At 70.5% G+C, this 57,671-nt stretch carries 45 protein-coding genes and 1 pseudogene (1 of these 46 running past the window's edge); 25 read left to right on the top strand and 21 right to left on the bottom strand.

The window, feature by feature from the left end; all coding sequences use genetic code 11:
* The 5 genes from ACWDUM_RS06670 to epsC all read left to right on the top strand — a co-directional run.
* Nucleotides 1–133, top strand: the 3' end of a protein-coding gene (locus tag ACWDUM_RS06670; RefSeq protein WP_450133371.1) for a DUF6802 family protein. The gene continues 170 nt to the left of window position 1, outside the view; only the last 133 of its 303 coding nucleotides appear in the window; its start codon lies off the left edge, out of view; its stop codon occupies nucleotides 131–133.
* A 184-nt stretch (nucleotides 134–317) separates the two neighbouring features.
* Nucleotides 318–1,037, top strand: a complete 720-nt coding sequence (locus tag ACWDUM_RS06665) for a hypothetical protein (protein ID WP_450112000.1) — start codon at nucleotides 318–320, stop codon at nucleotides 1,035–1,037.
* A gap of 317 nt (nucleotides 1,038–1,354) precedes the next feature.
* Nucleotides 1,355–3,181: a phosphoenolpyruvate carboxykinase (GTP) gene (locus tag ACWDUM_RS06660; RefSeq protein ID WP_450112001.1), complete on the top strand. Its 1,827-nt coding sequence runs from the start codon at nucleotides 1,355–1,357 to the stop codon at nucleotides 3,179–3,181.
* Between the two features lie 162 nt (nucleotides 3,182–3,343).
* Nucleotides 3,344–4,279, top strand: coding sequence for a cysteine synthase A (gene cysK, locus ACWDUM_RS06655; protein WP_450112002.1), 936 nt, complete (start codon nucleotides 3,344–3,346; stop codon nucleotides 4,277–4,279).
* 5 nt (nucleotides 4,280–4,284) lie between these two features.
* The gene (gene epsC, locus ACWDUM_RS06650; protein ID WP_450112003.1) at nucleotides 4,285–4,869 is read left to right on the top strand and encodes a serine O-acetyltransferase EpsC; all 585 of its coding nucleotides are present in this window, start codon (nucleotides 4,285–4,287) and stop codon (nucleotides 4,867–4,869) included.
* 79 nt (nucleotides 4,870–4,948) lie between these two features.
* On the opposite strand, the gene ACWDUM_RS06645 is transcribed toward epsC, so the two are convergent.
* Nucleotides 4,949–5,911, bottom strand: a complete 963-nt coding sequence (locus ACWDUM_RS06645) for a cation diffusion facilitator family transporter (RefSeq protein WP_450133370.1) — start codon at nucleotides 5,909–5,911, stop codon at nucleotides 4,949–4,951.
* A gap of 198 nt (nucleotides 5,912–6,109) precedes the next feature.
* Here ACWDUM_RS06645 and ACWDUM_RS06640 point away from each other — a divergent pair, with 198 nt between their 5' ends.
* A complete protein-coding gene (locus ACWDUM_RS06640; RefSeq protein ID WP_450112005.1) occupies nucleotides 6,110–6,682 on the top strand; it encodes a hypothetical protein in 573 nt (190 codons plus the stop codon).
* Nucleotides 6,683–6,746: 64 nt separating this feature from the next.
* On the opposite strand, the gene ACWDUM_RS06635 is transcribed toward ACWDUM_RS06640, so the two are convergent.
* The 4 genes from ACWDUM_RS06635 to ACWDUM_RS06620 form a co-directional block, all read right to left on the bottom strand.
* A complete protein-coding gene (locus ACWDUM_RS06635; protein WP_450133369.1) occupies nucleotides 6,747–8,195 on the bottom strand; it encodes an aldehyde dehydrogenase in 1,449 nt (482 codons plus the stop codon).
* Nucleotides 8,196–8,287: 92 nt separating this feature from the next.
* Complete coding sequence (locus ACWDUM_RS06630; protein ID WP_450133368.1) at nucleotides 8,288–9,460, bottom strand: phosphotransferase family protein; 1,173 nt, start codon at nucleotides 9,458–9,460, stop codon at nucleotides 8,288–8,290.
* Nucleotides 9,461–9,610: 150 nt separating this feature from the next.
* Complete coding sequence (locus ACWDUM_RS06625; RefSeq protein ID WP_450133367.1) at nucleotides 9,611–10,498, bottom strand: ROK family protein; 888 nt, start codon at nucleotides 10,496–10,498, stop codon at nucleotides 9,611–9,613.
* A 19-nt stretch (nucleotides 10,499–10,517) separates the two neighbouring features.
* Nucleotides 10,518–11,273: a class I SAM-dependent methyltransferase gene (locus tag ACWDUM_RS06620; RefSeq protein WP_450112060.1), complete on the bottom strand. Its 756-nt coding sequence runs from the start codon at nucleotides 11,271–11,273 to the stop codon at nucleotides 10,518–10,520.
* A 138-nt stretch (nucleotides 11,274–11,411) separates the two neighbouring features.
* Between ACWDUM_RS06620 and ACWDUM_RS06615 the strand changes: the two genes are divergently transcribed.
* Complete coding sequence (locus tag ACWDUM_RS06615) at nucleotides 11,412–12,656, top strand: glycosyltransferase family 4 protein (protein WP_450133366.1); 1,245 nt, start codon at nucleotides 11,412–11,414, stop codon at nucleotides 12,654–12,656.
* Here the strand turns inward: ACWDUM_RS06615 and ACWDUM_RS06610 are convergent.
* The gene (locus ACWDUM_RS06610) at nucleotides 12,585–14,426 is read right to left on the bottom strand and encodes a hypothetical protein (protein WP_450133365.1); all 1,842 of its coding nucleotides are present in this window, start codon (nucleotides 14,424–14,426) and stop codon (nucleotides 12,585–12,587) included. The genes ACWDUM_RS06615 and ACWDUM_RS06610 overlap by 72 nt on opposite strands.
* A gap of 80 nt (nucleotides 14,427–14,506) precedes the next feature.
* Between ACWDUM_RS06610 and ACWDUM_RS06605 the strand changes: the two genes are divergently transcribed.
* Complete coding sequence (locus ACWDUM_RS06605) at nucleotides 14,507–15,733, top strand: polysaccharide biosynthesis protein (RefSeq protein ID WP_450133364.1); 1,227 nt, start codon at nucleotides 14,507–14,509, stop codon at nucleotides 15,731–15,733.
* Between the two features lie 32 nt (nucleotides 15,734–15,765).
* Here the strand turns inward: ACWDUM_RS06605 and ACWDUM_RS06600 are convergent, their stop codons facing one another.
* Together ACWDUM_RS06600 and ACWDUM_RS06595 are read right to left on the bottom strand one after the other, a co-directional pair.
* Nucleotides 15,766–16,521 (bottom strand): Mut7-C RNAse domain-containing protein, encoded by a 756-nt coding sequence (locus ACWDUM_RS06600; protein ID WP_450133363.1) that lies wholly within the window; start codon nucleotides 16,519–16,521, stop codon nucleotides 15,766–15,768.
* A 151-nt stretch (nucleotides 16,522–16,672) separates the two neighbouring features.
* Nucleotides 16,673–17,854 (bottom strand): DUF3068 domain-containing protein, encoded by a 1,182-nt coding sequence (locus ACWDUM_RS06595; RefSeq protein WP_450133362.1) that lies wholly within the window; start codon nucleotides 17,852–17,854, stop codon nucleotides 16,673–16,675.
* Nucleotides 17,855–18,079: 225 nt separating this feature from the next.
* Between ACWDUM_RS06595 and ACWDUM_RS06590 the strand changes: the two are divergent.
* Nucleotides 18,080–19,141 (top strand): annotated as a pseudogene (locus ACWDUM_RS06590) (acyltransferase family protein); the annotation flags it as partial.
* Between the two features lie 23 nt (nucleotides 19,142–19,164).
* On the opposite strand, the gene ACWDUM_RS06585 reads toward ACWDUM_RS06590, so the two are convergent.
* The 4 genes from ACWDUM_RS06585 to ACWDUM_RS06570 form a co-directional block, all read right to left on the bottom strand.
* Nucleotides 19,165–23,559, bottom strand: a complete 4,395-nt coding sequence (locus tag ACWDUM_RS06585) for an alpha-(1->3)-arabinofuranosyltransferase (RefSeq protein ID WP_450134166.1) — start codon at nucleotides 23,557–23,559, stop codon at nucleotides 19,165–19,167.
* Nucleotides 23,560–23,617: 58 nt separating this feature from the next.
* Nucleotides 23,618–23,788: a DUF2613 domain-containing protein gene (locus tag ACWDUM_RS06580; protein WP_450112014.1), complete on the bottom strand. Its 171-nt coding sequence runs from the start codon at nucleotides 23,786–23,788 to the stop codon at nucleotides 23,618–23,620.
* Nucleotides 23,789–23,874: 86 nt separating this feature from the next.
* Complete coding sequence (locus ACWDUM_RS06575; protein ID WP_450133361.1) at nucleotides 23,875–24,957, bottom strand: isochorismate synthase; 1,083 nt, start codon at nucleotides 24,955–24,957, stop codon at nucleotides 23,875–23,877.
* A 12-nt stretch (nucleotides 24,958–24,969) separates the two neighbouring features.
* Nucleotides 24,970–25,437, bottom strand: a complete 468-nt coding sequence (locus ACWDUM_RS06570) for a universal stress protein (RefSeq protein ID WP_450133360.1) — start codon at nucleotides 25,435–25,437, stop codon at nucleotides 24,970–24,972.
* A gap of 275 nt (nucleotides 25,438–25,712) precedes the next feature.
* Here ACWDUM_RS06570 and ACWDUM_RS06565 point away from each other — a divergent pair, with 275 nt between their 5' ends.
* Together ACWDUM_RS06565 and ACWDUM_RS06560 are read left to right on the top strand one after the other, a co-directional pair.
* Nucleotides 25,713–26,906 carry a glycoside hydrolase family 3 N-terminal domain-containing protein gene (locus tag ACWDUM_RS06565; RefSeq protein ID WP_450133359.1) on the top strand — a complete coding sequence of 398 codons (1,194 nt, stop codon included), beginning with the start codon at nucleotides 25,713–25,715 and terminating at the stop codon, nucleotides 26,904–26,906.
* Nucleotides 26,907–27,035: 129 nt separating this feature from the next.
* A complete protein-coding gene (locus tag ACWDUM_RS06560) occupies nucleotides 27,036–27,629 on the top strand; it encodes a TetR/AcrR family transcriptional regulator (protein WP_450112018.1) in 594 nt (197 codons plus the stop codon).
* Nucleotides 27,630–27,720: 91 nt separating this feature from the next.
* On the opposite strand, the gene ACWDUM_RS06555 is transcribed toward ACWDUM_RS06560, so the two are convergent.
* Nucleotides 27,721–28,605, bottom strand: a complete 885-nt coding sequence (locus ACWDUM_RS06555) for a MaoC/PaaZ C-terminal domain-containing protein (RefSeq protein ID WP_450112019.1) — start codon at nucleotides 28,603–28,605, stop codon at nucleotides 27,721–27,723.
* Complete coding sequence (locus ACWDUM_RS06550) at nucleotides 28,605–29,951, bottom strand: 3-oxoacyl-ACP reductase (RefSeq protein ID WP_450133358.1); 1,347 nt, start codon at nucleotides 29,949–29,951, stop codon at nucleotides 28,605–28,607. Before ACWDUM_RS06550 ends, ACWDUM_RS06555 begins: the two co-directional genes overlap by 1 nt.
* Before the next feature lie 130 nt (nucleotides 29,952–30,081).
* On the opposite strand from ACWDUM_RS06550, the gene ACWDUM_RS06545 reads away from it, so the two are divergent.
* From ACWDUM_RS06545 to ACWDUM_RS06510, 8 genes are all read left to right on the top strand, one after another.
* Nucleotides 30,082–31,413, top strand: coding sequence for an acetyl-CoA C-acetyltransferase (locus tag ACWDUM_RS06545; RefSeq protein WP_450133357.1), 1,332 nt, complete (start codon nucleotides 30,082–30,084; stop codon nucleotides 31,411–31,413).
* Between the two features lie 95 nt (nucleotides 31,414–31,508).
* Nucleotides 31,509–31,937: a nitroreductase family deazaflavin-dependent oxidoreductase gene (locus ACWDUM_RS06540; protein ID WP_450133356.1), complete on the top strand. Its 429-nt coding sequence runs from the start codon at nucleotides 31,509–31,511 to the stop codon at nucleotides 31,935–31,937.
* A 79-nt stretch (nucleotides 31,938–32,016) separates the two neighbouring features.
* Nucleotides 32,017–33,012, top strand: coding sequence for an aldo/keto reductase (locus tag ACWDUM_RS06535; protein WP_450133355.1), 996 nt, complete (start codon nucleotides 32,017–32,019; stop codon nucleotides 33,010–33,012).
* Between the two features lie 614 nt (nucleotides 33,013–33,626).
* Nucleotides 33,627–34,568, top strand: coding sequence for a glycoside hydrolase family 19 protein (locus ACWDUM_RS06530; RefSeq protein WP_450133354.1), 942 nt, complete (start codon nucleotides 33,627–33,629; stop codon nucleotides 34,566–34,568).
* Nucleotides 34,569–34,631: 63 nt separating this feature from the next.
* The gene (locus ACWDUM_RS06525) at nucleotides 34,632–35,210 is read left to right on the top strand and encodes a TetR/AcrR family transcriptional regulator (protein WP_450133353.1); all 579 of its coding nucleotides are present in this window, start codon (nucleotides 34,632–34,634) and stop codon (nucleotides 35,208–35,210) included.
* Nucleotides 35,207–36,718 (top strand): flavin-containing monooxygenase, encoded by a 1,512-nt coding sequence (locus ACWDUM_RS06520; protein WP_450133352.1) that lies wholly within the window; start codon nucleotides 35,207–35,209, stop codon nucleotides 36,716–36,718. Before ACWDUM_RS06525 ends, ACWDUM_RS06520 begins: the two co-directional genes overlap by 4 nt.
* Complete coding sequence (locus tag ACWDUM_RS06515) at nucleotides 36,715–38,430, top strand: GMC oxidoreductase (RefSeq protein ID WP_450133351.1); 1,716 nt, start codon at nucleotides 36,715–36,717, stop codon at nucleotides 38,428–38,430. Before ACWDUM_RS06520 ends, ACWDUM_RS06515 begins: the two co-directional genes overlap by 4 nt.
* Nucleotides 38,431–38,789: 359 nt before the next feature.
* A complete protein-coding gene (locus ACWDUM_RS06510; RefSeq protein WP_450133350.1) occupies nucleotides 38,790–41,420 on the top strand; it encodes a VanW family protein in 2,631 nt (876 codons plus the stop codon).
* Nucleotides 41,421–41,460: 40 nt separating this feature from the next.
* Here the strand turns inward: ACWDUM_RS06510 and ACWDUM_RS06505 are convergent, their stop codons facing one another.
* Nucleotides 41,461–42,669 carry an oxygenase MpaB family protein gene (locus ACWDUM_RS06505; protein ID WP_450133349.1) on the bottom strand — a complete coding sequence of 403 codons (1,209 nt, stop codon included), beginning with the start codon at nucleotides 42,667–42,669 and terminating at the stop codon, nucleotides 41,461–41,463.
* Between the two features lie 61 nt (nucleotides 42,670–42,730).
* Nucleotides 42,731–43,546, bottom strand: coding sequence for a DUF72 domain-containing protein (locus tag ACWDUM_RS06500; RefSeq protein ID WP_450133348.1), 816 nt, complete (start codon nucleotides 43,544–43,546; stop codon nucleotides 42,731–42,733).
* A gap of 90 nt (nucleotides 43,547–43,636) precedes the next feature.
* On the opposite strand from ACWDUM_RS06500, the gene ACWDUM_RS06495 reads away from it, so the two are divergent.
* Complete coding sequence (locus ACWDUM_RS06495; protein ID WP_450112031.1) at nucleotides 43,637–43,957, top strand: GYD domain-containing protein; 321 nt, start codon at nucleotides 43,637–43,639, stop codon at nucleotides 43,955–43,957.
* A 122-nt stretch (nucleotides 43,958–44,079) separates the two neighbouring features.
* Here ACWDUM_RS06495 and ACWDUM_RS06490 read toward each other — a convergent pair whose 3' ends face one another.
* The 3 genes from ACWDUM_RS06490 to ACWDUM_RS06480 form a co-directional block, all read right to left on the bottom strand.
* Nucleotides 44,080–45,915: an acyl-CoA dehydrogenase gene (locus tag ACWDUM_RS06490; RefSeq protein ID WP_450133347.1), complete on the bottom strand. Its 1,836-nt coding sequence runs from the start codon at nucleotides 45,913–45,915 to the stop codon at nucleotides 44,080–44,082.
* 132 nt (nucleotides 45,916–46,047) lie between these two features.
* Nucleotides 46,048–46,665, bottom strand: a complete 618-nt coding sequence (locus tag ACWDUM_RS06485; RefSeq protein ID WP_450133346.1) for a class I SAM-dependent methyltransferase — start codon at nucleotides 46,663–46,665, stop codon at nucleotides 46,048–46,050.
* 40 nt (nucleotides 46,666–46,705) lie between these two features.
* Complete coding sequence (locus tag ACWDUM_RS06480) at nucleotides 46,706–47,845, bottom strand: DUF4185 domain-containing protein (protein ID WP_450133345.1); 1,140 nt, start codon at nucleotides 47,843–47,845, stop codon at nucleotides 46,706–46,708.
* Nucleotides 47,846–48,245: 400 nt separating this feature from the next.
* Here ACWDUM_RS06480 and ACWDUM_RS06475 point away from each other — a divergent pair, with 400 nt between their 5' ends.
* Nucleotides 48,246–49,262 carry a beta-ketoacyl-ACP synthase III gene (locus ACWDUM_RS06475; RefSeq protein WP_450133344.1) on the top strand — a complete coding sequence of 339 codons (1,017 nt, stop codon included), beginning with the start codon at nucleotides 48,246–48,248 and terminating at the stop codon, nucleotides 49,260–49,262.
* A 75-nt stretch (nucleotides 49,263–49,337) separates the two neighbouring features.
* Here ACWDUM_RS06475 and ACWDUM_RS06470 read toward each other — a convergent pair whose 3' ends face one another.
* Nucleotides 49,338–52,868, bottom strand: coding sequence for a protein kinase domain-containing protein (locus ACWDUM_RS06470; protein ID WP_450133343.1), 3,531 nt, complete (start codon nucleotides 52,866–52,868; stop codon nucleotides 49,338–49,340).
* 159 nt (nucleotides 52,869–53,027) lie between these two features.
* Complete coding sequence (locus tag ACWDUM_RS06465; RefSeq protein WP_050063916.1) at nucleotides 53,028–53,231, bottom strand: cold-shock protein; 204 nt, start codon at nucleotides 53,229–53,231, stop codon at nucleotides 53,028–53,030.
* 595 nt (nucleotides 53,232–53,826) lie between these two features.
* Here ACWDUM_RS06465 and ACWDUM_RS06460 point away from each other — a divergent pair.
* The 4 genes from ACWDUM_RS06460 to ACWDUM_RS06445 all read left to right on the top strand — a co-directional run.
* Nucleotides 53,827–54,438: a hypothetical protein gene (locus tag ACWDUM_RS06460; RefSeq protein WP_450133342.1), complete on the top strand. Its 612-nt coding sequence runs from the start codon at nucleotides 53,827–53,829 to the stop codon at nucleotides 54,436–54,438.
* 207 nt (nucleotides 54,439–54,645) lie between these two features.
* Nucleotides 54,646–56,286, top strand: a complete 1,641-nt coding sequence (locus ACWDUM_RS06455; RefSeq protein WP_450133341.1) for an acyl-CoA carboxylase subunit beta — start codon at nucleotides 54,646–54,648, stop codon at nucleotides 56,284–56,286.
* Nucleotides 56,283–56,552 (top strand): acyl-CoA carboxylase epsilon subunit, encoded by a 270-nt coding sequence (locus ACWDUM_RS06450; RefSeq protein ID WP_450133340.1) that lies wholly within the window; start codon nucleotides 56,283–56,285, stop codon nucleotides 56,550–56,552. The genes ACWDUM_RS06455 and ACWDUM_RS06450 overlap by 4 nt, the downstream gene beginning before the upstream one ends.
* A gap of 10 nt (nucleotides 56,553–56,562) precedes the next feature.
* On the top strand, nucleotides 56,563–57,671 hold a 1,109-nt coding region (locus ACWDUM_RS06445; protein WP_450133339.1), incomplete at its 3' end, for an acetyl-CoA carboxylase biotin carboxylase subunit.

Raw genomic sequence — 57,671 nt, 5'->3', positions numbered from 1 at the left:
CGACCTCGACGGCGACGGCCGCGCGGACCACCTGACCAGGGTCGAGGGGGACGGCGGGTACGCGGCCTGGGAGCCACGGCGGGACGCCGACGGCACGGTGCGCTGGGACCGCACCGACCTCGGACAGCTGTGAGCGCGGCCGCGCGGCGTCGTATACGAGCGGATGCGTATCGGAATTTCCGAAAACGCTCAGCAAACTGGACGGATGTCCGTATAAAGGTCGGGTGCGTAACGACGATCACGCACATGTCACACCTTCACCGGGCCGACCGCGGTGGGATGCGCGGGGCCTGTACCTGATCGAAACGGAGATCTACATGTCCCGATCCTCGATGCGCCGGATCACTGCTGTCGCCGCCTCCGGTGCCCTCGTCGCCGCAGGCGCGGTCGTCGGCCTCGGCCTCGGAACCGGTGTCGCCAGCGCCGCCGACTGCAACCAGTCCAGCCACGCCGAGAAGAACAACGCCAGCACCGTGTGGATCACCCACACCTACGACCGCTCGGTCAACGTCACGGAGGCCGCGGGTGGCACCCAGGTCACCTACAAGACGGTGATCGGTACCACCAGCATCGGCAACCCGTACGTCAACACCATCACCGAGTTCCCGCCCACCGGATTCGGTGCGCCCGTCAAGTCGGTCATCACCGCCTTCAACGCAATCGGCGGTCAGCAGCCCGAGGAGGTGACCGCGACCCCGAACGGAGCCGGCTACAAGTTCACCAGCACCGGGTGGTTCGTCAACTCCGGTAACCCGGTCACTCTCGAGACGACCTACGTGGTTCCGAAGGACTCGACCCCCGGCACGGCGATCACCAGCGGTGGCGTCGGCGTCGCTGGCACCGTCGGCGTCAGCAACGAGCTGCCGGACCTGACCGCGTGCTTCAAGGTCCGCCTGCCCAACGCCGGTGAGACCGTGCTCAGCGTCGCGGACGAGACCGGAACCGGTTCGGCCGAGGGACAGCTGTCCTCGACCGGTTCGATCAGCGACGTCCTCGGCGACACCATTCTGAAGGTGATCGAGGGCAGCCTCAGCTGATCCGAGAGCACCACAACCGACTCCGGCGGTGACGACTTCGGTCGTCACCGCCGGAGTCGTGTGACGGCCGTGCCAGATCACTGAATCGGTCCTGTGACCGATCGGACGTGACCCGATTCCCACCACGCGGACCTGCAGCGCTAACCTCTTACCAGGACACCCGGCGCCCGCGTCGTCGTCGACCGTGTGAAACCACTCGCACACGGAGACGGAACAGCGGGTAGTGCCCCGCCGAGAGGGGTCAATCGCGCTACATCGAGCACCGCCGGAGGGCGGGGCGCGGTGAATCGATTCCGGAACACCCCAGGGAGAGTTTGATGACCTCAGCGACCATTCCCGGTCTGAATGGCACCGACCCCGCGCCCACCTCGCACGGCGAACTTCTCGCCTGGGTTCGTGAGGTGGCGGAGCTGACGCAGCCCGACAGCGTCGTCTTCGCCGACGGTTCGGACGAGGAGTGGGACCGGCTGACCACCAAGCTGGTCGAGGCCGGCACCTTCACCCGTCTCAACGACGAGAAGAAGCCGAACTCGTTCCTCGGCAACTCCGACCCGTCCGACGTGGCGCGCGTCGAGTCCCGCACCTACATCTGCTCGCGCGAAGAGATCGACGCCGGCCCCACCAACAACTGGATGGATCCGGCCGAGATGCGCGGCCTGATGACCGATCTGTACCGCGGCAGCATGCGCGGCCGCACCATGTACGTGGTGCCGTTCTGCATGGGCCCGCTCGGCGCCGAGGACCCGAAGCTGGGAGTCGAGATCACCGACTCCGAGTACGTCGTCGTCTCGATGCGCATCATGACCCGCATGGGTCAGGCCGCCCTGGACAAGCTCGGCACCGACAAGCCGTTCGTGAAGGCGCTGCACTCGGTGGGTGCGCCGCTGGCCGAGGGCCAGGCCGACGTGCCGTGGCCGTGCAACGACACCAAGTACATCACCCACTTCCCCGAGGACCGGGAGATCTGGTCCTACGGGTCCGGCTACGGCGGCAACGCCCTGCTCGGCAAGAAGTGCTACTCCCTGCGCATCGCGTCGGCGATGGCCCACGACGAGGGCTGGCTGGCCGAGCACATGCTCATCCTCAAGCTGATCTCGCCGGAGAACAAGAACTACTACATCGCGGCCGCGTTCCCGTCCGCGTGTGGCAAGACGAACCTCGCGATGATCCAGCCGACCATCCCCGGCTGGCGTGCCGAGACCCTCGGCGACGACATCGCGTGGATGCGGTTCGGTGAGGACGGCCGCCTGTACGCGGTGAACCCGGAGTTCGGCTTCTTCGGCGTCGCGCCGGGCACCAACCACGGCTCGAACCCGAACGCGATGAAGACGGTCGAGGCCGGCAACACGCTGTACACCAACGTGGCGCTGACCGACGACGGCGACGTCTGGTGGGAGGGCCTCGAGGGCGACCCGCAGCACCTGATCGACTGGAAGGGCAACGACTGGACCCCCGAGTCCGGCGAGAAGGCCGCCCACCCGAACTCGCGCTACTGCACCCCGATGTCGCAGTGCCCGATCCTGGCCCCCGAGTGGGACGACCCGCAGGGTGTGCCGATCTCGGCGATCCTGTTCGGTGGCCGCCGCAAGACGACGGTCCCGCTGGTCAGCGAGTCCTTCGACTGGCAGCACGGCACCTTCCTCGGCGCGACCCTGTCGTCCGAGCAGACCGCCGCGGCCGAGGGCAAGGTCGGTTCGGTCCGCCGTGACCCGATGGCGATGATCCCGTTCATCGGCTACAACGCCGGTGACTACATCAACCACTGGATCACCCTCGGCAAGAACGCCGACGCCGACAAGCTGCCGAAGATCTTCTACGTGAACTGGTTCCGTCGCGGTGAGGACGGCCGGTTCCTGTGGCCCGGGTTCGGTGAGAACTCCCGCGTCCTCAAGTGGATCGTGGACCGCATCGAGCACAAGGCCGGCGCGCAGACCACCCCGATCGGCTTCGTGCCGACCGCGGCGGATCTCGAGCTGGACGGTCTCGATGTCGTCGCCGCCGACGTCGACGAGGCCCTCGCGGTGAGCGTCGACGAGTGGAAGGCGGAGCTGCCGCTGATCGAGGAGTGGTTCGAGTTCCTCGGTGAGAAGGTGCCGTCCGGTGTCCGCGACGAGTTCGAGGCCCTCAAGCAGCGCCTCGGCTGAGTCACGCCGCTTCACGTTGAAGGGAGTCTTCGATCGGTCCGACCGATCGGGGGCTCCCTTCGGTTGTTTCGGGAGCCGGTGTGGGTCGGTTCGAGTGGCAGTGGTGGAATACATGCAACGAACAGCGACGCCCGGCGTATACGCACGGGGAGAGGATCAGCGATGAGCCAGATCTACAACAACGTCACCGAGCTGGTCGGGCGCACGCCGCTCGTCCGCCTGAACCGACTGACGGACGGCACGCAGGCGCAGGTCGTCGCGAAGCTGGAGTTCTACAACCCGGCCAACAGCGTCAAGGACCGGATCGGTGTCGCGATCATCGACGCCGCCGAGAAGTCGGGCGAGCTCAAGCCCGGCGGCACCATCGTCGAGGGCACCTCCGGCAACACCGGTATCGCGCTGGCGATGGTCGCGGCGGCCCGCGGCTACAAGGTGATCCTGACGATGCCGGAGACCATGTCCACCGAGCGTCGCGTGATGCTGCGCGCGTACGGCGCCGAGATCGTGCTCACCCCGGGCGCCGAGGGCATGGCCGGCGCCGTGAAGAAGGCCGAGGAGATCGTCGGGCAGACCGACAACGCGATCCTCGCCCGCCAGTTCGCGAACCCGGCCAACCCGGCCATCCACCGGGCCACCACCGCCGAGGAGGTCTGGGCCGACACCGACGGTGCGGTCGACATCTTCGTCGCGGGCATCGGTACCGGCGGCACCCTCACCGGTGTCGGCCAGGTGCTGCGCGAGCGCAAGCCCGGAGTGCAGATCGTCGGTGTCGAGCCTGCCGACTCGCCGATCCTGACCGGCGGCCAGCCCGGCCCGCACAAGATCCAGGGTCTGGGCCCGAACTTCGTGCCCGACATCCTCGACCGCGAGGTCTACGACGAGATCATCGACGTCAAGTTCGACGACGCCATCACCACGGCCCGCAGCCTCGGCACGGACGAGGGCATCCTCGGCGGCATCTCCGCAGGCGCCAACGTCTGGGGTGCGCTGGAGCTGGCCAAGCGTCCGGAGAACGCAGGCAAGCTGATCGTCGTGGTCATCCCGGACTTCGGTGAGCGCTACATCTCGACGCCGCTCTTCGAGCACATCCGGGACTGAGCGGTATGGGAGTGCTGCGCACGGTTCGGGAGGACCTGAACGCCGCGCGCGGACAGGACCCGGCCGCGCGCAGCAACGCCGAGAACGCGCTCGTCTACTCGGGGCTGCACGCCATCTGGTCGCACCGGGTCGCGCACCGCATGTGGGCCGTGCCCGCGCTTCGCGGTCCGTCGCGGGTGCTGGCGCAGTTCACCCGGTTCCTGACCGGCATCGAGATCCATCCCGGTGCGACGATCGGCCGGCGGTTCTTCATCGACCACGGCATGGGTGTGGTGATCGGGGAGACCACCGAGATCGGTGACGACGTGATGCTCTACCACGGCGTCACCCTGGGCGGTCGTTCGCTGGCGAAGACCAAGCGGCATCCGACGATCGGCAACCGGGTCACGATCGGCGCGGGCGCGAAGGTGCTCGGCCCGGTGGTGATCGGGGACGACAGCGCGATCGGGGCGAATGCCGTTGTCACCCGCGATGTCCCGGCCGACTCGATCGCGACGGGGATTCCCGCGACGGTCCGGCACCGCAGCGGACGCCAGCACGAGCAGCTGGTCGACCCGAACATGTACATCGATCCCGCGATGTACATCTGATCCCCGTCCCGGCGACTTCCTGAATGGCCCACCCGTTCGGTCCGACCGAACGGGTGGGCCATTTCGGGATCGGGGGCTCTCAGGCGTTGTCGGGCGTGAGTGCCGGCTCGTCGGGGGTGGACAGCGACAGCACCGCCTTGCGGATGTGCTGATGCCGCTCGAGTGCCTTCTCGCAGCGATCGAGAAGTTCCGCGACGGTGTGCTCGACGTCGTCGCCGACCAGGTCGACGGCCGCCACGAGATACACCTGCCGCGGTCCGAGGTACTCCATTCGCAGCATCGTCACCCGGTCCACCTCGGGCAGGTCGAGCAGTGCCCGCAGGCCGGCCTCACGGAGTTGCGGGGACGCCTCCTCGCCGACCAGGAAGCGCCGGTTGCGGTCGATCAGGATCACCGCGATCACGCCGAGGAGAATCCCGACGAGAATCGAACCGATGGCGTCGGGCACCGGGGAGCCGGTCAGCTGGTGCAACAGCACGCCGCCGAACGCGATCACCAGTCCGATCAGCGCGGCCGCGTCCTCCGCGAACACCGCGCGCACCGTGGGATCGGACGTCTTGAGGGCGTGCTCGAACAGGTCTCGGTCCGCGGTCGCCGCCTCGGCACGCACCTGCCGGAACGCCTGCCGGAACGAGATCGCCTCCAGCACGAACGAGATGCCCAGCACCGCGTAGGCGATGTCGAAGTCGGTGGCCGGCTCCGCGTGGAACAGTTCCTGGACGCCGTGCGTGATCGAGACGCCCGAGCCGAGCGCGAAGAGACCGAGCGCGGCGAACATCGACCAGATGTACGCCTCGCGACCGTAGCCGAGCGGGTGCGCCCGGTCGGCGGCATGCCGGGACCGCCGGTTCGCGATCAGCAGCAGCACCTCGTTGCCGGTGTCGGCCCAGGAGTGGGTGGCCTCGGCGACCATCGACGCCGATCCGGTCACCGCGGCGGCGACCGACTTCGCCACGGCGATGGCCAGATTCGCCCCGAAGGCGAGCAGTACGGTCAGGGTGCTCTCCTGGTCCGCGTCCGCCGCGGTGTCGCGTTCGGTCATGGAACGAACGATACGACCGGATGCACTCGGCGGGTCCGACCGACACCGCGCAACGAGTTTGATCTTGAATTGCTAACGATCAACCGCGTATTCCGCCTATTTCCGGCACGGGATGCATACCCTGCTGACGTTCTACCGCTGCCGCGGCCACACGGTGTGGCCGCGGCTTTCCGTGTGTACCACCGAGAAGGGGCCATGATGCCGAGTACCACCATGAAGAGGATCGCCGGCGGCGCCGCGATCACCGCCGCCACCGCCGCGCTTGCCCTGGCGATGCCTGCGACGGCGTCGGCCGCGACCGCGACCGCGCCCGAGCTCAGTGCGTCGGTCAGCGGCGGGGACGTCACCTTCACTCTCACCGACCCCAACACCGGCGTGCTCGACGGGTGCGCGGCCGGCCTGGTCGACGCGGGCCGGGCGATCGAGATCTCAGCCATGCTGGCGGACATCACCAACCCGGCCAACTTCCTCGGGATCCTCAACTCGGGGGTCATCAAGGGCTCGCCGGCGGTCACCACGATCCTGGATCGGTCCGTGACGGTGACGGTCTCGAACCTGCCCGACGGCGTGTACGCCGTGGTCGGCGCGTGCGCCGGGATCACCAAGGACGCCGCGACGGCGATGAAGCCGGTGATCGTCCCGTCCGGCATCGGCAGTGTCAGTGGTGTTCTCGACTTCGGCAGCACGGTGCTCGAGAACCCGGAGGCGATCCCGGTCCTGCTCACCCTGGCCGGCGTGTCGCAGGGCAGCAGCGGCAGCAGCGGCAGCTGATCCAGAGACACGAACGCGCGCCGTACCTTTCGGTGCGGCGCGCGTTCGCGTGTGGAGGTCGTGACTACATGCTGTAGCCGGCGGGCATCAGGACGGACTTGAGCTCGCAGTAGGCGTCGAGGCCCTCGGGGCCGTTCTCGCGGCCGATGCCGGAGTTCTTGTAGCCGCCGAACGGGGCGCCGGGATCGAAGGCGTACCAGTTGATTCCGTAGGTGCCGGTGCGGATCTGCTTGGCGACCTCCAGGCCCTTCTCGACATCGGTGGTGTACACCGAGCCGGCGAGGCCGTAGTCGGAGTCGTTGGCGATCTTGATGGCCTCGTCGAGGCTGTCGTAGGGGATCACCGACAGGACGGGGCCGAAGATCTCCTCGCGCGCGATGGTCATCGAGTTGTCGACGTCGGCGAAGATGGTCGGCTCGACGAAGTAGCCCTTCTCCAGACCGGCCGGGACACCGCCGCCGAGAACGAGGCGCGCACCCTCGGCCTTGCCCTTCTCGATGTAGCCGAGGATCTTGTCGCGCTGCTTGGCGGTGATGATCGGGCCGAGCTGGGCGGCCGGGTCGTCCGGCATGCCCATCGGCAGGAACGGGGCGAAGTTCACCATCGCGTCGACGATCTCGTCGTAGCGCGAGCGCGGCGCCAGGATGCGGGTCTGGCCGACGCACGCCTGGCCGGAGTTCATCAGGCCCGACAGCACGAGCATCGGAATGGTCGCGGGGACGTCCATGTCCTCCAGCAGGATCGCGGCGGACTTGCCGCCGAGCTCCAGCGAACAGCGCTTGAGGTTCTGCGCGGCGATCGCGCCGATCTTGCGGCCGACGGCGGTGCTGCCGGTGAAGGTGACCTTGTCGACGTCGGGGTGCGAGATCAGGTATTCGCCCGTTTCCGCGCCGCCGGGAACGATGGACAGCACGCCCTCGGGCAGGCCGGCCTCCGCGAAGATCTCCGCGACGAGGTTCGCGCTCATCGGGGTCTCGGGTGCGGGCTTGAGCACCATGGTGCAGCCGGCGAGGACGGCCGGAGCGAGCTTGTTGATCAGCAGGAACAGCGGCACGTTCCACGCGATGACCGCGGCGACGACGCCGACCGGCTCACGGAAGACCTTGGTGGTGCCGAAGACGCCGGTGCGCTCCTCCTCCCACGGGAACGACTCCGCGAATCCCGCGTACGCGTTCAGGGCGGCCAGCGACGGGGTCTTCTGCATCAGTTCGACCCCGGCCCGCGGCGCACCCATCTCGGCCGAGATCAGCGAGCACAGCTCGTCGGAGCGCTCCTCGATGAGTTTGGCTGCCTTGGTGAGGATCTCGGCACGCTGCGCGGGCGACGTCTGCGGCCAGGCACCGGACTCCAGGGTGGTGCGCGCGGCGGCGATCGCGGCGTCGATGTCGGCCGGGGCGGCGACCGGCACGCTGCCGACCCGCTCCTCGGTGGCGGGGGAGAACACCTCGAGGCGTTCGTCGGTGGACGGCGCCACCCACTGGCCGCCGATGTAGAGCTTGTCGTAGTCGGTCATGAGTTCTTCCTTGCTGGTGCGGATTTCGTGGAACGCTGGTCGGTGGTGCGGCGTCTAGGGAGCGGTGCGGGCCTCCTCGCCGGCGGCGGGTGTCACGACGCCCTGGCCCAGTAGGTGCCGTCGAGCATGTCTTCGAGCGTCTTGCGGTGCAGGATCATGTCGTCCGGGTCGTCGGGGCGGGCGGACTGGCCGAACGCGATCGCCCGGCTCTGCACGCGGAACATGATCGTCGCGTGCCGCAGCGCCGCGTAGACGCTGTAGTAGTCGAGGTTCTCGGGAGTGTGTCCGGTTAGGGTCGCGTACCGGGCGGTGACGTCCTCGCGGCGCATGAAGTCCGGCAGGCCCGGCAGCCCGGCCAGGGTGGCGAGATCCTCGAAGAACCTGTGCAGGAACACCATCCACGCGACGTCCATTTCGCGGGGGCCGAGCGCGGCCATCTCCCAGTCGAGGACCGCGACCGGCGCGAAGTCGCGATACATGATGTTGCCGATCCGCGAGTCGCCCCAGCACAGGACGGCGGGCGACGGGTCGGCGGGAACGTTCGCCTCGAGCCAGCCCAGGGCCCGTTCGATCAGCGGCGACCGGGGTCCGTCCGCGGTCGCCCACTCGTAGTAGCCGCGCTGGCGGGCCAGGTGCGCCCGGAACGACTCCTCCGCACTCGATCCCGCGTCGTGCAGGCGCAGGAACCCGAAGTGCCGAACCGGGTCGGGAATCGCGTGCAGTTGCGCGAGCACCTCGACGGACGCGTCCTGCAGCACCCGTCGCTGCTCGGGGGTGGCCTCGGACAGCCACGACCCGAAGTTGTAGGGCATCACGTCCGGCGGCACCTCGCCCTCGATGCGCTGCATCACGAAGAACGGCGCACCGAGCGCGGCGGGGTCGGGTTCGGACCAGTAGGTGGCCGGCACGGGGACCGCGGACAGTTCACCGACCGCCTTCATCACGTCGAACTGGGTGCCCATGTCGTAGCTCGGGAACACCGGCATCGAGGTGGCGCCCGGCTCGATGCGGGCGACCAGATCGTGGGTGCGGCGCGTGCCGTCCTCGGTCCACTCGGCGTCGAACAGGATGGTCTCGCTCGACATGCCGTTGGCGTCGGGGAGGTGCACCTCGCACACGCGCGGATCGGCGCCCTCGGGTAGGCGGCCGGTCAGCCAGGACTGGAGTGCGGTGCGAAGTTGCTCGGGATCGCGTCTCGAATCGCTCGGACGCGCGACCTCCGAGAAGTTCTCACCTTCGCCAAACGCGGTTTCTGCTGCGCTCACGGTGCCCTCGTTCCGTCGTCCCCGCGGGCAGGGCGGTGCGCCCGGCCGTCGAGGCAGAGTGTGGTGAGAAGCACACTAGAACACGTTACAGAGTTCCGGACGTGAATTCAGCCCCCATTTCGGTTGGACCTGTAACGAAATTGCGAAAGGTCAGTCGACCAGCGTCAACGCACCCGCCCCGATCAGCGTCGCGCGTCCGCCGAGCGCCGCCGGGACGATCCGCAGCCCGCGGCTGAACGACAACCGCGCATGTCGCCGCGCGGCCGCCCGCATCGGCTCCCACAGCGGGGCGCCGGCCTGACCGAACCCGCCGCCGACCACCGCGAGGTCCAGGTCCAGCAGGGCCGCCGCCGATGCGATCGCCGTCCCGACCGCGGTTCCCGCCCGGTGCAGTGCCGCGAGCGCCACCCCGTCACCCGCGTCCGCCGCCCGCGACAGCTCCAGCCCCGTCGACCCCGACCAGCCGCGGGCGTTCGCCCAGCGCACCGCCGACGGTCCCGAGGCGACCGCCTCGAGGCAGCCGAATCCGCCGCAGGCACACGCGACGTCCTCGGCGCCCGGCACCACGGCGTGCCCGATGTGGCCGGCGTTGCCGGTCCGCCCGCCCGCGATCCGGCCGCCGATCAGGACCCCGCCGCCGACCCCGGTCGAGACGATCATCCCGATCTGGTTCCCGGTCCCGCGCCCCGCGCCGAACCGGTACTCCGCGAGGGTGCAGCAGGCGCCGTCGATGGCGAGGGTGACCTCCGCTTCGGGGAACAGTCCGCGGACGGCGTCGACGAGTGCGAAGCCGCCGCGCCACTCGGGGATGTTCAGCGGCCCGACCGTGCCGGCCGCGACGTCGACCGGGCCGGCCGAGCCGATCCCGATCCGTCGCACGCGGTGCCCGCCCGCGACCTCGGTCAGCAGCTTCTCGGCGACCGCCCACACGTAGGACCCCGGTGTCGCGACGCGGCGCTCGGCGACCAGCGTTCCGTCCGGCTGCACCCGCGCAGCCGCGAACTTGGTGCCACCGATGTCCAGGGCGAGCGCGGTCATCCTGCGACCATAGAGTGCGTCAGCGCCTGCGCAGGACGACGACGAGGTTCGACACCAGGATCTCGCGCACCCACGGCACCTTGACCAGCCACCACGCCCAGCGGGGGTGGTAGCGGGGGAACGCGGCGAGCAGTTCGCCGTCCGGAGTCGAACGCGCCCAGCGCAACCCGTCGGCCGCCCCGACGTCGAACAGCGACACCCCGAACCGGTTCTTCGGCTCCCTGCCGTGCTTGCGGGCGTAACGGCGGGCCGCGTACTCGCCGCCGAACGCGTGCCACGGCCCGGTCTCGTGCCCACCGAACGGGCCCCACCACAGCGTGTACGACAGCACCATCAGCCCACCGGGTCGGGTGACCCGCAGCATCTCGTCCGCCATCGTCCACGGTTCCGGCACGTGCTCGGCGACGTTCGACGAGAAGCAGATGTCGACGGACGCGTCCCGGACCGGCAGCGCCATCCCCGACCCGCGGATGCCGCCGTGCGCGGGCAGCCCGGCCGCGTGCATCTCCGTCGGATCCGGCTCCACCGGAACGTAGGTCGCGCCCGCGCCGCGGAATGCGTCGGCGAAGTAGCCGGGACCGCCACCGACGTCGAGGACCGTCAACCCGTCCAGCGTCCGGCCGGTCGCGCCCGCGTGGAGGTCGGCGATCAGTTCCAGCGAATCGGTGGCCAGGGCGCCGTAGAAGACGTCGGGGTCGGTCTGCTCGTACTTGAAGGTCGACAGCAGGTGCACCGACCGGCGGAGGGTGGCCCGACGGGCGAAGATGCGGGTCACGGGGAGCGCGGTCACGAGGCGCCAGCCTATCGGTCCGGAAACGGTCCGGTCGGACCGCACCATCAGGCCGGGCTGAGCCGATAAGGTGTGCACCGGCCGCCGCCGCGGTCGACACGCCCGAGGTCCAGGAGTAGTGCCGTGCGCGAGGTTCTGTTGTTGTGCTGGCGCGACACCGGGCATCCCCAGGGCGGCGGCAGCGAACGCTATCTCGAGCAGGTCGGCGCCGGTCTGGCCGCGCGCGGCATTTCGGTGACACTCCGCACGGCCTCCTATCCGGGCGCCCCGCGCGAGGAAGTCGTCGACGGTATCCGGATCAGCCGGGGTGGTGGCCGGTTCACCGTCTATCCGCGGGCCCTCGCCGCGATCGCCGCCGGCCGGTTCGGTTTCGGACCGCTCAGGGGCCTCGCGCCGGACGCCGTCATCGACACCCAGAACGGCATCCCCTTCTTCGCTCGGCTGGTGGCCGGCGCCCCGAGCACCGTGCTCGTGCACCACTGCCACCGCGAGCAGTGGCCCGTGGCCGGCCGGCTGGTCGGACGGATCGGCTGGTGGGTCGAGTCCCGGCTCTCGCCGCGGCTGCACCGCGGCAACCAGTACCTGACGGTGTCGCTGCCGTCCGCGGAGGAGCTCGACGCGCTCGGCGTCGATCGCGGCCGCGTCGCCGTGGTCCGCAACGGCGTCGACCCGGTGCCCGCGACCGCGCCGGTCGGGGACGCGGGCACCCGCACGGCGCACCCGAGCATCTGCGTGTTGTCACGGCTGGTGCCGCACAAGCAGATCGAGGACGCGCTCACCGCGGTCGCGACGTTGCGGGACCGCATCCCCGCGCTGCACCTGGACGTCATCGGCGGCGGCTGGTGGGAGGAGAACCTGCGGGCCTGCGCGGCCGACCTCGGCATCGCGGACGCGGTGACCTTCCACGGTCACGTGTCCGAGCACCGCAAGCACGAACTGCTCTCCCGGGCCTGGGTGCACGTGATGCCGTCCCGCAAGGAGGGCTGGGGCCTGGCGGTGATCGAGGCGGCGCAGCACGGTGTACCGACCGTCGGCTACCGAAGCTCCCGCGGCCTGACCGATTCCATCGTGGACGGGGTCACCGGCCTGGTGGTCGGGGCCGACGTCGCCGATCCGGCCGACAACGCCGAGGACGTGACCGCGCTGACGGACGCCGTCGAGGAACTGCTGCTGGACGCGGAGCACCGCACCGAGCTGGGCGAGAAGGCGCGGTCGCGGGCGCGGGAGTTCTCGTGGTCGCAGACCGCGGCCGGCGTGCACCGGGTGCTTGCCGAATCCGCCGCCGGCCGCCACGTGTCAGGGCTGATCGGTGCGGACCCGGCGGCGATGCCGGACGCCGAGTACGCAACCGAGTCCGCCGCCCGCTAGCAGCGCCGCCCACACCAGGTGGGCGGCGGCCAACGCGATCCGCGTCGCACCGCGCTCCGATTGCGGCGCCGGGTCGCCGGGCACCCGATAGAGGGTCAGGTGCTCGTCGCCGAAGACGTGATCCAGCCCGGCGAGCAACTCCTGGTCGCCGGGCAGGCCCGGGGTGCCCTTCTCGACGAGCACCCAGCCGACACCGAGCGCGGACAGGTCCGCCGCGGTGCCCCCGCCGAGCAGCACGAGCTCGACCTCCGCGGCCCGGCCACCCTCCCCGGTGATCTCGGTGAACCCGGCGCCGGTGAACGTCGGCTCCGAAGGGAGGACGAGGAGGCGCCCGGTCTGCGGCACGTCGAGTGGCAGCATCCGCGGCGCGGGATCCAGGACCGGCGCAGGCCCGGAGTACGGGAAGCGGCGGAACGTGCCCACCGGAAGCACCGCGACGTCGCCGTCCTCGCCGTCGAGCAGTGCCGCGACCTGCTGCCACGACGTCGGATAGTGCACCGGACGCAGCGCACCCCCCACACCCCACGCCAGGTCCGGCAGCGACAGCAGCACCGCGACGATCACGACCCCGGCGGCGACCCCGGTCCGCTCCCGGCCGCCCGTCCGCTCCGGCGCGAACACCCGACGTGCCAGACGCGCGCCCGCCGCGACACCCGCGGCCGCGGCCAGCGCGTAGAACGGCACCGCGAGGGCCACCCACTTCTGGGCGTCGCGCAGCAACCCGTACCCGGGCACGTGCACCATTGCCCACTCGCCGGCCACCAGGCCGGGGCCGGTCGCCGCGAGCGCGGGCAGCGCCACCGCGAGCCCCGCGAGTACGGCCAGCGCGACCAGCACCGGGTTGCCGCGCCTGCGCCACAGCGCGGGCAGCCCGCAGCCGACCACCGCGAGCAGCGCGACCGTGCCGACCAGTGCCCACGGTGTCGTCCGGCTGCCCGGCACCGCGTCGGCGTTCCAGATGCCGCCGAGGCCGGCGAGGCTGCCGAGCGTGGCCAGTCCCGGCTCCGCGCGCGCCGCGAACGCCGCCGCCCCGGCCGCATCCGACCCCTGCGCGCCCGCACCCGACAGTGCCGTCGCGACCAGCCACGGCGCCGACGCCGCGACCGCGAGCGCCGCCCCGACGCCGACACGAGGCAGGCGCGGGGCCCGGCCGCCCGGTGCCGCGAGCAGCACCAGCGTCAGCAGCGATGCCAGCACCGCGCCGGTCGGGGTCAGCCCGGCCGCGGCCAGGGGCAGGGCGAGTGGGGCCCACAGCAGTGGGGAGCGGAGCGTGCGCGCGCGGCGAATCCTCTGCGCCGCCACCACGATCCACGGCAGCGCCGCGTACCCGGCCAGCAGACTCCAGTGCCCCTGCAGCAGGCGCTCGGCGACATACGGGTTCCACAGCGTCACCGTCGACGCCACCAGCCGGGCGGCGGTTCCGGCGGAGGGCAGGAGGGCCGCCACCATGCGCGCCGCGCCCCACCCGGCCGCCCACAATGCGAGCAGCAGGATCGCCTTGACCACGATGCCGCCGTCCACGACCGTCGACGCCGCCGCGACCACCGCGTCCTGCGGCACCGCCCGGGCCGCCGCGTCCGACATCCCCAACGCCGAATCCGTCAGGTACGACCGCGGAGTGCTCACCGCGTCCCGCAGCAGCAGATACCCGGGCCCGAGCAGCGGACCCAGAATCAGCAACGTCAACGCCAGGCTGTACCCGGGCACCAGGAACAGGGCCGGCCGTGCGGGCCCGGGGGCCCGGGTGAGCCCCACGGGCCGCTCGATCATGGACCACACGTTATAGGGGACGTGCGGGCGTATTCGGGCGGCGGTGGGGGACACGCGTGGCCGGGTGCCATCATGGGCGGATGACACCTCGCCCCGCCGCCGGCTCCGCCGTGGCCGGGATGACGATGGTGACCGCCGGGTCGATGACCGCGAACGCCCTGTCCTACCTGCTGGCGCTGCTCGCCGCCCGGTGGCTCGGCCCGGCCGGGTACGGAGAGTTCGCCGCGCTCACCGCCGCGCAGCTGGTCCTCGCGGTGCCCGCCCTCGCCCTGCAGACCGTCATCGCGCGGGAGGTGGTGCTCGGCGGCGACGACGCCGCGCTGCGCCGCCTGGCCGCCCGCGCCACGGCCATCGTCGCGGTGCTCGCGGCGCTGCTGGTCGTCCCCATCGCCACGATCCTGGACACCGGGGTCGCCGCCACCGCGGCCGCGCTGCTCACCGCGCCGATGCTGGTGCTCCTGGCCGGTGAGCAGGGCCTGCTGCAGGGCGCCGGGAGGTTCGCGGCGCTGGCGGTGGTGCTCGCCGCGGCAGGCATCGGGAAGGTGGCACCCGCGGTCGCCGTGCTGGTGCTCGGTGGCGGTCCCGGGGCCGCCCTCACCGCGTCCGCGGTCGGGACCGGCGCGGTCGCGGTCGCTGCGCGGCTGCTCACCGGAGACGGGCCGCCGCGCGCGACCCCACGGACCGCGGTCGCCCTCGCCGCCGTGCTGCGGGCCTCACAGGTGCAGCTCGCGTTGATCGTGCTCTCGTCGGTGGACGTGCTGCTCGCGCGGATCGTGCTCGACGAGCACCAGGCCGGGCAGTACGCACTCGGCGCGGTCGCCACCAAGGTCGCGTTCTGGCTGCCCGCCGCGGTCGGGGTGGTGCTGTACCCGCGGATGGCCAACCCGGAGCACTCGGCGCAGGCGGTGCGCTCGGCGCTCGGCGTGCTGGTCGCGGTCGGCGCCGTCACGGTCGTCGCGGCCGCGGTCGTCGCGCCGCTCGTCCCCGCGTTGCTCGGGGAGTCGTACGCTCCGGTGCGGGGACTGCTGTGGGCGTTCGCGCTCTCCGGTGCCTGCCTGGCGGTCCTGCAGGGTGCGCTGCTGTCGGCGATCGCGCGGGAACGCACGTGGCTGGCGGGCGTCGCCTGGTTGGGTCTGGCGGTCGAGGTGGCGGTGGTCCTCACGGCGGTGACGAGCATGTCGCAGCTGATTGCCGTCGCGGCCACCGTCGCCGCCGTCACCGCGGCCGCCGCGAGCCTGCTGGTACTGCGCGGCGCCGAACCGCCCTCCCCTGGGTTCCCGAATGTCCCATCGGATCGCTCCGACTGAACGAACGGGCCATCGGGGAAGTCCCGACGGGCTCACAGCCGCACCCCGACCTCCGCGAGCCGTCGCCGCAGCCGGGTGACGTGCCCGCCGGGCCAGTACACCCGACCGCAGTCGCGGCACCGGCTGAACCGGGTCTGTTCGCGGGCGACGCTGCCGGGCACCCGGTCCCGCACCCGACCCCGCGCGACCGGGTCGAGCACACCGTTGCAGCGCGCGCACCTCGTCAACGCCCGGATCCGCCCGTGCAGGTCGAACCGGTCGAGCACCTCCCGCAGCTGGTGGCGCGGCTCGGTGGCGTGCACGAACGCGCCCCGCGTCACCGCGGACCGGCGCAGCAGCCCGACGTCGCGGGTCAGCAGCGTGCGTGACTCGGAGACGGACACCGCGACCAGGTCGGCGTCGTCGGCGTCGTTGCGGTACCGGCAGTCGAAGCCGAGCAGGCGCAGGTACGACGCCAGCCGGCCCAGGTGCACGTCGGCAACGAACCGGGGTTGCCGCAGTGGTCGCGGCCGCAGCCGGGTCGTTCCCGACAGGTCGAAGCGTTCGAACACCGGGTACACCGCGACCCGTTCGCCGCCGCGCAGCAGCCGGTCGAATCCGACGGGTGCACCGTCGACGAGGATCAGGTCCACCTCGGTGTGCGGCACCCCGAACGCCTCGATGCGGTCCTTCACCGAGGGGGTGCCGGTGAAGTCGTGCCGGAAGGTTCGCCTGCGCAGACTCGGCGCGAGGAAGTCGTTCAGCTCCTCGTAGAAGCGGAACTCGCAGTGCCGGTCGGTGGCAGCCATACAGCCCTCGGCCTCAACCTACGCCCGCCGGGACCGACCGAATGGGTCACCTGGACGGTCTGAGTGACCGAATGGCCCATTCGGTCACCCCGGGGGTGGTGCAACGCGAAGGGCCCGCACTCGGTGAGTGCGGGCCCTTCGCTGCATCTGTCTACAGACGGGTGGTCGGCGGATCCTGGTCGGGCTTGACCTGCGGGATCTCGACGGTCTCGTCGGAGGTGTAGTCGTGGCGCGGGATCAGCTCGGTGTCGGGCTCGTTGTAGTTGCCCGAGTAGGTGTCCGGCGCGGTGCCACCCTCCGGGGCGACCGGGGCGCCACCGGCGACGGCCGGCTTCGCGCCGCCGCGGCCACCGCGGGTGCCGAGGAAGATGCCGGCGATCAGCGAGATCAGGCCGAGGATGCCGGCGATGATCGGCACGGTGCGACCGAAGACCGCCAGCTTGTCCTGGCCGTCCTTCGCCTGCCCGATCTGGTACTCGATGGTGTCCTCGTTGAACGGCAGCGTCGCCTTGAGCACGGTCACCTCGGGCTTGTCCGCGGTGCGCGCATAGTACTGGTACAGCTGCTCCTGGCCCTTGACGACGACGCCGGTGACCGGGTCGACCCACACGTCGCGCTCGTTCTCGTAGAAGCGGGTCATCGTGACGGGGGCGTCGCCGCCCTCCACGCCCCAGGTGGCCGCGGGCAGCGAGAGCTTGTTGGTCGGCGAGGCGACGACCTTCGACAGGTCGACCGGGCCGACCTTCTGGTTGTAGTGGTACACCTTCATCCCGTTGATCTCCGTCTCCTCGACGAAGTCGATGTCCTTGGACTCGCGGGCGTTGATGTCGAAGTACGGGTACGCCTTCTGCTCGGCGTCGAACGGCCACTTGTACTGCAGGCCGGTGTGCTCGACCTCCTCGGCCGGCTTGTTGGCGTCGGTCTGGATGGTGCCGATCGGGTCCTGGATCGGCATCGAGCTCACGCGGTCCAGGGTGACGCGGTCGATGGTCGCGGTCAGCAGGCCGGTGTCGCCCTGCTTGTCGGTGCGGCGCAGCGTCTGACCGGCCTGGACGGTGATGCGGTCGGCGTCGGACGGGTCGACGACGGTGACGTAGCGCTGCGCGACGAGCGGCACGTCGGTGTTGACGACGGCCTTGCCCGCGGTCAGCGACTTGGAGTCGAGGACCTCACCCTTGCCCTCGGCGATCGTCGTGACCTCGAGGTCGAGCGGGGTCTTCTTGAGCTTGCCGACGGTGTACGTCGGGATCAGCAGAGCGGCTGCCAGTAGGAATGCGCCGAGCCCCACCAGAATGCAGGCGAGTGTTCTGCTCGGCCCTGAGCGTTCCGCCATCCGTGAATCTCCTTCGTCTCCTGATGAGCCCGTCTTCCGATGAGCCGCCCCTGTGATGCGGTGACTGGCGCCGCATCGATCGCAGAGTGTCGCAAAACGACACCCAGTGAGCCCAGACAGTAACAGTGTCGAGCGCTCGATTGCGCTGGCACGCCAGATATTGCACGCGGTACGAAACTCGTCGGTACGTCCGATCTGTCCCACGCCGGGCACACTGGACGCGAAATGGATATCACCGCAGCTCCCACAGCAACCCCGTCGACCGCCCCGCACCTGGCGGCGCGCGGATTCGTCCCCGCGCTCGAGGGCATGCGCGGACTGGCCGCGCTCGGGGTGCTGCTCACCCACGTCGCTTTTCAGACCGGGGCGGTGTCGACACCGGTACTCGGACGGGTGTGGGGGCGATTCGACCTGGCCGTGGCGGTGTTCTTCGCTCTGTCCGGGTTCCTGTTGTGGCGTCCGCATGCCGCGGCCGCGCGGGGCCTCGGCGCCCGTCCCCGAACCGGCCGGTACTTCCTGCACCGCGCGGTCCGCATCCTGCCCGCCTATTGGGTCGTCGTCGTGGTGGTACTGATCTTCCTGCCTGCCGCGGGCGGCGGGTGGAAGGTGTGGGCGGCGAACCTGGGTCTGGTGCAGGTGTTCGTGCCGCTGACACTGACCGATGGCTTGACCCAGATGTGGAGCCTGTCGGTGGAGGTGGCGTTCTATCTGGTGCTGCCGCTGCTGGCGTTTGCTCTGGTCCGGTTGCGCGGCGCGGCGGCGCGGTGGCGGATCCCCGTGCTGCTCACGGCAATGGCGGTGAGCCTGGGCTGGGGATTCCTGCCGATCCCCACCCCCGACGGCATCCACTCCGACAACTGGCTGCCCGGTTACCTGCCGTGGTTCGGCGCCGGGATGCTGCTCGCCGAACTCGTCATGCTTTCGGACGGCCCGGTGCACCGGTTCGCCCGCCGCCGCGGGGTGATGGCCGCGGTCGCGGTGGTCGCGTTCGGGCTCTCCTGCACCGACCTCGCCGGCCCGGAGGGCCTCGTCCGCGCGGCGCCGTGGCAGTACGCGGTGAAGATCGCGCTCGGTGCGGTGCTGGCGTTCGCGCTGCTCGCCCCGGTGGTGCTCGGCGACGGAGTCCGGCACCGGCTGCTCGCGGGCCCGGCCGCGCTGGCGGCCGGGCGCTGGTCGTACGGCGTGTTCATCTGGCACCTGCTGGTGCTGTCCATCGTGTTCCCGGTGTTCGGCATCCTGCCTTTCGACGGGCACTTCGTCTTCGTGCTCGTGGTGACGGTGGTGCTGAGCCTGGCGGTGGCGTCCGCGAGTTACGCGCTGGTCGAGGAGCCGGCGCGCCGCGCCCTGGCCCGGCGGGAGGCCAGGCGGCGTGCGGCGGTCGCTGACAGCGGCACCGCGGACCATCCGACCGCGACGACCGCGACCAGCGCCGTCAGCTGAACCAGCCACGAGTGCCCGACGTAGCCGCCGGGGAACCGCCACGGCCCGGTCGAGAGCAGCGCGGCGCCGACCGCGGTGCCGATCCCCGCGGCGCCGACCAGGACACGGGCCGCGGTCACGGGTCCGCGCGCCCGGCCGATGCCCGCGACCGCGGCGAGGACCGCGACCGCGACCAGCGCGCCGGGCCAGCCGGCCACCACCGTCGCGGTGGCCAGCACGCCCGCGGCCCCGGCAGCGGTGCTGTGCCAGGTGCGCGGCGCAGGCCCGGGATCGCGTCCCGGCCGGCGCCGGGGCCACAGCGCGAACACGAACAGCGGGATCAGCGCGAGCAGTCCGGCGAAGATGCCGAGCCGGTACCAGCGGTCGGTGGGGAACTCGAGGGTGACGGTGCCGTCGGTGCCGGCCGGCACGATCCAGCCCTGCTGCCAGCCGTCCACCACGACCGGGGCCAGTTCGGTGCCGTCCGGGGCGGTGGCGACCCAGCCGATGTTCTGCGACTCCGGGTTCACCAGGAGCCGGTCCTCGGCGCCGGCCGTGACGGTCAGTTCGCGGTGGTTCGCCGTCCAGGCGGTGGTCGACACGGGGTCGAGGCGTTGCGGGGTGGATGTCGGCGCGGCGGCGTCGAGGCGGAGTCCGTCGACGGTGAACGCGGGTCCGGGCGCCACCACCACCGACGGTGATCCCGCGGGCAGCGGAACCGGTGCGGTGGGCTCGGCCGGCCCGAACGGTCCGTCGACCGCGCACACCGTCGCGGGAACGGGTGCGCCGGAACGCAACTGCAGAGCGGTCGCGGAGACGGTGGTGTGCACCACGGACCCGGCGAACGAGACGACCGGGCCGTCCGCGCACCCGACCGTGACGGTGCGGTCACCGGCCGGGACGTCCGAGATTCCGGTGCCCGCGACGGTGACGGTCGCGCCCTCGGCGTCGGTGCCGAGCACGCCGATCTCGGCAAATCCGGGCGGCGCCGGCTGCGCGAAGCCGAGCGCGGTCTGGTCCAGCACGTCGTCCCAGTCGACGATGCTGACCACGATGCGGTCGGTGACCCTCGGGGTCAGTGCGATCCGGTCGCCGTCGGTCAGGTCCCGCACCTGTGGGCCGGCGCCGAGGTCGACGGCGACGCGGGTGGCGCGGGCGGGAAGTGCCCCGGCACTCGGGGTCAGTTCCAGCCCGGAGACCTCCACGGGTGCCGGCAGGGTCAGTGTGATCGTCGGCTTCGGGCCCTTGCCGTCGATGCTGTCGCGGGAGGCGGTCCAGCTGGTCCGCCTGTCGCCGTCGACGGCTGCGGCCGGGGAACTGCGCACGTCCGACACGGCTGCGTCGCCGCTCGCCCGCGGCCGGGCCGGGTCGGCGAGGATCGCCTCGAGTTCGGGGCCCTGGCGCGAGCGGACCAGCAGGCGCGGTGCCACCGCGGTGTCCTGCGGCACTGACAGGGTGCGTTCGAAGACGCCGGGCTCCTCCGGCTGCAGGGCGAGTCCGGGGTGGCAGCGCACCTGGTCCTCCGCCTCGACGCAGGCGGTGCGGCCGGGCAGTTCCTGGCCGAGGTCCCAGCCGAGGACGGTCGCGCCGGCGGGGGTCGGCGGCAGGACGGTGTGGTGCCGGATCGGCACCGTCACCGGATCGTCGCGGTCGGTGAAGTCGTCGACGGACAGCTCGCTGATTCCGAACTGCGTTCCGACGGAACCGTCCTCGGTGTGGGTGGCGGTGATCTTCACCCAGTCGGTGCGGCCCGGCGGCAGCGACACCTTGAGTGGCTCCCCGGGTTCGGAAACCCGGACGGCGGTGCTGCCGTTGGCGGTGGTGACCTCGAGCTGCTTGACGGGCACACCGAGAGCGGCCGCGCTGGTCCGCAGGTGCAGCAGCGCGCTCGTGACCGGCTCGTCGAAGTCGATTCGAAGCCATTGCCCCAGAGCGCTTTCCAGGCCGTTGCTGAACCAGCCGGTGGCCTGGTCGCCGTCCACGACCGCGGCCGGTCCGCTGCCCGGTGCCGTCCCGCCGAGCTGGGTGGCGTCGGCCGCCGAACTCGACACGGTGATCCGGGCACCCTCCCACCGGCCGGTGACCAGCTCCGCTCCGTCGACGGGGTAGTCCGCGACCAGGTTGTGGGTCCGGCGCGCGTCGTCCGGGTCGCGCAGCGCGGAGCTGTGGTTGTCGACCTGCCCGAAGTCGGTCTCCCGGTCGGTGGGGGTGTCGGTGACGGTGACGGTGTCCATCGGCAGTCCGGCGCGGGCGGCGTCCGCGGCAAGCAGCACCGGACCGGCGGGCACCCCGTCTCCGTCCTGCGCGCGCCGGGCCGCCAGCCGTTGGAGCGATTCGGGGCCGCCCTGCACGAACGGGACATCGGCCAGGTCGACGGTGTACGGGCCCGCGGGCGGTGCGGCGGGGTCCGACTCCGGGGCGTCGACCCGGAAGATTTCGATTGCCGGGTAGCGGGGCCGCAGGTCGCCGTCGGCGACGATGCCCTCCACCTCGCCCGGGCCGACGTCCTCCCCGAACGTCGCGACGCGGGTCAGGCCGGGGGAGCCCTCGATCGCCCGGTGCACAAGCAGGGGCCGGGTGGACCGGGACGACTCGGGGTCGAGGTCGTTGCGGACCACGACGAACCGGATGCCCTGCCCGAGCAGGGTCTGCGCGAGCCCGGCGGACGGGCTGCCGTCGGCGATCAGGCGCTGGACGGAGTCGAGGGCGCGGATCGCGCCGGGCGGCACCAGCGGCACCGCGTCGCGGGACGCCCACGGGGTCGACGCGAGGGCCTGCAGGGGCTCGTCCCGGGTCAGGCCCCACACCTGCGCGGCGAACGGCGCCCCCGGCACCACCAGCGCGCGGGCGGCGTCCGACCCGTCGGGTGAGGCGCCGGCGGCGTGGTCGCCGAGCCAGTCGGCGGCCTCGTGCCAGTAGGCGGGGACCTCGTCGTAGGCGCCGCGGGGAGCGAGCTTGCCGGTCCACGCGAGCGACGTCGCGAGCGTGAGCGCGACCAGGATCAGGCTGGTCACCGCCACCATCGGTTCGCGTTCGGGGTGGGCGAACGCGCTGCGCCAGCGTCGCGTCGGCACCGATCCGGGGAGGGGCACCTTCGCCAGCAGGTGTGCGAGGCCGAGCACGAGCGGCAGCCGGACCAGCGGTTCGAGCTTGTGCACGTTGCGCAGCGGCGCGCCGCCGGAGTCCAGGAACGTGCGGACGGTGTCGGCGATCGGTGATCCGAGTTCTCCGACGTAGCCGGCGCCGAGCCCGGCGAGACCGACGAACAGGATCAGCGTCAGCCGGCCCTTCGCGGGCATCGACCGCATCGCCAGGCCGGCCATCCCGGCGGCGGCGAGCGCGCCGGTCGCCACGACGGCGGCGGGCTGCGTGACGAGCACGGCGCCTGCGATCCGTTCGGGGGAGACGAACGGGGTCCAGCTGTCGGTGCCGCGCAGCACCTCGGTCAGGCTGGTCCACTGCGTCGTCACCCCGGACGACTCGATGTAGTCGAGGAACGGCGGACTGACCTTGCCGAGCAGCAGCAGCGGCACGATCCACCACACCGTGGCAACCACGCACAGCGGAAGCCACCACGCGGTGAACACCCACCAGCGCCGGTTCGGCCGGTGCGCGATCCACCACAGGGCGGTCACAAGGCACGCCGCCGCGGTTGCGACGGCGTTCACCGCGCCCATCAGCGCGACCGCGACCGCCGACTGCGCCGCCAGCCGAGGCAGCTGCGCTGCTCGTGCGTGGTTTGCGGGTCCAGCGACCCCCGAACCACGCACGAGCGCCGAAGGCGCCTGCAGGGCCAGGACCACCGGCAGCAGCACCCACGGGGCGAGCATCATCGGCAGCGTCTCGGAGGAGATCGAGCCGAGGGTGGTCAGGACGCGCGGTGAGAGCACGAAGGCGATCGCCGCGATGATGCGGGAGCTGCGGGAGCCGACACCGAGCGCCTCGGCGAGCCGGATGATGCCCCAGAATCCGGCGATGAGCAGCAGTGCCCACCAGATCCGCTGGGTGATCCACGGCGGGACGTGCAGGACGTGTCCGACGCCGAAGAAGGCGCCGTGCGGGAAGAAGTAGCCGTAGGCCTGGTTCTGCACCTGCCCGAGGGGTGCGAGCGACGACCACTGGTGCGACGCCCGCTCGAGGAAGCCGAGCGGGTTCTGCGTCAGGTCGTACTTGGTGTCGGCGACCAGTCGGCCCGGCGCCTGAGCGAATGCGAGCAGAAACGCGACGACCGAGGCGCCGACCAGCCACCGCCGGGTCAGCGGTGCGGTGGTCGGCGTCTCGGTGATCGCGTCGTGGGGGATGGAGATCGGCGAGTGACCCTGCCACTCGCCCTTAGTGGTGCTGTTAACGGCTGCCGTACTCCACCTGGTTCAGCAGCGACGAGTTCGCGTTCCCGGTCCGGTCGATGTCCGGGCGGGTGTTGTCCGAGGCGGCTGCGGTGACGCCGAAGACGGTGGCCAGTCCGAGGACCGCGCCGATCACTGCACTTGCCACACCGGGGACAAGGAACTTCATCTCGGATCTCCCAATTGCTGCTGCCTGACGGAAACGTTCGCGCCAAGGTATCACCCGCCCGGTCCGTTTCGGGGCGGCAGGCGAATTCAGATCGTGATGTCGAGCGCCGACAGCAGGGTGCCGAGCTTGGCGGTGGTCTCGGCCAGTTCGCCCACGGGATCGGACGCGGCGACGATTCCGCCGCCGGCCCAGGCCCGCAACCGGCGTCCGTCGGCGTCGAGTTCGGCGCAGCGGATCGCGACCACCCACACCCCGTCGCCGTCGGCGTCGCACCAGCCCGCGGCGCCGCCGTAGAAGCCGCGCGGCTCCTCCACCTCGCGGATCACGTCCAGTGCGGCTTGCAGTGGGGTGCCGCACACGGCCGGGGTGGGGTGGAGCAGGCGGGCCAGTTCCAGCGCGGTGGGAACGGGGTCACGGAGCAGGCCGCGGATGGGGGTGCCCAGGTGCCACACCTGGCCGGTGCCGATCAGTTGCGGCCGCGGCACCGTCAGCTCGGTGCACAGCGGTGCGAGGACCGCGCGGATGCGGTCGGTGACGAACGCGTGCTCGGCGAGGTTCTTCGCCGACGAGAGCAGACGGTCACCCTCCGCCCTGTCGACGTCGGGGTCGGAGTGGCGGGGCGCGGTGCCCGCGAGCGGAAAGCAGCGGATCTCGCGGCCGACGCGTTCGAGCAGCAGTTCCGGGCTGGCCCCGACCAGTGACCGGCCGATGTACTCGCCCCCCGCGGCAGACAGGTCGACGCCGAAGCCGTTGCCGCCGGGGTCGCGGGCGACCAGCCGCGCCAGCAGCGGCCACGGACGCATCTCGGTGTCGGTCTCGACCACCACCGAGCGGGCAGCGACCACCTTGTCCAGCTCACCGGCCCGCAACCGGGACACCAGCGCGGCAACCCGCTTCCGGTGTTCGTCGGGTGCGGGAATCGTGGCGGTGATCCGTGCGCGGGGCGGCGCGGGCACCGCGTCGGGACGCCACGGACCGGCGTCGAACCGGGCGGTCTCGGGGGCGGTCAGCGCGGCCGGGCCGGCCGGATCGAACGGAAGCGCCCCCACCACGAGCGGGACGTCGCCCGCGGCCAGCGCGTCCACGGCGGCGTCGACGGTGTCGAAGCGCGCCCGGCCTCCCGCGGTGCGCAGGGTCCGGTCGGCGCGGGAGAGGAGGAATCCGTTCACTCGGGTGCGAGGTTATTTGCCGGGCGGGACGATCAGCACCGGCCGGTGGCTGTGCCGCAGCACGTGGTCGGCGACGGAGGACTGCAGCAGCGATTTCAGCCCCGTGGTTCCGCGGGTGCCGGTGACGATGATGTCGGCGTCGAGTTGGTCGGCGACCTCGACGATCGTGGTCCAGACGGTGGTGACGCACTCGATGGTGCGGCCCTCCGCGTTCAGGCCCGCACTGCGCGCCAGGTCGAGGCCCTCGCAGTTGACGGTCTTGGCGTCGGTGAGGGCGATGTCCTCGGTGTCCTCGTCGGGAACCCACTCGGGCTGCATGACCCCCGACAGCCCGGACATCCGGGCGGCCTGGCGCACCATCGGTTCCCACGCGGTGATCACGATCGCGCGGTCGGCGCTGAGGAAACGGCCGGCGTATTCGATTGCGCGCTTGGAATTGTCGGTTCCGTCGTATGCGATGAGTATCAGGTCCGCTGGCATCGAGACCTCCTGGAGTCGGGGGGACGATCCTGCTGTCAGGCTACCCGTCGGGCCGGGGCGAGCGCGGTCGCCGCGGGACGCGTCCGGTCGGCAGGTCCCAGGGCATGTCTCCCAATCCCCGTTTCGGCGCCTCTGGCGCCCAATCGCCGCCCCGTTGCGTTGTCGTCGGCGCCGATACAACAGCGGTATCGGCTTCTCCTCCGCCTTACGGGACGACGATTGCTTCGCCAGATGCATCCGAGAGGGATCAGGAGACACGCCCTAGGCTCGCTGTCATGACCCGCATCTGCTCGTTCCGTGTTCTTCCGCTGCTGCTCGGCCTCGGGCTGGTGGCGGGCTGCGGCGACTCGGGAACCGAGACGACGGCGACGACCCCGGCGGCGGAGTCGGCGGAGACGACCGACCTCACCACGACCTCTGCCCCGCAGAGCAGCGCCGCCGCCGCGCCGCTCACGGGCGCGCCCTGCGGCGCCGACTTCCTGGCCGGGCTGACGCCGCGGCAGCGGCTCGCGCAGCTGCTCAACGTCGGGGTGGCGGGGACCGCCGACGCCGTCGCGGTCGTGCGGGACGAGCAGGTCGGTGGCGTCTTCGTCGGCAGCTGGACCGACGAGACGATGCTGGCGAACCGTCAGGTGCCGCAGGTGCAGGCGGTCGCGAAGGTGCCGGTGATGGTGAGCATCGACGAGGAGGGTGGCCGGGTGTCGCGGGTCGCGGACCTGCTCGGCGAGGACCCCGCACCCCGGACGGTCGCACAGACGATGACACCCGAACAGACCTACGAGATGGCGCTGGAACGGGGCCGCGGCCTGCACGGCCTCGGGATCACCGTCGATTTCGCCCCGGTCGTCGACGTGAGCGACCAGCCCGCGAACTCGGTGATCGGGGACCGGTCGTTCTCCGACGATCCGGACGTGGTGACGCAGTACGCCGGGGAGTACGCCCGCGGCCTGCGCGACGCCGGGGTGCTGCCGGTGATCAAGCACTTCCCGGGCCACGGGTCGGCGTCGGGGGATTCGCACACCGGCGCGGTCACCACCCCGCCCCTGGCGGAGTTGCAGACCCACGACCTGGTGCCATACCGCACGCTCGTCACCACCGGGGTCGGGGTGATGGTCGGGCACCTGGACGTGCCCGGTCTGACCGCGCCGGGGGTGCCTGCGAGCATCAGTCCGGCGGCGATGTCGCTGCTGCGGACCGGCACCGGGTACGGCGCACCGGCTTTCGACGGGCCGATCTTCACCGACGACCTGTCCGGGATGAAGGCGATCACCGACCGGCTCAGTGTGCCGCAGGCCGTCGCGGCGGCTCTGGAGGCGGGCGCGGACGTCGCCCTGTGGTTGACGACGGCCGAGGTGCCGGAGGTTCTCGACCATCTCGAGAGCGAGGTCGCGGCGGGCCGGCTGCCGCAGGCGCAGGTCGATGCGTCGGTGCTGCGGGTGGCGACTGCGAAGGGTGTCGTGCACTGCTGACGGTGGGGCGGTGCACTTCCCTCGCCGCGTGTCGGGGCAGAATGGCAGGTGACCCACCCATTCTTACTCTAGAGTAAGATCGACCCCTGGGGACCGACCACGGTCGGCGCCGCAGACTCTGGAGGAACGATGGCCGGCGGAACCAAACGGCTCCCGCGCGCGGTGCGCGAGCAGCAGATGCTCGACGCCGCCGTCGAGGTGTTCTCCGCCAAGGGCTACCACGACACCTCGATGGACGCGATCGCCGCGGCCGCCGAGATCTCCAAGCCGATGCTGTACCTGTACTACGGCTCGAAGGACGAACTGTTCTCCGCCTGCATCGCCCGTGAGGGGCAGCGGTTCGTCGAGGCCATCACGCCCGCCGCCGACCCCAATCTGACGCCCCGCGAGCAGCTGCGGGCCGCGCTGGTCGGGTTCCTCGGGTTCGTCGGCGAGCACCGGTCGTCCTGGATGGTGCTGTACCGCCAGTCGATGGGGGAGCAGACGTTCGCGACGCAGGTCCGCACCAGCCGTGACCGGCTGATCGAACTGACCGCGAAACTGCTCGAGTCGAGCACCAAGGAGCCCGAGCCCGACACCGATTTCGGCATCATGGCCGTCGCTCTGGTCGGCGCGGGCGAGGCGGTCGCGGACCGCGTCGCCGGCGGCGAGATCGCAGTCGAGAAGGCCGCGGACCTGCTCGAGGCCCTCGCCTGGCGCGGCCTGGCCGGCAAGAAGAAATAGGCCCTCGCCGCTGTTGCCCCCGCCTTCGGGCTGAAGGGCACCCTCGTGCGGTCAGGCCGAACGAAGGTGCCCTTGACCCGGCGGGTCGCCGTCAGCGCAGGGTGGCAGTCAGGTGCGGGTAACCCTTCTTCGGGTGCCGCAACGCGAGGTCCCATCCGCTGCCGGCAGATTCGGCGGAGCTCGCGACCTGCTCGGCGTAGACGTTCACCGTCGCAGGCAGCACCACCGGCTTGCCGAACTTCACGCGGTAGGTCACGGAATCCGGGATGCGACCCTCGACGGCGCCGAGGATCGCGGCGGCGCTCCACATTCCGTGCGCGATGGTGCCCGGGAACCCGAAGGCCTTGGCGCCCAGCGACGAGACGTGGATGGGGTTGCGGTCCCCGGAGACCGCGGCGTAGCGGCTGACGGTCTTCTGGTCCACCCGCAGGGTGCGCATCGGCCGCGGCGGTGTCTCGTCCTCGTGCTCGGTCTTCGGTTCCTTGGGTGCGTCGGTGGCATGCATCTTCAGGAAGGTGCTGACCTGGCGCCACACCAGTTCACGCCCCACCGAGACCTCGCTGACGAGGTCGACCTGGGTTCCCTTCGCATGCGGGCGCAGGTTCTCGGCGTGCACCGCGATGTCGAGCGGCTCGCTCACCGAGATCGGCCGCAGCTGCTCGATCACGTTGTCGATGTGCACGGAACCGATTGCCGGGAAAGGGAACTCGCGTGAGGTGAGCAGACGCATCACGGTCGGGAACACGAGGGTGAACGGATACGTGATCGGCAGCGTGTCGCCGAACCGCAGCCCGCACACCTTCGCGTACGCGGCCAGGTTGTCATGGTCGACTCGCAGGCCCGACAGTGCCAGCGTCTGTTTCGGCAGGCTCCGGCGCCCGGACGGCTTCGCGAACGGTAGCGCGCTCACAGCGGCGCGCACGTAGTTGTCGAGGGCGCCCGGCTGGTGTGTGAGTTCGACTGTGCGACCGGTCATCACGCCCCCAGCAGGGACTGGCCGCAGACCCGGACGATCTGACCGGTGACGGCGTTCGACGCGGGGCTGGCGAAGTACGCGACCGTCTCGGCCACGTCGACGGTCTGCCCGCCCTGCAGCAGCGAGGACATCCGGCGGCCGGCCTCGCGGGTCGCGAACGGGATCGCCGCGGTCATCGCCGTCTCGATGAAGCCGGGCGCGACGGCGTTGATGGTGATGTTCTTCTCCGCCAGCACCGGCGCGGTGGCCTGCACCAGGCCGATGACACCGGCCTTGGAGGTGCCGTAGTTGGTCTGGCCGCGATTGCCCGCGATGCCGGCGATGGAGGACACGTCGATCACGCGGCCTCCCTCCTTGAGCGCGCCCTTCGCGACGAGGTGGTCGGTGATCTTCTGCGGCGCAAGCAGGTTCACGCCGATCACCATGTTCCAGCGTGCCTCGTCCATGTTGGCGAGGGTCTTGTCCCGGGTGATGCCTGCGTTGTGGACGATGATGTCCGCGCCGCCGTGCCGCTCGAGCAGGTGGGTGGCGAGCGTGTCGGCGGCGTCCGCGGCGGTGACGTCGAGTGCGAGGGACGTGCCGCCGACCTTGTTCGCGGTCTCGGACAGCGCCTCGCCTGCGGCGGGGATGTCCGCGCACACCACGTGCGCGCCGTCGCGGGACAGCACTTCGGCGATTGTCGCGCCGATGCCGCGGGCGGCGCCGGTGACGACGGCGACCTTGCCGTCGAGGGGCTTCTCCCAGGACTGCGGCGCCGTCGCGTCGGCGCCGCCGATCCGGATGACCTGGCCGGAGACGAATGCGGACTTGGCCGAGAGCAGGAAGCGCAGGGTGGACTCGACCCCGGACAGCCCGGCGGACGCCTTCGGGGAGACGTACACGAGCTGGGCGGTGGCGCCGCGCTTGATCTCCTTGCCGATGCTGCGGGTGAAGCCCTCGAGTGCACGCTGGGCGATGTGCTCGTCGACGCCGCCGGTCTCTTCGGGGGTGGTGCCCAGGACGACGACGCGGGCGCACGGCGCGAGATTGCGGATCACCGGCTGGTAGAACTCGAACAGCTGCACCAGGTCGGTGACCTGGGAGATGCCGGTGGCGTCGAAGACGAGGGCGCCGTGGCGGTCGTCGTGCGGCTGCGAGGCGGGGTAGTCGGAGAGCAGTTCGCGCAGTGGCTCGACGAGGCGGCCGTGGCCGCCGATGAGGATCGGGCCCGCCAGGGCGGGCTCGCCCGCCTTGTAGCGGCGCAGGTGCTCCGGCTGCGGCAGCCCGGCCTGCTTGGCGATGAACGCGCCCGGCGCGGAGTTGAGGAACTGGGAGTAGAGGTCGGGAGCGCCCTTGCTGGCTGCCACGGTCCACCTTCTTGGTCGGTATTTCGTGCACCCGGGCACCGGGTGCGGTGTCGACAATGAACTTACTCTGAAGTAAGTTTGGTGTCGAGGCACAGCCTCGACATCGAGACCTCGTCCAGATGGAGACACCGTGACCACCAGAGCGCGTTCCACCAAGAAGCCGGCCGCCGCGTCCACCGGCGGGCGCGGGCTTCGCCCCGTCGCCATCGTCGGCGGCAACCGTATCCCGTTCGCGCGTTCGGACAAGGCGTACGCGCAGGCGTCCAACCAGGACATGTTCACCGCCACGCTGGACGGCCTGGTCAGCCGGTTCAACCTGCAGGGCGAGCGGCTCGGCATGGTCGTCGGCGGCGCGGTGCTCAAGCACAGCCGTGACTTCAACCTGATCCGCGAGTCCGTGCTCGGCAGCGCACTGAGTCCGTACACCCCCGCGTACGACCTGCAGCAGGCGTGCGGCACCGGTCTGCAGTCGGTCATCGCGGTCGGCGACGCGATCGCGGCCGGCCGCATCGACGCCGGTGTCGGCGGCGGCAGCGACACCACCTCCGACGCCCCGATCGGGGTGAACAACGAACTGCGCGAGTTCCTGCTCTCGGTCAACCGCGCCCGGACCACCGCGGACCGCGTCAAGCTGCTCGGACACGTCCGCCCGTCCATGGTCGGCATCGAGATCCCCCGCAACGGCGAGCCGCGGACCGGGCTGTCGATGGGCGAGCACGCCGCGATCACCGCCAAGGAGTTCGGCGTCCGCCGCGAGGACCAGGACGAGCTGGCCGCCGCCAGCCACAAGAACATGGCCGCCGCGTACGACCGCGGCTTCTTCGACGACCTGGTCACCCCGTTCCTCGGCCTGACCCGCGACGACAACCTGCGCCCCGGGTCGACGGTGGAGAAGCTGGCGACACTCAAGCCGGTGTTCGGCACCAAGCTCGGCGACGCGACGATGACGGCCGGCAACTCCACCCCGCTCACCGACGGCGCCTCGGCGGTGCTGCTGTCCACCGACGAGTGGGCCGCGCAGCGCAACCTGCCGGTGCTCGCGCACCTGGTGGACTCGGAGACCGCGGCCGTCGACTACGTGCACGGAGACGACGGACTGCTGATGGCGCCCACCTACGCGGTGCCGCGGCTGCTCGCCCGAAACGGACTGACGCTGCAGGACTTCGACTACTACGAGATCCACGAGGCGTTCGCCTCGGTCGTCCTCGCGACCCTGCAGGCGTGGGAGTCGGACGAGTACTGCAAGGAGCGGCTCGGTCTCGACGGCGCGCTCGGCAAGATCGACCGCAGCAAGCTCAACGTCAACGGCTCCTCGCTCGCGGCCGGACATCCGTTCGCCGCGACCGGTGGACGCATCGTGGCCTCGCTGGCAAAGATGTTGGCGGAGAAGGGATCCGGCCGCGGTCTGATCTCCATCTGCGCGGCAGGCGGGCAGGGCGTCACCGCGATCATCGAGCGGTAGCCGCGCGGAACCCGGCGGGGCGGCACCTGGACGACGGTGCCGCCCCGCCGCCGTGTGTCTCGCGAATGCGGGCCGGCTGGACGACGATGGACGTCATGAGTGACAACGACGACTGGAACACGAAGATCATCGCCGAGTTCCGGGCCAACGAGGGCCGGGTCGGCGGGCAGTTCGAGGGCGCGCCGCTGGTGTTGCTCCATCACCGTGGTCGCAAGAGCGGCCGCCACGTGGTGAATCCGGTGATGTACCTGCCCGACAACCAGGACCCGGACACGATCTATGTCTTCGCCACCTTGGCGGGTGCTCCGAAGAACCCGGCCTGGTATTTCAACGTGACCGCGGCGGGCGAAGCCGAGATCGAGCGCGGTACCGAGACGTACCGGGTGACCGTCACCGAGGTGACCGGCCCGGACCGCGACCGCATCTACGCCGAGCAGGCCGGGCGCTACCCGGGATTCGCCGAGTACGAGCAGCGGACCAGGGGCGTCCGCACCATTCCGGTGCTGGCGCTGCGGCGGATCTGACCCGGTGCGCGGCGGTTCGCTGCGATCACGCTGATTTCAGACCGTGCGTTCCGGTGCGCGGTGGGTGAGGATGCGAACCATGACTGTTCGCACCTTTGCACTCGCCGACGGACTCGAGGTCAGCGCCCAGGGTTACGGCGCCATGTCGGTCGCCCCGGTCTACGGTCCGGTGGACCCGGCGCAGGCCCTCGCCACACTTCACCACTCGATCGACATCGGCGTCACCTTCCTCGACACCGCCAACGTGTACGGGGAGGGTGCGAGCGAGAAGGCCGTCGGTGAGGTGCTGCGCACCCGGCGCGACGAGGTGCAGTTGGCCACCAAGTTCGGTCTCGTCGGTAACGTCGCCGCCGGACAGCGGGGGATCGACGGGCGGCCCGAGCATGTCGCGGGCTTCCTGGACGCGTCGCTGAGCCGCCTCGGTGTCGACAGCGTCGATCTCTACTACCTGCATCGGGTCGATCCGAACGTTCCGATCGAGGAGACGGTCGGCGCGATGGCGGAGCTGGTGGCCGCGGGCAAGGTGCGGCACCTTGGTCTGTCGGAGGCGACGGGCGACGAACTGCGCCGGGCGCACGCGGTCCACCCGATCGCCGCGATCCAGAGCGAGTGGAGCGTGTGGAGCAGGGACGTCGAGCGCAACGTCGTCCCGACCGCGGCTGAACTCGGGGTCGGATTCGTGCCCTACTCGCCGGTCGGCCGTGGCTTCCTCACCGGGACCTACGACCCGGCCGCCCTCGGTGCGTCCGACCTGCGCCGCCGGTTCCCCCGATTCGATGCCGACGCGCTCGCCGGCAATGCGAAGGTGCTCGAGGTGATCGGCGAGGTGGCCCGCGAGTCCGACGCGACGCCCGCCCAGGTGGTGCTGGCCTGGCTCTACGCCAAGGGCCGCGAGTTCGCGCTGCCGGTCGTGCCGATCCCGGGCACGCGTTTCGCCGCCCGGGTCGAGGAGAACGCCGCGGCGGTGGAACTCGACCTCCCCGCGGACCGTGTCGCGCGGCTCGACGAACTGGCCGCGATCACCGTCGGGGCGCGTTCGGCGGACCCGAGTTGGGTGTCCCTCGGCAGGGAGTAGGACGTCTGCCGGGATCGTCTGAGCTTTCCGGGCCTGCGGCCGTCGGTCGCGGGCCCGGAATGTGTCACGGGCCCGCGACCGACGTCTCGTCGAAGGTCACGGCCATCCGTGGGCGTTGTGTTGTGTAGATCACGAAGTGGTCAACGAGCCCCGCATCGACGGCCTGCCCGCTCGGCGGTGCGTCTTCGGGGGCAACCGACGCGGAATGCGTGGGCGTGGGCGGTCGGAGAAGGCGATCCTCCCGCCCCTCCTCGTTGCGTCGGGGTGCCTGTCTTCGGTCGAATGACCTTGCAGTACAGTGTGATCGGCTCTGGATCTGGTTGCCGGTCTCGTCCGATTCGCGTCGGATACCGACCGGTGTGGCGGTGGCGGAGTGCGGTCGTGTTTGTCGGGGCGTGCAGCTGCGAATCGACAGCGAATGTGAGCCCGGACTTTTATACATTGTCAATGTGACCCTGCTCACTATTCATTGAAAATCCTTTCACCTGCAGCGTTACCTGGTCGTGACCTTTTCGCTGCGTGATGGTGACTCGCGAGGGCCGAAGCCGCCCTGTGTGACACCCGCGCCCGTTCGGAGGCCGAAACCGCACTCGGCCGAATCTGGAGCACGACCAATGTTCGTTTCGAATGCGCGGTCCTTCGTCCGCACGCGCCACTTCGGCGCCGCCCTCGCCGCCGCGTCGGTGATCGCAACCGCGGCCGCGGTCGTCGGCACCGGCGACGGCCCCGTCGCCAACGCCGACGCCGTCGCCTCCGTGACGGTCGGATACCGCGAGTCCGGTGACCTGTTCGCGCACCTGGAGCTCCCGGGGCTGACCGCTGCCGGGTCGGCGTCCACGCCGGGGGGGACGCCGGCGGCCGAGGGTGAGGCCGAGCCTGCGTCCGGTGAGTGGCTCGCGTCGGCGTCCGCGGGGTGGGTGCAGACGAAGTCCACGCCCGCGGAGGAGCAGGCCACCGTCGAGCTGGCCTCCGCACCCGTTCCGGCGGAACCGGCCCCGGCCCCGGCGCCGCCGCCTCCGCCGCCGCTCGCGGTCACCCCGGATGAGTTCGCACGGATCGTGCCCGGCATCTCGGGTGAGAAGATCGCGCAGTACATCCTCCCGCTCAACGACGCGATGGCGCACGGTGGCATCGACAACCCGGTCCGTCAGGCGGCGTTCATCGCGCAGCTCGCCGTCGAGTCCGACGGGTTCCGCACCTTCGAGGAGTACGCCTCCGGGCGCGCCTACGAGGGCCGGGCCGACCTCGGCAACACTCAGCCGGGGGATGGTGAGCGGTACAAGGGGCGTGGTGCCATCCAGATCACCGGCCGCCACAACTACGAGAAGGTGAGCCAGTACACCGGCATCGACTTCGTCGCGCACCCCGAACTGCTGGCGGCGCCGGAGAACGCGTTCACCACCGCGGCGTGGTACTGGACGTCGCGCAACCTCAACCAGGTTGCGGACACCGCGGGGATCGTCCGGGTGTCCGAGCTCGTCAACGGCGGCCATCACGCCCTCACCCGGCGCATCGAGGACTTCCAGCGTGGACTGGACGTGCTGATCCGCCCCTAGGGGCGCCGGAATCGGTTCGAAGATTTACAGACAGTCCGGACTGTTTGTTGCTATCGTGCCGGTGTGACCCAGGACACGGAACTTCCGACACGGACGCAGGCGCAACGCAGCGCGCACACCCGCCAGAGGCTGCTCGACGCGACGATCGAGTCGCTTGTCGAGCTGGGCTACGCCGGCACCAGCACCCAGGGCATCGCCCGGCGGGCCGGGGTGTCCCGCGGGGCGCAGCTACACCAGTTCCCGACCAAGGTCTCCCTCGTGGTCGCCGCGGTGGAGTACCTGGTGGAGAAGCGGCTCGCCGAGATCCTCGCCACCCGACCCGCGCCGGAACGCGGACTCGAAGTGCTCGTCGACGCCTTCTCGGGTCCGCTGTTCTACGCGGCTCTCGAACTGTGGGTCGCCGCGCGCACCGATCGCGAACTGTTCGAGGCGATGGTGCCGCTCGAGCGGGTCGTCAGCGACGCGCTGACCGGCGGGGCCACCGAGGTGATGGGCGAACGATTCGGACCCGACGGGATCGAGCTGAGCATCGAATTGGCCCGTGGCTTCGCGGTGTCCGCGTTGTTCCGGACCCCGGCCGAGGAATCCGAGCGCCGGGCGCGCCTGTTGCCGGCGTGGGAGGCGATGGTGACCGGGCGATGAGCACCACGACCGCATTGACCGAACTTCCCTCGCACACCCGCGTTCTCGTCGTCGGAACCGGGTTCGGCGGACTCGCCGCGGCGGCCGACCTGGTCCGCGGCGGCCGGGCCGCGGACGTGGTGGTCGTCGAGCGCGCCGGCGAGGTCGGCGGCACCTGGCGGGAGAACACCTACCCCGGCTGCGCCTGCGATGTGCCGACGACGCTGTACTCGTTGTCCTTCGCGCCCAGCCCGAAGTGGAGTCACACCTTCGCCGAACAGCCGGAGATCTTCGACTATCTCAAGGACGTGGCCACCCGCAGTGGCGTCCGGGCACGCACGGTGTTCGACTGTGAACTCCAGGAAGCGCACTGGGACCAGGCGGCCGCGCTCTGGCGGATACGGACCAGCCGCGGTGAGGTCACCGCCGAGGTCCTGATCGCTGCGACAGGTGCGCTCTCGGCACCGAACCTGCCGGACATCGAGGGCCTGGACTCGTTCCGGGGCACGGTGTTCCACTCGGCATCGTGGAACCACGATCACGACCTGACCGGCGAGCGGGTCGCGGTGGTCGGGACCGGCGCGTCGGCGGTGCAGTTCGTCCCGCAGATCGTCGACCGCACACAGCGGCTGACCGTGTTCCAGCGCACCGCGTCCTGGGTGATCCCCCGGTTCAACCGCACCCGCGGGCCGGCGGAGAAGGGCCTGTACCGCCGATTTCCGTTGACGCAGAAGCTCGTCCGCGGTCTCGTGTACGCCCTGCGTGAGGGTTTCGTCGTCGTGTTCGCCTACCTGACCTGGCTGCTGCCACTGTTCGCGCTGGTGTCCAAGGCGCAGTTGCGGGCCCAGGTGTCGGACCCGACGCTGAGACGCCACCTGACGCCGACGTTCACCATCGGTTGCAAGCGGATGCTGCTGTCCAACGACTGGCTGGCCACCCTCGACCGCGACGACGTCGACGTGGTGCCGTCCGGGCTGATGCGAGTGACGCCCACCGGGGTGATCGGGGCGGACGGCGTCGAGCACGAGGTGGACACCATCATCTTCGGCACCGGGTTCACCCCGACCGAACCGCCGATCGCACGGATGCTGCGCGGCGCCGACGGCCGCACCCTGGCCGAGCACTGGGACGGGAGCCCCAGTGCGCATCGCGGAATGACGGTTCACGGGTTCCCGAACCTGTTCCTGATGTACGGGCCCAACACGAACCTCGGGCACAGTTCGATCGTCTACATGCTCGAGAGCCAGTCCACGTACGTCCGAGCGGCCCTGGCGCACATGCGTACCCGCGGTCTGTCCGCACTGGAGGTGTCGGCGCGGGCGCAGGAGGACTACAGCGCCCGAATCGGCGAGGCCCTCGGATCGACGGTGTGGAACCGGGGCGGCTGCAAGAGCTGGTACATGGACAGGCGCGGTCGCAACTCGGTGATGTGGCCGACCTTCACCTGGCGGTACCGGGCGCAGATGCTCCGGTTCGATGCCGAGAACTACCGCACGGTGGCGCGCACGGATGCCGAGGATGCGGCGTGAGTGCCGAGCGTGACTACGACGTGATCGTGGTCGGCTCCGGGTTCGGAGGCAGTGTCGCGGCGCTGCGACTGACGGAGAAGGGCTACCGGGTCGGCGTCCTCGAGGCGGGGCGCAGGTTTGCCGACGACGAGCTGCCCGAGACCAGCTGGAGGATGCGGAGATACCTGTGGGCGCCGGCCCTCGGCTGCTACGGCATCCAACGGATCCACCTACTCGCGGACGTGCTCGTGATGGCCGGGGCGGGGGTCGGTGGTGGGTCGCTGAACTACGCCAACACCCTGTACCGGCCGCCGCGGCCGTTCTTCGACGACCCGCAGTGGGGCCACATCACCGACTGGGAGGCCGAGCTCGACCCGCACTACCGGCAGGCCGCGCGGATGCTCGGGGTGGTCACCTATCCCGGCTTCACTTCGGCGGACCGCATCGTCCGGCAGGTCGCGGACGAGATGGGCGTGGGGGACACGTTCACCGCCACCCCGGTCGGCGTGTTCTTCGGTGAGCCGGGCCGGACGAAAGCGGATCCGTTCTTCGGCGGCGCCGGACCGGAACGCACTGGCTGCACCGAATGCGGCGCCTGCATGACCGGCTGCCGTGTCGGCGCGAAGAACACCCTGGTGAAGAACTACCTGTATCTCGCCGAGAAGGCAGGGGCGCAAATCCGTCCGTTGACCACGGTCACGGGTCTGGACCCGCTGCCCGGCGGCGGATTCGCCGTGCACACCCGGCGCACCGACGGGGTGCGCCGCCGCACCCGGACCCTGACCGCGGACCAGGTGGTCGTCGCCGCGGGCACCTACGGCACCCAGCGGCTGCTGCTGGGCACCCGCGACACGCTGCCCGGGCTCTCGGCCCGGCTCGGCACCCAGGTCCGCACCAACTCGGAGGCGGTACTGGCGGCCACCGCGCGTCGTCCCGCGGGGTACCACCGCGGTGTGGCCATCACCTCGTCGTTCCACCCCGACGGTCGCACCCATGTCGAACCGGTCCGATACGGCAAGGGCAGCAACGCGATCGGGCTCCTGCAGACCCTGCTCGTCGACGGGGGCGGGCGGCTGCCGCGACCCGTCAAGGCGCTCGCGGCGATCGCCCGTCACCCGATCGCGTTCGTCCGCGGCCTGTCGGTGCGCCACTGGTCCGAGCGGACCGTGATCGCGCTCGTGATGCAGACCGGGGACAACTCCCTCGAGCTCGGCGTCCGTCGGGGGCGTCGCGGTCGCGTCCGCCTGGTCAGCCGGCGTGGCCCGGGAGATGCGCCGCCGACCTGGATTCCGCAGGGGCACGAGGTGATCCGCTCGGTGGCCGACAAGATCGGCGGCGACCCGGGAGGATCGCTGGCCGACCTGGCGAACATTCCGATGACCGCGCACTTTCTCGGTGGATGCCCGATCGGGGAATCCGTCGAGACCGGCGTCGTCGACCCCTACCAGCGCGTCCACGGTCAGCCCGGGCTGCACGTTGCGGACGGGTCGGTGGTCAGCGCCAATCTCGGGGTCAATCCGTCGCTGACGATCACCGCTCTGGCCGAGCGCGCCTTCTCGCTGTGGCCCAACCGGGACGAACCGGACCCGCGTCCGCCGCTCGGGTCGTCGTATCGCCGCGTCGACCCCACCCCGCCGCTCCACCCGGCGGTACCCGGGCACGCGCCGGCCGCCCTCGTCCTGCCCACACCCGTGATCCGACCGAACGAGAGTGTCGATCCGCGCGGAACGTGACATCACACGCGGGTGGCGCGGGCCCACGCGGGATCCGCCCGGCGTGCGGCCCGGCCGTCCGTGGGCGACACCGGGTTGTTTGGCCAGCTCATTGTGGGGTTTCTGGGATCGATCACAACTTTTCACAACTTTTTTCTGATTGTGTGTAACGCCCTGTTGTGGAGGGTCGATAGTCAGGTCGTCCCGCGTTGCAGCCAGACCCCCGACCCGGTTGCAGCGCGGGACACCTTTGTCTCTGGCCGTCTCGAGACCGTCGCCTTGTGACCTCCACCGAAAGGCGGCCCGGTTCGCCCCCGCTACCCTGGACGTTCGAAGCGGGTCCTGGCCCAGCGGAACGACACGACCGGGAGGGCCTCGACATGACCGGAGGAACCGACAAGCGCTCGGGTGCGGAGCGGGGAGCCGCGCTGCCCGACGAGCCCGCGCACCTGGCGGTTGACGAGTCCGCCGTCGTCGAAGAGCGCACCGAGACCCCCGTCGCCGAGGACGCCCAGGAGACGGTGGCCATCGACACCACGGCCGCCGCGGTCGAGCCCGACGTCCCGGGCCCCGCGGTCGAGCCCACCGCCCCCGACTCCGTTGCCCCCGCCTCCGCCGTCGCCGAGGACCCTGCCGCCGAGGACGCCGCCGCGGACACGGCGGCCGTCGACCCCCCGGGCTCCGCGGTCGAGCCGGACACCACGGGCTCCGTGGTCGCCGAGGAGACGGTGGCCATCGACACCACGGCCATCGCGGAGCCCGACGCCCCGGGACCCGCGGTCGAGCCCGCCGCTTCCGTCGCCCCCGACTCCGCCGTCGCCGAGGACGCCGCCGCAGACACGGTGGCCATCGACCTCACCGCGGCCGAGCAGCCCGTGGCAACCGAGTACGTGCGCCCGGAGGACGTGCCGACCACGGTCCTGCCCAAGGTGACCCTGCCCCCTACCGCCGCACCGGGACCCGGCGCGGTGCCGCCGTCGGACGTGTCGCCCCCGCGCGAGCAGCCCGCCGGGCCGCGGCCGAAGCAGCCCACCGCGGCGAGGTCGAGCGCCGCTGCCGCACCGGTCTCGGTGCAGCCGCCGTCCGGCGTGCCGTCGGCACCGGCCGAGCCGTCCTCCAACCCGGCCGAGCCCACCCCGACCGCAGGTTCCCGCGGCGGACGCCGTGTCGTGATCGCCGCGGCGGCCGGGGTGCTGACGGCCGGTGCGATCTGGTACGCCGCGGACCTGGCGCTTTCCTCGGATCGGGTGCCGCGGGGCGTGACCGTCGCCGGCGTCGATGTCGGCGGGAAGTCCCACGCCGAGGCCGAATCCGTGCTGCGGGCCGCGATCGACCCGCGCGCACAGCAGTCGGTGCCGGTGCGAGCGGGCGACGTGACGACCGAAGTGGTGCCCGCCGCAGCCGGTCTCGCCGTCGACTGGTCCGCCACCCTGGACCGCGCGGGTGACCAGCCGCTGAACCCGATCACCCGGCTGACCTCACTGTTCACGCACCGCGAGGTCGGGGTCGCCTCGACGCGCGACGAGGCCGCCCTCGCCGCCGCGGTCGAAGGGCTGCGCCCCCGAACGGACCGTGCGCCCGTCGAGGGAGCCGTCGTGTTCGACGGGGTCACGCCGGTCGCGGTGTCACCGTTGCAGGGGCAGACGCTCGACTCGGCCGGCGCGGCGGAGGCGCTCGCCGACGGCTGGGCCGCGTCCGGTGGTGTCGAGGTTCCGGTCACGACCACGCCGGTCTCGGTCACGCAGTCCGGCGTCGAGCGGGCACTGCGCGACGTCGCGACCCCGGCGGCGTCCGCGGACCTGGTGATCACCGGTCGCGACGGCGGCACCGCGGTCCTCACCCGGGACCGGATCGGGTCGGTGCTCACGTTCGCCCCGGACGGCAACGGGGGTCTCGCGCCGCAATACAACGTGGACGCGGCGATCGGCGTGCTCGGCCCGCAACTGGCCGGCACCGAGGTCAAGCCGAAGGATGCGTCGTTCAGCCTGTCCGGCGGGGCACCGAAGGTGGTACCGGCGGTGAGCGGCGAGATGATCGAGTGGCACAAGACCCTCGAGTCGCTGCCCGCGCGGCTCACCGAGTCCGGGCCGCGCACCCTCGACGCCGTGTACGAGCCGAAGCAGCCCGAACTGACCACCGAGGCCGCGAACAAGCTGGGCATCACCGAGGTGATCGCCGAGTACACGACCGGGGGCTTCGAATACGCGTCCGGCGTGAACATCCGGCTGGCCGCGAGCGAGATCGACGGTGCGTTGGTCAAACCGCGCGCGACGTTCTCGCTCAACGACTACACGGGTCCGCGCGGCTCCGCGCAGGGCTACGTCGAGTCCGGGATCATCAACAACGGCCGTCCGGACAAGGCCGTCGGTGGCGGCATCAGTCAGCTCGCGACGACGTTGTACAACGCCTCCTACTTCGCGGGCATGGAGGACGCCGGCCACACCGAGCACAGCTACTACATTTCGCGGTACCCCGAGGCGCGGGAGGCCACGGTGTACGAGGGCGCGATCGACCTGAAGTTCACGAACAACACGGACACCGGTGTGCTCATCGAGACGATCGGCACCAGCTCCAACATCACGGTCCGGCTGTGGGGAACCAAGACCGTTGACGTCGAATCGATCACCGGTGAGCGCTATGCCCACACGTCCCCGAACACGGTGACGTTGCCGGCCGGCGCCGGCTGCATCGCGTCGTCGGGTGCGCAGGGGTTCACCACCTCGGACACCCGCGTCATCAGCGACCACGCGTCGGGTCGGGAGCTGTCCCGCAACACCCGGACCGTGAAGTACGACCCGGTGCCGATCGTCCGCTGCGTCAGCGCGGAACCCGCTCCCGCCGCTGCGGCTCCCGCTCCTGCCGCTGCACCCGCCGCTGCTCCCGCTGCCGCCGCTCCCGCTGCCGCCGCTCCCGCTGCCGCCGCTCCCGCCACTGCCCGTCCCGCCGCCGCCCGTCCCGCCGCGTCCGAGGACGAGTCGGACGAGTCCGGGGAGGAGTCGGAAGACGAGTGACGGCCGGGCCGGCGCGATCCTCGTGATCGCGTTCGGTGGTTCAGTGGGGAATCGGCGCGACGTCGGGGATCTCACCACCGAGAATGCGCCGCTGCGTGTCGCGTAGTTGCCGCTCGCCGAGCCGCTGCAATCGCACTCTGCCGGCCGGGAATCGGCCCACCACATGGTGTTTGACGATGTTTACGGCCAGTCGGCCGATCGGATACCACGGTGGCCGGACCGGAACCTTCAGTGCCCGTACACCGGCCGGGCCGAGGAGCGTGGTCGCCAGCGACAGCCCACGTTCGTACTCGTACCGCCGCCGCAGCCACTGGAAATGGTCGTAGCGGGTGTGCAGGGGCAGATCCACGAGCGATCGGGCCAGCGCGTAGCTGTTCTCGTCGGCCGCGGGCGAGGACGAGCCGATCTGGTACATCATGCGCAGGCCGGCCCGCTCGTCGAACGGGAGCCAGCGCGGGTCGACGCCCATCAACCAGCCCACGTAGCACCACAGGTGCAGGACCGCGTCGGCTTCCTCCCTGGTGTAGCGCACCCCGAGGACCCGGGTGTGAAGCAGGAACGTGATAGAGAACAGGCCCAGCGTGCCGGCCTGGTCGAACTGGTTCACCGGTAGGCCGCGTTCGCCGCTGTCCCAGTCGGTTTCGTGCTCGTGGTGGTAGTCGACGAACGCGTGCATCAGGCGCACGTGCACCGACAGCGTGAACCCTGCGCCGAACCGGTCCAGGCCCCCGTCGGCGACACACCCGTTCCACCAGGTCCCGGTTTCGGCGATCCGGCGGCGGGTGCGCTCACCGGTGAGCCGCCCGGACGCCACCAGTACGGGCAGCGGCCCGGAGTTGTTGTATCCACCCAGCAGTGAGCCGTACGCGAGCACGTCGCCGGCGTCGGACCCGACCCGGCGCAGCGTCCGCGCGCCCAGCGCGACGAGGTCGCGATCGACCCAGTCCGGCGTGTCCTCGATCAGTGCGAAGTAGTCGCGAAGCGGGGCCGGTGCGTCGGGGACGGAGTCGACGCCCTCGGCGAGTGCCTGCCGGAACTGGGCGAGGGTGACGGTGCGGTCCTCGCGCATGGCCCGGACCAGGGCGGCGCTCGGCTCGTCGCGTTCGAGCAGTGCGCGCCGCAGGTGGTCGGCCTCCTGCGGGGTCGCGTCGGGTGTGGGCCAGGCGAAGGGGCGCAGGGGCGCGGTGACCCGGGCGGAGTGCGCGCGGTCGCGCATGTACCGGGAGGGCCGGGCGGCGGTGGTCGTCACAGGCCCACACTGCAACTGACAACGAACGTTGTCAATACCTGGGCGGGCGGGGAATCGGCGATCATCCGAGGCGACGCTGCAGGGCCATCGCGTCGAACGGTGCGCGGCCGAGGGCGTCGTTGTCGAAGTACACGTACACGTCGAGGCCGGCGCGGGCCCAGTCCCCGATCCGGTGGGCCCAGGCGTCGAGGCTGCGGTCGGCGTAGCCGCTCGTGTACAGCTCCGTGTGACCGTGCAGTCGGACGTACACGAAATCGCACGTCGGGGTGTCGACCACCGGAAACCGTCCGGCACTGTCCGCGACCACGAGCGCGACGCCCCGATGCTCCGCCACGCGCAGCACCTCCGGAGTCGTGAACGAGGGGTGGCGCACCTCGACGGCGTGGCGGACCGGCCGGTCGGCGTCCGGGTGCACCACCGCCCTGTCGGTCCGCACCTTGGCGTCGTGCTGCGCCGCGAGGTCGGCGATCGAGGCCGTCGAGCGGGGCAGAGCGGCGAGGAAGTTGTCGAAGCGGTCGGCGTCGAAGGGCAGCGTTGCGGGCAGCTGCCACAGGAACGGGCCCAGCTTCGACTCCAGGGCGAGGACGCCGGAGGCGAGAAAGTTCGCGAGCGGGGCACCCACGTCGGTGAGCCGCTTCATGTGCGTGATGTACCGGCTGCCCTTGACCGCGAACACGAAGTCCGCCGGCGTCTCGTCCCGCCACCGCGCGTAGGTTCGTGGCTGCTGCAGGGCGTAGAAGGACGCGTTGATCTCGATGGACGACATGCGGGCCGCGGCGAACTCCAGTTCGCGTCGATGCGCCAGCCCACTCGGATAGAAGTCGCCGCGCCATCGGGGATACACCCAGCCGGAGATCCCGACCCGGATCCGTGCCACCTTTCGAGGCTATCCCCGGAACCGGCCCGCCCGCGGGTGAGCCGGAGGACGATGGATGCATCTGGCGGACCGAAACGAGGGACGAGGATCATGCCCAAGTATCTGTGGCGGGTCGGCTACACGACGGACGGCGCGGGCGGCCTGCTCGCCGAAGGGGGATCGGCGCGGCGCGACGCGATCCGCACCGCGATCGAGAGCGTCGGCGGCACCATGGAAAGCTGCCACTTCGCGTTCGGCGGTGACGACCTCTACGTGATCGGCGAGGTCCCCGACGAGGTCGCGGCGGCGTCGATGAGCATTCGCACCGCCGCCGCGGGCGCGGCGAGGACGAACACGGTCGCACTGCTCACGCCCGAGCAGATCGACGAGGCCGTGAAACGCCCCGCCGACTACCGGCCCCCGGGTCGCTGACCCCTCGCGTCGGCGGTGTCGACGCCCCCGGCGCGAAAACGGCGATGCCGCGCACCGAAACCCGGTGTGCGGCATCGCCGTTGTCCTGATCTGGGCGGTTCCGCCCGAATCTTGTCGCAGTCCTAGAACGCGGCCTCGTCCATCTCCATGATGTCGTTGTCGACGTTCGCGACGATCCCGCGCGACGCGGTCAGCTCGGGGAGCACGTTCTTGGCGAAGAAGGACGCGGTCGCGACCTTGCCCTCGTAGAACGGCTTGTCCTTGTCGGAGGCGCCGGCGTCGAGCTTGCCGAGTGCGATCTCCGCCGCCTCGAGCAGCTTCCAGCCGACCAGCAGGTCGCCGACCGCCATCAGGAAGCGGACCGAGCCGAGGCCGACCTTGTACAGCTCCGTCGGCTGCTCCTGGGCACCCATCAGGAATCCGGTCAGCGTCGCGACCATCGCCTGCACGTCCTCGAGCGCGGTGGCGAGCAGGGCCCGCTCCGACTTGAGGCGGTTGTCGGCGTCGTCGCGGTCGATGAACTTCTTGACCTCGCCGGCCACGTGCGCCAGGGCGACGCCGCGGTCACGGGCGATCTTGCGGAAGAAGAAGTCCTGCGCCTGGATCGCGGTGGTGCCCTCGTACAGGGAGTCGATCTTGGCGTCGCGGATGTACTGCTCGATCGGGTAGTCCTGCAGGAAGCCGGAGCCGCCGAGCGTCTGCAGCGAGTCGGTCAGGTACTGGTACGCGCGCTCCGAGCCGACGCCCTTGACGATCGGAAGCAGCAGGTCGTTGACGCGGTGCACGAGGTCGCCCTCGGCGCCGGAGACGTGCTTGGCCACCTCGACGTCCTGGTGGGCGGCGGTGTACAGGTACACCGCGCGCATGCCCTCCGCGTAGGCCTTCTGCATCGCCAGCGCCCGGCGCACGTCCGGGTGGTGGGTGATGGTCACGCGCGGGGCGGCCTTGTCGGTCATCTGGGTCAGGTCGGCGCCCTGGACACGCTGCTTGGCGTAGTCGAGCGCGTTCAGGTAGCCGGTCGACAGGGTCGAGATGGCCTTGGTGCCGACCATCATGCGGGCGTGCTCGATGACGTCGAACATCTGCGCGATGCCGTTGTGCACCTCGCCGACCAGCCAGCCGACGGCCGGGACGCCGTGGCCACCGAAGGTGAGCTCGCAGGTGGCGGAGGCCTTCAGGCCCATCTTGTGCTCGACGTTGGTGACGAAGGCGCCGTTGCGCTCGCCGAGCTCGTTCTTCTCGAAGTCGAAGTGGAACTTCGGCACGAAGAACAGCGACAGACCCTTGGTGCCGGGGCCTGCGCCCTCGGGACGGGCCAGCACCAGGTGGAAGATGTTCTCGAACAGGTCGTCGGAGGTGGCGGAGGTGATGAACCGCTTGACGCCCTCGATGTGCCAGGTGCCGTCGTCCTGCTTGATGGCCTTGGTGCGGCCGGCGCCGACGTCCGAGCCGGCGTCCGGCTCGGTCAGCACCATGGTGGCGCCCCAGCCACGCTCGACGCAGGTGGCGGCCCACTGCTTCTGCTCGTCGGTGCCGTTGTTGAACAGGACGTTCGCGAACGACGGGCCCGCCTGGTACATGAAGGCGGCCGGCTGCGCACCGAGCATCATCTCGGCGATCGCCCACACCAGCGCGCGGGGGACCGGCACGCCGCCGATCTCCTCGTCGAGGCCCATGCGGTACCACTCGGCGTCCCACATCGCCTTGAAGGACTTCTTGAAGGACTCGGGCAGGGTCGCCTCGTGGGTTTCCGGGTCGAAGACCGGCGGGTTGCGGTCGGCGTCGGCGTAGGCCTCGCCCAGCGGGCCCTCGGCCAGTCGCGCGACCTCGCTGAGCATGTTCTTGATGGTGTCGACGTCCAGGTCGCCCCAGGTGCCCTCGCTCAGCGGCTTCTCGAGGTCGAGTACCTCGAAGAGGTTGAACTCCAGGTCACGAACGTTGCTCTTGTAATGCCCCATGTCTTCTGTCTCCCTGAGATGGTGCGGTCCAGCCCCTGGTAATGCCCACGTTCTGGCCTTGTCCAGTCTGCGTCGAGGTACCGCCCTAGCGGCTACTCGTCAGTAACTTAGCCGATGTTACTCGTGATTCAGTTAGGTGCCAACAGAACCGCGAAAACCGACAACCAGGGCCTCGCGGCGGTGCTCGCCGGCGGCCTGGCCGGTGCCGGCGCCCGCGGTGTCGCCGTCGATCCACCGCGCCGTGGTCACCGTCAGGGCCCCGGTCACGTCGTCCGCGAGTTCGTCTGGTGTGCAAGGGAACTGATCGTTGTCGATCTCCTTTCCCGCGGGGCCGTGTTCGAGGACGAGCAGGGTGCCGCCGGGGCGCAGCGCGCCGGCGGCGCGGCGGAGGAAGCGGCGGCGTGATTCCGGCGACAGTTGCAGATGGCAGGACAGGACCAGGTCATGCTCCGGCCGATACTCGATCTCGGTCACATCCGCGTTCACCCAGGTCAGCCGCTCACGCGTCGCCCGGGGAAGGGGTGCGGACGCATGGACCGCCTTCGTCAACGCCACCGTCGAGAAGTCCACGGCGGTCACCTGCCACGCGCGCAACGCCAGCCACAGCGCATTCCGGCCCTCGCCGCAGCCGAGGTCCAGGGCCCGGCCCGCCGGCAGTGCCGCGACGAACTCGACGACCGCCGCGTCCGGGGCCGACCCCCACAGCAGCGCTTCCCCGGCGTACCGGCGGTCCCAGTCGTGTGCGTCCATGCGGTGACCGTACGGCGCTGTCGTGGCGGCGTGGTGGACGTCAGCGGTTGAGCGTGGTGCGCAGCAGCAGCACGTTGTAGTTCGAGTGCACAGTCGTCAGGAAATACAGGTCCGGGCCGCTCGACCAGGGGTGGATGTATGCGCCGTAGGCGGTCGGCAGCTCCCGGGTGTCGAGCAGGACCTCCGGTGGCCCCCACGGTCCGGTCGGGGACGGGGAACGACGCATCACCACCGAGTTGAAGTTGTCGGTCGTGAGCATCAGGTACTGGCCGAGGAACTCGTTGTACTGGACGGAGATCTCGCCGACGCCGCCGAAGACGATCGGCGCGGCGGCGTTCACGTCCCCCTTCTTCCACTCGGCGCCGTTCCAGTACTCGTACGCCCCGAGGTCCTTGATCTGCTTCTCGGGCACCCGCGCAACATAGGCGAGCGTGCCGCGTCCCGGCGGGGTTCCGTACTGGTAGACGTAGCCGCCGTCCTTCAGGAACGCGCTCATCTGGAAGTTCCGGTTGCCCTCGGCGTTCGGGCGGGTCGTTTCCGGCGCGACCGTCCAGTTCTCGCCGTTGTCGGTGGAGAAGGCCAGCGTCGAGTTGTTGGTCTCCCACTTGCCGGGTTCACCCCAGTGGTTCACCGACATCAGCGACATGTACTGGACGCCGTCGACCGCGACCCCCGCCGTGGGGATCCGGCTGATCTCGACGTACGGAATCTTCGGGCTGGGCACCAGCTCCTTCGACTGGCCCAGGAAGTCGCGCGGGGTGCTGTCGAAGGCCATGCCGTCGGCAAGATTGTGGTCGGCACTGCGGTAGAGGGTGTTGCTGCGCCACGACCACAGGCTGCCGCTGAGCAGGTTCGGCAGGCCGAGACCGGCCGAGTCGCCGAAGGCGGTGAGGACCTCACCGTTGCCGTTGTCCCACATGATGCCGAGGTCCGTGCCGAGCACGTTGGTGTCCTGGGTGCGGTTGGCGCTGAGCAGGCCGGTGGCCTGGGCGACCGCATTGGTGCGTCCGCGCAGGTCGGGGAGGCCGTTGGTGCCGTTCAGTCCCGGAATCGGATTGACCGCGTTGGGATTCGCGGCGGCCGGTGCGGCGACCGCGAGCGCGGTTGCTGCGGCGAGGGCGCAGGCCCGCACGGCGGTGCCCACCCCCGATCGGCGTCTTCCCGGTACATGTCCACCCATGGCGCGTTCACCCTTCGACTGTTGTCGTGTCCTGTGCCGCGGAAACAGTGGGGCGAGAGCCGGCGTGCCGTGGAGCACGGGGAAGTCTCGCCCCCGTGACGGTCCCGTATGGCGTAAGGGATGTCGGGTGACGATCGTAGTGACCGCGCGCGCATATTTCCGGGAGGAGTGGGACGGATGTAAACGTGTGTTGCGCATGTGGTGATTTCGATGCCGCATTGATCGTTTTCGTGCCACGGCCGGTCACCGCGGTGATAAGAACCGCCTGTGCCGAAATGGTGGACCGTCCAGTCCGCCAACGGAGCCTCACCACGCGTGAAGTGGGCACAGTACGGTGTCAGACGAGGAGTTCGTGGTTTCGCCCGAGCATCCGATGAAACAGAACAGGAGAAAAAGGTCGATGGGTGCAGCGATCGCGAACACCAGTGAGCTTCGTCATTCCGCAATTCTCGGGCTCGGCGTGTACCGGCCCGAGCGGGTCGTGACCAACGAGGAGATCTGCGAGCAGATCGACTCGACCGACGAGTGGATCCAGTCCCGGTCCGGGATCAGGACCCGCCGTTTCGCCGGCCCCGACGAGAGCGTGCTGCAGATGTCCATCGCAGCCGGCCGCAAGGCGCTCGAGGCGGCCGGCCTGACCGGTGAGCAGATCGGTACTGTCATCGTCGCCAGCTCGACCTACCCCGTGCAGACGCCCGCCTGCTCGGCGCTCGTCGCCGAGGAGCTCGGCACCGGCGGCGCGGGCGCGATGGACATCGCCGCCGGATGCGCCGGGTTCTGCTACGCCCTCGGCGTCGCCTCCGACCTGGTCCGGGCCGGCACGGAGGAGCGTGTGCTGGTGATCGGTGTCGAGCGGATGAGTGACTCCACCGAGCCCACCGACCGCTCGGTGCGCTTCATTTTCGGTGACGGCGCCGGCGCCGTTGTCGTCGGACGCGGCGAGGAGACCGGCATCGGCCCGGTCGTCTGGGGATCGGACGGTGCCCAGGGGCGTGCCATCCGCCAGGAACCCGACTGGGTCGACTTCGCCACCAACCCGGAGCAGAAGCGGCCGTGGATCATCATGGAGGGCACCTCCGTGTTCCGCTGGGCCGCGTTCGAGATGGGCAAGATCGCCCAGCAGACCCTCGACAAGACGGGCCTGACCGTCGACGACATCGACGCGTTCGTTCCCCATCAGGCCAACGCCCGCATCACCGAGGTGATCGCCCGGAGCATGAACCTGCCGGAGACGGTCGCGGTGTCGAACGACATCGCCGAGACCGGCAACACCTCCGCCGCCTCCATCCCGCTGGCGATGGAGGAGATGCTGCGCACCGGTAAGGCCAAGCCCGGCGACACCACCCTCCTCCTCGCGTTCGGCGCCGGTCTCGCGTACGCCGGCCAGGTCGTGAAGATGCCGGTGCTCGCCAGCTGACCCGCATCCCCGAACGACGAACCGAAGGCGCCGCCCCACCGGGCGGCGCCTTCGGTCGTTCCGGTGCCCCTCCGTTCACGGCTCCACCGTGGCGATCGTGAGGGCGTCGTCGAGGAATTCGATCGGCACCACCGGCCAGGTCGGATCCCAGTCGCCGGTGGCCGTCGCGGTCCGCAGCCTCTCGAGCCCGGGGCGAATGGTCGGACCACCGTCGAGCAGGTACAGGATCATCGAGTGCCGGGCACAGCTCGCCGCAACGCTTGCGAGCACGGCCAGTGCCTCCTGGTCGCGACCGGCGGCGAACAGGCACGCAACGAGCAGTCGGTCCGCCTGCAGCCGGGCGCGGGTCCGGCGGGTGTCGGCGAGGCGGTCCACCCAGGCCTGGGCGATCTCACAGGCGAGCGCGGTGTTCGCTGCCGCCCCGGTGCGCAACAGAATCCGGGCGGTCGTCGCGTCCTCCAATTGCGCGGTGATCTCCGCGCTGCCGTCGACCACGGCATCGACCGGCGGCAGCGTCGGGTACCGCGGCGTGCGGGTGCGGGCGGTGACAGGAAAGCCAAGGCGGATGCGCTCGTTGTCGATGCGTGCCCGCAGCCGCGGAAGGTCGAGGGCATCTGCGCAACGGGCCCCCTCCATCAGCCGCTCGGCAGCAGCTTCCGGCTCGCCGCGGCGCACCTTGATCCGGGCGCCGGTCACGTAGCGGGCGATCATCAGCTCGACGATGCCGCCCTCGCCGCCGAGCTCGAATCCCTCGTCGAGGAGCCGCTCGGCCTCGTCGAGCCGGTTCTGCTCGTACAGCAGCTCGCCGAGGATCGCGGCGGCCAGACGCGCCGAATGCGAGCGTGGACCGGACGATTCCCTCGCCACGCGCAGCGCCCGACGGAACCAGTCCTCGGCCGACTCGACGGCAAGCTGCTCGTTCGCCGCCATCCCGACCATGCAGTAGCCGTACATGGTGTTGAACGAGCCGCTCATCGCCTCGTGGTACGGGGCCGCCCACTCCACCCAGCGGAACGCGGCATCGAAGTCGAACCGGTACAGGGCCGCGAAGATCTGGACGTTGGCGACGGCGGTCACCACCCACGGCCGGTGCTTCTGAGGCCGGCTCAGGCACCCCTCGGTGAACCGTTCGACACCGGCCGGGTGATCGGCGAATGCGGCGACCACTCCTTCGAGCAGATCGGCCTCCGCCGACAGGTCGGCATCCGGTGTGGCCTCGAGCGCGCTGCGGGCCAGTGCCAGAATGCGCCGGCAGGCCCCGGTCCGCTGCAACAGGACGTTGGCCCAGGCCAACATCAGCTGTAGCCGTGGCCGGCCGACCACAGCGGTCGGTGGCAGTTTGTCCACCAGTCCCAGCAGGGTGACCATCCGGGAGTGTTCGATCAGGTAGGTGCCGTCCCGTTCGACGAGGGCCACCGCTGCATCCGGATCCCCGGCGCGCAGTGCGTGGTCGACCGCCTCACTCAGCAGGTGGTGTTCGGCGAACCAGGCGGACGCGGTGCGGTGCAGTTCCGGAACCCGCTCGGAATGATCGCGGTTGAGCCGACGGCGCAGGTACTTGGCGAACAGGTGGTGGTACCGGTACCAGGTCTCGCTCGGTGCCGAGGTCGGCCCCTCGGTGTCGCTGTCGCTGAGCCGGAGCAGGAACAGATCCCGGGCGGCGACCTCCTCGAGCCGCGCCTGACCGTTGCGGACGCCGGCCAGTGCCGAGGCCAGGGATCCGGTGAGTCGTTCGGTGACGGAAGTGGCAAGCAGGAAGTCGAGCAGGTCGGGCTCCAGGAGGTCGAGGACGTTCTCGGCGAGGAACTCGCCGATCGCCTGGTGCTCGGCCAGATGGTCGATCAGTTCGGTGGGGCTCTCACGCCCCCGCAGCGACAGCGAGGCGAGCTTCAGCGCGGCCGCCCAGCCCTCGGTGGATCGGCACAGTCTCGCGACGTCGGTGTCCGTCAGGTGCAGTCCGCCGAGTCCGACGAGCAGTTCCTGTGACTCCGCCTCTTCGAATCGCAGTGCTGCCGAGTCGATTTCGATGAGCTCGTCGAGTACCCGCATCCGTGCCAGTGGCAGGCCGGTGTTGGTCCGGCTGGTCACGATGACCTGGATGTGGTGGCACCCGTTGTCGAGCAGGTAGTCCAGGGCCTCGAGTGATTCGGGGCTGCTCACCCGATGCCAGTCGTCGATGACGATGGCGACGCGACGTTTGGCGGTGTGGATTCGATTGATCAGCGTGGTCAGTACGTAGGCCTGTGCGTCCTTGCCGTGGTCTTCGAGTGCCTGTCCGAGTTCGTCCGCGAGTTCGGGAGCGACCCGGCTGACGGACTCGACCAGGTGGGAGAGGAACCACACGACGTTGTCGTCGTCGGGGGCGACGGACAGCCACGCGACGGTGACGCCGTCCGCGACGAGCGCTGCGCTCCACTGGGCGGCGAGGGTGCTCTTGCCGAATCCGGCGGGTGCGTGGATCACGGCCAGACGACGGCGCTGGCCGGCCCACAGTCGGTCGACGAGCCGGTCGCGCGCAACGAGTGCGCGCCCGGTGACCGGGGGGCGGAACCGGGTGGCGGGGGCGGGCGGTGTGGTCCTGGTCGATCCGCGGGTGCCGGTCCGCCCGCGGATGCCCGTCATCCGCTGGGTGCCGGTGCGCCGCTGCGTGCCGGTGGGATGCCCGGGGAACGGGGAGACCAGCGCGTTTCCCGACTCGCCGGCGGGGTCGGGCACTGCCATCTCGCCCGCGTTCAATCCGTGCGCGATGGCGAGATCCTGCAGGATCATTCCGAATTCGACAGCGCTCGCCGGGCGGTCGTCCGGGTCCGACGCCATCGCCGACTCGAGCGCCCCGCACACGTCGGCGGGGATGTCCTCGCCGTGCAGGTCTGGGACGGGGCTCTGGGTGACCCGGAGGAACTGCGCGACGACCTGCTCTCCGTCCCGCCGCTCGAAGGCCGCGTGGCCGGTGGCCGCGCAGAACAGGGTCGCGCCGAGACTGTAGACGTCGGATCGGACGCTGGGCGAGCGGCCCTCGAGGACCTCGGGGGCGGTGTAGGCGGGGGAGCCGGTGATCTGTCCGGTGGCGGTCTCGAACCCACCCTTGGTGCGGGCGATACCGAAGTCGGTCAGTTGGGGCTCGCCGTACTCGGTGAGCAGGATGTTGGCCGGTTTCACATCGCGATGCAGGGTGCCCGCCCGGTGCGCGGTCTCGAGGGCGCCGGACATCTTCGCGCCGATCCGCAGCACCTCGGGCCAGTCGAGGGGGCCGTCGCGACGGATCAGTTCCTGCAGTGAGCCGTGGCGGTGGTACGGCATCACGATGAAGGGCCGTGCCGATCGGGTCGTCCCGACCTGCAGGATGTTGCAGATGTTCGGATGCCCGGAGACCGCTCCCATCGCGCGCTGCTCGCGTAGGAACCGCTCGCGGCTGTCGTCGTCGAGCTCACCGCTGAGCACCTTGACGGCCACCGTCCGGTCGAGGCTGGGTTGGGTGCACCTGTAGACGACCCCGAAGCCGCCACGGCCGATCTCCTCGCCGTCGGTGAAACCGGCAGCAGCGAGTTCGGCGGCGACGCCGGAGGGAGTCACACGTTCGGTGAGGGGTGGGTCGGGATCGGGCATCGCACGCTCATGTCCCCGCACCGCCCGGCGGGCACGTTCTCGTCATGTGGTCACCTCGCGGTGCGGTCGAGAACCCCAGGATAATCCCCCTGCGTGCCCGGAGAAACGCCGAAGGGCGCCTCCGCGATGCGGAGACGCCCCTCGGTGTAAGGAAGTCGCTTAGATGGTGCGGACTCCGGTGGCCTGCGGGCCCTTCTGGCCCTGGCCGATCTCGAACTCCACGCGCGCGCCCTCGTCGAGGGTCTTGAAGCCGTTCGTCTGGATCTCGGAGTAGTGAACGAACACGTCGGGCCCGTCACCGTCCTGCTCGATGAAGCCGAATCCCTTTTCCGCGTTGAACCACTTGACGGTGCCTTGTGCCACGTTATTGCTCCTGTTACTGCGAGCCGGCCCTCAGGACGAGGGCTGGTCTCGTGTACAGACTGCCAGCTGAAGCCGTGCGTGTCGACGGCGGGTCTATACTTCGCGGTCCATCGGCGCGTCGCGAGGGCGAGGCCCGGTGGGGTCGCGTGGACCCGGATCGCGCGAATCGGGTAGTGGACTACTCGCGTCGGCGCCCGAGGGGACGCACAGAATCGGCTGATGGGGAGTACCACCGCGCACTCGGAGGTGGGCATGTAGGGACGTCGTGGTCCCGCAGCCCGGCACCACGACCGACGGCGGCGATCGAGGGGTTCGTCGCACAGGGACTGCCGAATCACGATGCAGGGACACCCCGGCCGCAGAACGGACTGGCGCACACGGGTCGGGCGCCGCCGACCGGCCTGGTGGTCGCGCGATCGCTTCGCACGGCGGCCTTGCATCCCCATCCACGTACGCGAAAAATTGGGTACGCAGTGGTCGCGGTCGCGGGCCGCCGGAACGTGAGCGGCGGCGCCCGGCATCGGCGGTGGACCTCGTTCGCCGGCCACCGGCGGTGTACTCGCGGCGGGTGATTCGCCCGCGTGAGGAGAGGGCGATGTTCATTCAAGTGATTCAGGGCAAGGTCGGCGACGAGGCCGGCCTGTTGCGGTGCCTGGACCGGTGGAACGACGAGTTGGCCGCGGGCGCGACCGGGTACCTGGGCTCGACGAGCGGTACGTGCGCCGATGGCACCTTCATCTGCATGGTCCGGTTCGAGTCGCAGGACGCGGCCCGGCGCAACAGCGAACGCCCCGAGCAGGGCGCCTGGTGGGCCGAGACCGAGCGCTGCTTCGACGGTCCGGTGACGTTCACGGACTGCGTGGAGGTCACCGAGTGGATGGGCGGCGGATCCGACAGTGCCGGGTTCGTGCAGGTGATGGAGGGTCACACCAGTGACGCGCACCGGATGGTGGATCTGATGTCGCAGGTCGGTGACCGGGTGCACGACGTGCGTCCCGAGATCATCGGCGGCACGCTCTGCAGCGACGGCAAGGACGGGTATGTGGAGGCCGTCTACTTCACCTCCGAGTCGGAGGCGCGTCTGCACGAGAACGTCGAGGTTCCGGATGACCTGCGCTCGCTGTTCGAGGAGGAAACCGAACTGATGGGGGAGGTCTCGTACTACGACTTGCGCGAGCCGATGTTGATGTCCGCACGGAAGGGGTGACACCCGCCCGACGGACGGGCCGGCCGGCGGCCCCGGTATTCCGGAAACGGTGTGCCGGGGTCGTTTGTTGCGTGCATGATTGCGTTTCCGCAGGGAACTCCACCCCTCATCCGATTACAAATCTCACTTAGTTAACTATGAGACCTGAGGTATCGTGACCCTTCGATCGCGTCACCACACCCGAGCGAAGCCGAGAGGTACTTCACTGTGACCAGCGTCCAGGAGTCCGCCGCCACCGCGGCGTCGAATGTCCCCGATATCCACACCACCGCGGGGAAGCTCGCGGATCTGCATCGCCGTCAGGCGGAGGCGACCTTCCCGACCGGTGAGGCCGCCGTGGAGAAGGTGCACGCGAAGGGCAAGCTGACCGCCCGCGAACGCATCGAGGCACTGCTCGACGAGGGCTCGTTCGTCGAACTGGACGCGTTGGCGCGGCACCGGTCGACGAACTTCGGGCTCGGGGACAACCGACCGGCCGGCGACGGCGTGGTCACCGGCTACGGCACCGTCGACGGCCGCGACGTGTGCGTGTTCTCCCAGGACGCGACCGTCTTCGGTGGGTCCCTCGGCGAGATCTACGGCGAGAAGATCGTCAAGGTGATGGACCTCGCCCTGAAGACCGGTCGGCCGCTGATCGGGATCAACGAGGGCGCCGGCGCCCGCATCCAGGAGGGCGTGGTCTCCCTCGGCCTGTACGGCGAGATCTTCCACCGCAACGTCCAGGCGTCCGGGGTGATCCCGCAGATCTCGCTGATCATGGGCCCGGCCGCGGGCGGGCACGTGTACTCGCCGGCGCTGACGGACTTCGTGGTGATGGTCGACCAGACCTCCCAGATGTTCGTCACCGGCCCGGACGTGATCAAGACCGTCACCGGTGAGGACGTCACCATGGAGGACCTGGGCGGCGCGCACACCCACATGGCGAAGTCCGGTGTCGCGCACTACGTCGCCTCCGGCGAGCAGGACGCCCTCGACTACGTCAAGGACCTGCTCTCGTACCTGCCGTCGAACAACCAGGCCGCCGCGCCGCGGCTGGAGGCGACCGATCCGATCGTCGGGTCGATCGAGGAGTCGCTGACCCCGGAGGATCTGGACCTGGACACGATCATCCCCGACTCGGCGAACCAGCCGTACGACATGCACGAGGTGATCCGCCGCCTGCTCGACGACGACGAGTTCCTCGAGGTGCAGGCCGGTCGCGCGGCGAACATCATCGTCGGGTTCGGCCGCATCGACGGCCGCAGCGTGGGCATCGTGGCGAACCAGCCGACCCAGTTCGCGGGCTGCCTGGACATCGACGCCTCGGAGAAGGCGGCCCGGTTCGTGCGGACCTGCGATGCGTTCAACGTCCCGATCGTGACCCTGGTCGACGTGCCGGGCTTCCTGCCGGGCACCGAGCAGGAGTACAACGGCATCATCCGGCGCGGGGCGAAGCTGCTCTACGCCTACGGTGAGGCCACCGTCGGGAAGATCACCGTCATCACCCGCAAGGCGTACGGCGGCGCGTACGACGTGATGGGGTCCAAGCACATGGGTGCCGATGTGAACCTGGCGTGGCCGACGGCGCAGATCGCGGTCATGGGTGCCTCGGGTGCGGTCGGGTTCGTCTACCGCAAGCAGCTCAAGGACGCCGCCGCGGCCGGTCAGGACGTCGATGCGCTGCGCCTGCAGTTGCAGAACGAGTACGAGGACACCCTCGTCAACCCGTACGTCGCCGCCGAACGCGGTTACGTCGACGCGGTGATCCCGCCGAGCCACACCCGCGGTCAGATCGTGTCCGCTCTGCGTCTGCTCGAACGCAAGATGGTCACCCTCCCGCCCAAGAAGCACGGGAACATCCCGCTGTGACCGCGGTGCTGGAGACGGCCGACGTCGAGTTGGACGAGGCCGCGATGCTGGGTACCCCTGTGCCGCAGCAGGATCCGATCCGGTTCTCGGGGAACCCCGACGACACCGAGATCGCCGCCGTGCTGGTCGCGCTCGCCGCGGTGTCGGGAGCTCCCGCCGCCGCCGAGCCGCAGACCGAGGAGGGGTGGGGTTCGCCCGCCCAGATGATGCGCTACGGGTTGTCCGCGGCGCCAAGCACTTTCGTCAACGCCCGCTACGCCCGGTAAAGGAAGACCGATGACCAATTCTCAGAAGCAGATCACGAAGGTGCTCGTCGCCAACCGCGGCGAGATCGCTGTGCGGGTCATCCGGGCCGCGAAGGACGCCGGCTACGGCAGCGTCGCGGTGTACGCGGAACCGGACGCGGACGCGCAGTTCGTGAAGCTGGCCGACGAGGCGTTCGCCCTCGGGGGGCAGACCTCCGCCGAGTCGTACCTGGTGTTCGACAAGATCCTCGACGCCGCCGCCAAGTCCGGTGCGGACGCGATCCACCCCGGCTACGGGTTCCTGTCCGAGAACGCCGACTTCGCGCAGGCCGTGATCGACGCCGGCCTGATCTGGATCGGGCCCTCGCCGCAGTCGATCCGCGACCTCGGTGACAAGGTCACCGCCCGGCACATCGCCGAACGCGCGAACGCGCCGATGGCCGCGGGCACCAAGGACCCGGTCAAGGGCGCCGACGAGGTCGTCGAGTTCGCCAAGCAGTACGGCGTGCCGGTCGCGATCAAGGCCGCGTTCGGTGGCGGTGGGCGCGGGATGAAGGTCGCGCACACCATCGAGGAGATCCCCGAGCTGTTCGAGTCCGCCACCCGCGAGGCGATCGCGGCGTTCGGGCGCGGCGAGTGCTTCGTCGAGCAGTACCTCGACAAGGCCCGCCACGTCGAGGCGCAGGTCATCGCCGACCAGCACGGCAACGTCATCGTCGCCGGCACCCGCGACTGCTCGCTGCAGCGCCGCTTCCAGAAGCTCGTCGAGGAGGCCCCGGCGCCGTTCCTGACCGACGACCAGCGCGACCGGATCCACAACTCCGCCAAGGCGATCTGCAAGGAGGCCGGCTACTACGGTGCCGGCACCGTGGAGTACCTGGTGCAGGGCGACACCGTCTCGTTCCTCGAGGTCAACACCCGCCTGCAGGTCGAGCACCCGGTCACCGAGGAGACCGCGGGCATCGACCTGGTGCGCCAGCAGTTCCGCATCGCCAACGGCGAGAAGCTCGAGATCACCGAGGACCCGACCCCGCGCGGACACTCGTTCGAGTTCCGCATCAACGGTGAGGACGCCGGCCGCGGGTTCCTGCCCGCCCCGGGCCCGATCAGCGTGTACAAGGAGCCGACCGGCCCGGGTGT

The sequence above is a fragment of the Rhodococcus sp. NPDC003322 genome, assembly GCF_053589555.1.
This window is presented reverse-complemented; position numbering and strand designations above follow the sequence as displayed.

Bases quoted from the DNA above. Each gene is read 5' to 3' on its own strand.
- ACWDUM_RS06665 (WP_450112000.1), top strand. From the start codon at position 318: ATGTCCCGATCCTCGATGCGCCGGATCACTGCTGTCGCCGCCTCCGGT.
- ACWDUM_RS06660 (WP_450112001.1), top strand. From the start codon at position 1,355: ATGACCTCAGCGACCATTCCCGGTCTGAATGGCACCGACCCCGCGCCC.
- cysK (WP_450112002.1), top strand. From the start codon at position 3,344: ATGAGCCAGATCTACAACAACGTCACCGAGCTGGTCGGGCGCACGCCG.
- epsC (WP_450112003.1), top strand. From the start codon at position 4,285: ATGGGAGTGCTGCGCACGGTTCGGGAGGACCTGAACGCCGCGCGCGGA.
- ACWDUM_RS06645 (WP_450133370.1), bottom strand. From the start codon at position 5,911: ATGACCGAACGCGACACCGCGGCGGACGCGGACCAGGAGAGCACCCTG.
- ACWDUM_RS06640 (WP_450112005.1), top strand. From the start codon at position 6,110: ATGCCGAGTACCACCATGAAGAGGATCGCCGGCGGCGCCGCGATCACC.
- ACWDUM_RS06635 (WP_450133369.1), bottom strand. From the start codon at position 8,195: ATGACCGACTACGACAAGCTCTACATCGGCGGCCAGTGGGTGGCGCCG.
- ACWDUM_RS06625 (WP_450133367.1), bottom strand. From the start codon at position 10,498: ATGACCGCGCTCGCCCTGGACATCGGTGGCACCAAGTTCGCGGCTGCG.
- ACWDUM_RS06610 (WP_450133365.1), bottom strand. From the start codon at position 14,426: ATGATCGAGCGGCCCGTGGGGCTCACCCGGGCCCCCGGGCCCGCACGG.
- ACWDUM_RS06605 (WP_450133364.1), top strand. From the start codon at position 14,507: ATGACACCTCGCCCCGCCGCCGGCTCCGCCGTGGCCGGGATGACGATG.
- ACWDUM_RS06600 (WP_450133363.1), bottom strand. From the start codon at position 16,521: ATGGCTGCCACCGACCGGCACTGCGAGTTCCGCTTCTACGAGGAGCTG.
- ACWDUM_RS06595 (WP_450133362.1), bottom strand. From the start codon at position 17,854: ATGGCGGAACGCTCAGGGCCGAGCAGAACACTCGCCTGCATTCTGGTG.
- ACWDUM_RS06580 (WP_450112014.1), bottom strand. From the start codon at position 23,788: ATGAAGTTCCTTGTCCCCGGTGTGGCAAGTGCAGTGATCGGCGCGGTC.
- ACWDUM_RS06570 (WP_450133360.1), bottom strand. From the start codon at position 25,437: ATGCCAGCGGACCTGATACTCATCGCATACGACGGAACCGACAATTCC.
- ACWDUM_RS06565 (WP_450133359.1), top strand. From the start codon at position 25,713: ATGACCCGCATCTGCTCGTTCCGTGTTCTTCCGCTGCTGCTCGGCCTC.
- ACWDUM_RS06560 (WP_450112018.1), top strand. From the start codon at position 27,036: ATGGCCGGCGGAACCAAACGGCTCCCGCGCGCGGTGCGCGAGCAGCAG.
- ACWDUM_RS06555 (WP_450112019.1), bottom strand. From the start codon at position 28,605: ATGACCGGTCGCACAGTCGAACTCACACACCAGCCGGGCGCCCTCGAC.
- ACWDUM_RS06540 (WP_450133356.1), top strand. From the start codon at position 31,509: ATGAGTGACAACGACGACTGGAACACGAAGATCATCGCCGAGTTCCGG.
- ACWDUM_RS06535 (WP_450133355.1), top strand. From the start codon at position 32,017: ATGACTGTTCGCACCTTTGCACTCGCCGACGGACTCGAGGTCAGCGCC.
- ACWDUM_RS06530 (WP_450133354.1), top strand. From the start codon at position 33,627: ATGTTCGTTTCGAATGCGCGGTCCTTCGTCCGCACGCGCCACTTCGGC.
- ACWDUM_RS06520 (WP_450133352.1), top strand. From the start codon at position 35,207: ATGAGCACCACGACCGCATTGACCGAACTTCCCTCGCACACCCGCGTT.
- ACWDUM_RS06510 (WP_450133350.1), top strand. From the start codon at position 38,790: ATGACCGGAGGAACCGACAAGCGCTCGGGTGCGGAGCGGGGAGCCGCG.
- ACWDUM_RS06495 (WP_450112031.1), top strand. From the start codon at position 43,637: ATGCCCAAGTATCTGTGGCGGGTCGGCTACACGACGGACGGCGCGGGC.
- ACWDUM_RS06490 (WP_450133347.1), bottom strand. From the start codon at position 45,915: ATGGGGCATTACAAGAGCAACGTTCGTGACCTGGAGTTCAACCTCTTC.
- ACWDUM_RS06485 (WP_450133346.1), bottom strand. From the start codon at position 46,665: ATGGACGCACACGACTGGGACCGCCGGTACGCCGGGGAAGCGCTGCTG.
- ACWDUM_RS06480 (WP_450133345.1), bottom strand. From the start codon at position 47,845: ATGGGTGGACATGTACCGGGAAGACGCCGATCGGGGGTGGGCACCGCC.
- ACWDUM_RS06475 (WP_450133344.1), top strand. From the start codon at position 48,246: ATGGGTGCAGCGATCGCGAACACCAGTGAGCTTCGTCATTCCGCAATT.
- ACWDUM_RS06470 (WP_450133343.1), bottom strand. From the start codon at position 52,868: ATGCCCGATCCCGACCCACCCCTCACCGAACGTGTGACTCCCTCCGGC.
- ACWDUM_RS06460 (WP_450133342.1), top strand. From the start codon at position 53,827: ATGTTCATTCAAGTGATTCAGGGCAAGGTCGGCGACGAGGCCGGCCTG.